Source organism: Mesorhizobium sp. Mes31, assembly GCF_024519675.1.
Taxonomy (GTDB): domain Bacteria; phylum Pseudomonadota; class Alphaproteobacteria; order Rhizobiales; family Rhizobiaceae; genus Mesorhizobium.
In genome coordinates this window covers 140538-196287 of the sequence record NZ_JALJRL010000009.1, presented here as the reverse complement: position 1 = coordinate 196287, position 55750 = coordinate 140538, and the positions used below count along the sequence as shown (strand labels likewise).

59 protein-coding genes (2 of these 59 only partly in view) are annotated in these 55750 nt (G+C 64.8%); 37 read left to right on the top strand and 22 right to left on the bottom strand.

Annotation, left to right across the window (positions count from 1 at the left end):
- The 3 genes from leuC to NR193_RS17450 form a co-directional block, all read left to right on the top strand.
- Window positions 1-49, top strand: the final stretch of a protein-coding gene (leuC, locus tag NR193_RS17460) for a 3-isopropylmalate dehydratase large subunit (RefSeq protein ID WP_256752019.1). The gene continues 1361 nt to the left of window position 1, outside the view; the window shows 49 of its 1410 coding nt (coding positions 1362-1410); its start codon lies beyond the left edge, outside the window; its stop codon occupies window positions 47-49.
- A 199-nt stretch (window positions 50-248) separates the two neighbouring features.
- Window positions 249-1445, top strand: a complete 1197-nt coding sequence (locus NR193_RS17455; protein WP_256752018.1) for a GGDEF domain-containing protein — start codon at window positions 249-251, stop codon at window positions 1443-1445.
- A gap of 75 nt (window positions 1446-1520) precedes the next feature.
- Entirely contained in the window at window positions 1521-2735 is a 1215-nt protein-coding gene (locus NR193_RS17450; protein ID WP_256752017.1) for a diguanylate cyclase, read from the top strand.
- 75 nt (window positions 2736-2810) lie between these two features.
- Here the strand turns inward: NR193_RS17450 and NR193_RS17445 are convergent, their stop codons facing one another.
- Complete coding sequence (locus tag NR193_RS17445) at window positions 2811-3173, bottom strand: hypothetical protein (RefSeq protein WP_256752016.1); 363 nt, start codon at window positions 3171-3173, stop codon at window positions 2811-2813.
- 320 nt (window positions 3174-3493) lie between these two features.
- On the opposite strand from NR193_RS17445, the gene NR193_RS17440 reads away from it, so the two are divergent.
- The 7 genes from NR193_RS17440 (at window position 3494) to NR193_RS17410 (ending at window position 8661) form a co-directional block, all read left to right on the top strand.
- A complete protein-coding gene (locus NR193_RS17440; protein WP_256752015.1) occupies window positions 3494-3892 on the top strand; it encodes a hypothetical protein in 399 nt (132 codons plus the stop codon).
- 246 nt (window positions 3893-4138) lie between these two features.
- Window positions 4139-4558: a succinate dehydrogenase, cytochrome b556 subunit gene (gene sdhC / locus NR193_RS17435; protein WP_256752014.1), complete on the top strand. Its 420-nt coding sequence runs from the start codon at window positions 4139-4141 to the stop codon at window positions 4556-4558.
- A 2-nt stretch (window positions 4559-4560) separates the two neighbouring features.
- Window positions 4561-4956: a succinate dehydrogenase, hydrophobic membrane anchor protein gene (gene sdhD, locus NR193_RS17430; protein ID WP_256752013.1), complete on the top strand. Its 396-nt coding sequence runs from the start codon at window positions 4561-4563 to the stop codon at window positions 4954-4956.
- 1 nt (window position 4957) lies between these two features.
- On the top strand, window positions 4958-6796 hold the full coding sequence (sdhA, locus tag NR193_RS17425) for a succinate dehydrogenase flavoprotein subunit (RefSeq protein WP_256752012.1): 1839 nt from the start codon (window positions 4958-4960) through the stop codon (window positions 6794-6796).
- 2 nt (window positions 6797-6798) lie between these two features.
- A complete protein-coding gene (locus tag NR193_RS17420) occupies window positions 6799-7236 on the top strand; it encodes a DUF3052 family protein (protein ID WP_256752011.1) in 438 nt (145 codons plus the stop codon).
- Window positions 7236-8015 carry a succinate dehydrogenase iron-sulfur subunit gene (locus NR193_RS17415; protein WP_256752010.1) on the top strand — a complete coding sequence of 260 codons (780 nt, stop codon included), beginning with the start codon at window positions 7236-7238 and terminating at the stop codon, window positions 8013-8015. The genes NR193_RS17420 and NR193_RS17415 overlap by 1 nt, the downstream gene beginning before the upstream one ends.
- 13 nt (window positions 8016-8028) lie before the next feature.
- Complete coding sequence (locus NR193_RS17410; protein ID WP_256752009.1) at window positions 8029-8661, top strand: YceH family protein; 633 nt, start codon at window positions 8029-8031, stop codon at window positions 8659-8661.
- 69 nt (window positions 8662-8730) lie between these two features.
- Here the strand turns inward: NR193_RS17410 and NR193_RS17405 are convergent, their stop codons facing one another.
- Window positions 8731-9156: an OsmC family protein gene (locus tag NR193_RS17405; protein WP_256752008.1), complete on the bottom strand. Its 426-nt coding sequence runs from the start codon at window positions 9154-9156 to the stop codon at window positions 8731-8733.
- Window positions 9157-9377: 221 nt separating this feature from the next.
- On the opposite strand from NR193_RS17405, the gene NR193_RS17400 reads away from it, so the two are divergent.
- Together NR193_RS17400 and NR193_RS17395 are read left to right on the top strand one after the other, a co-directional pair.
- Window positions 9378-9596 carry a hypothetical protein gene (locus NR193_RS17400; RefSeq protein WP_256752007.1) on the top strand — a complete coding sequence of 73 codons (219 nt, stop codon included), beginning with the start codon at window positions 9378-9380 and terminating at the stop codon, window positions 9594-9596.
- Window positions 9597-9598: 2 nt separating this feature from the next.
- Complete coding sequence (locus tag NR193_RS17395; protein ID WP_256752006.1) at window positions 9599-9955, top strand: YciI family protein; 357 nt, start codon at window positions 9599-9601, stop codon at window positions 9953-9955.
- Between the two features lie 8 nt (window positions 9956-9963).
- On the opposite strand, the gene NR193_RS17390 is transcribed toward NR193_RS17395, so the two are convergent.
- Window positions 9964-11223, bottom strand: a complete 1260-nt coding sequence (locus NR193_RS17390; protein WP_256752005.1) for a ubiquinone biosynthesis hydroxylase — start codon at window positions 11221-11223, stop codon at window positions 9964-9966.
- A gap of 97 nt (window positions 11224-11320) precedes the next feature.
- On the opposite strand from NR193_RS17390, the gene tesB reads away from it, so the two are divergent.
- The 7 genes from tesB (at window position 11321) to NR193_RS17355 (ending at window position 19576) form a co-directional block, all read left to right on the top strand.
- Window positions 11321-12181 (top strand): acyl-CoA thioesterase II, encoded by an 861-nt coding sequence (gene tesB, locus NR193_RS17385; RefSeq protein WP_256752004.1) that lies wholly within the window; start codon window positions 11321-11323, stop codon window positions 12179-12181.
- 310 nt (window positions 12182-12491) lie between these two features.
- Entirely contained in the window at window positions 12492-12830 is a 339-nt protein-coding gene (locus NR193_RS17380) for a P-II family nitrogen regulator (RefSeq protein ID WP_013528889.1), read from the top strand.
- Between the two features lie 31 nt (window positions 12831-12861).
- Window positions 12862-14217, top strand: coding sequence for an ammonium transporter (locus NR193_RS17375; protein WP_375162710.1), 1356 nt, complete (start codon window positions 12862-12864; stop codon window positions 14215-14217).
- Window positions 14218-14545: 328 nt separating this feature from the next.
- Entirely contained in the window at window positions 14546-14821 is a 276-nt protein-coding gene (locus tag NR193_RS17370; protein ID WP_256752003.1) for a hypothetical protein, read from the top strand.
- Between the two features lie 211 nt (window positions 14822-15032).
- Window positions 15033-17687 carry a DNA translocase FtsK gene (locus NR193_RS17365; protein ID WP_256752002.1) on the top strand — a complete coding sequence of 885 codons (2655 nt, stop codon included), beginning with the start codon at window positions 15033-15035 and terminating at the stop codon, window positions 17685-17687.
- A gap of 155 nt (window positions 17688-17842) precedes the next feature.
- Window positions 17843-18523, top strand: a complete 681-nt coding sequence (locus tag NR193_RS17360) for an outer membrane lipoprotein carrier protein LolA (RefSeq protein WP_256752001.1) — start codon at window positions 17843-17845, stop codon at window positions 18521-18523.
- A gap of 246 nt (window positions 18524-18769) precedes the next feature.
- Entirely contained in the window at window positions 18770-19576 is an 807-nt protein-coding gene (locus NR193_RS17355) for an exodeoxyribonuclease III (protein WP_091576049.1), read from the top strand.
- On the opposite strand, the gene NR193_RS17350 is transcribed toward NR193_RS17355, so the two are convergent.
- From NR193_RS17350 to NR193_RS17340, 3 genes are all read right to left on the bottom strand, one after another.
- Window positions 19563-20075 (bottom strand): GNAT family N-acetyltransferase, encoded by a 513-nt coding sequence (locus tag NR193_RS17350; RefSeq protein WP_256752000.1) that lies wholly within the window; start codon window positions 20073-20075, stop codon window positions 19563-19565. The two genes, NR193_RS17355 and NR193_RS17350, sit on opposite strands and share 14 nt — an antisense overlap.
- A gap of 6 nt (window positions 20076-20081) precedes the next feature.
- Window positions 20082-20537, bottom strand: a complete 456-nt coding sequence (locus NR193_RS17345) for a cyclic nucleotide-binding domain-containing protein (RefSeq protein WP_256751999.1) — start codon at window positions 20535-20537, stop codon at window positions 20082-20084.
- A gap of 222 nt (window positions 20538-20759) precedes the next feature.
- Window positions 20760-21443 carry a response regulator transcription factor gene (locus tag NR193_RS17340; RefSeq protein ID WP_256751998.1) on the bottom strand — a complete coding sequence of 228 codons (684 nt, stop codon included), beginning with the start codon at window positions 21441-21443 and terminating at the stop codon, window positions 20760-20762.
- A gap of 144 nt (window positions 21444-21587) precedes the next feature.
- Here NR193_RS17340 and NR193_RS17335 point away from each other — a divergent pair, with 144 nt between their 5' ends.
- Entirely contained in the window at window positions 21588-22124 is a 537-nt protein-coding gene (locus NR193_RS17335; RefSeq protein ID WP_256752098.1) for a L,D-transpeptidase, read from the top strand.
- Window positions 22125-22184: 60 nt separating this feature from the next.
- Here NR193_RS17335 and NR193_RS17330 read toward each other — a convergent pair whose 3' ends face one another.
- Complete coding sequence (locus NR193_RS17330; protein WP_256751997.1) at window positions 22185-22436, bottom strand: hypothetical protein; 252 nt, start codon at window positions 22434-22436, stop codon at window positions 22185-22187.
- Between the two features lie 162 nt (window positions 22437-22598).
- Between NR193_RS17330 and gcvA the strand changes: the two genes are divergently transcribed.
- Window positions 22599-23531, top strand: a complete 933-nt coding sequence (gene gcvA / locus NR193_RS17325) for a transcriptional regulator GcvA (RefSeq protein ID WP_256751996.1) — start codon at window positions 22599-22601, stop codon at window positions 23529-23531.
- Between the two features lie 25 nt (window positions 23532-23556).
- Here the strand turns inward: gcvA and NR193_RS17320 are convergent, their stop codons facing one another.
- The 7 genes from NR193_RS17320 to tsaD form a co-directional block, all read right to left on the bottom strand.
- The gene (locus NR193_RS17320; protein WP_256751995.1) at window positions 23557-24321 is read right to left on the bottom strand and encodes a glycosyltransferase family 25 protein; all 765 of its coding nucleotides are present in this window, start codon (window positions 24319-24321) and stop codon (window positions 23557-23559) included.
- Window positions 24322-24738: a DUF1761 domain-containing protein gene (locus NR193_RS17315; protein ID WP_256751994.1), complete on the bottom strand. Its 417-nt coding sequence runs from the start codon at window positions 24736-24738 to the stop codon at window positions 24322-24324.
- 52 nt (window positions 24739-24790) lie between these two features.
- Entirely contained in the window at window positions 24791-25489 is a 699-nt protein-coding gene (locus tag NR193_RS17310) for a methyltransferase (protein ID WP_256751993.1), read from the bottom strand.
- Window positions 25444-25869, bottom strand: coding sequence for an EVE domain-containing protein (locus NR193_RS17305; protein ID WP_256751992.1), 426 nt, complete (start codon window positions 25867-25869; stop codon window positions 25444-25446). The genes NR193_RS17310 and NR193_RS17305 overlap by 46 nt, the downstream gene beginning before the upstream one ends.
- Before the next feature lie 100 nt (window positions 25870-25969).
- Window positions 25970-26266, bottom strand: coding sequence for a YciI-like protein (locus tag NR193_RS17300; RefSeq protein ID WP_256751991.1), 297 nt, complete (start codon window positions 26264-26266; stop codon window positions 25970-25972).
- A 36-nt stretch (window positions 26267-26302) separates the two neighbouring features.
- Complete coding sequence (locus tag NR193_RS17295; protein WP_256751990.1) at window positions 26303-27304, bottom strand: NAD(P)H-dependent glycerol-3-phosphate dehydrogenase; 1002 nt, start codon at window positions 27302-27304, stop codon at window positions 26303-26305.
- A 26-nt stretch (window positions 27305-27330) separates the two neighbouring features.
- Entirely contained in the window at window positions 27331-28416 is a 1086-nt protein-coding gene (tsaD, locus tag NR193_RS17290; protein ID WP_256752097.1) for a tRNA (adenosine(37)-N6)-threonylcarbamoyltransferase complex transferase subunit TsaD, read from the bottom strand.
- Between the two features lie 224 nt (window positions 28417-28640).
- On the opposite strand from tsaD, the gene hemC reads away from it, so the two are divergent.
- The 7 genes from hemC to NR193_RS17255 all read left to right on the top strand — a co-directional run bounded on the left by hemC (window position 28641) and on the right by NR193_RS17255 (window position 35911).
- Complete coding sequence (gene hemC / locus NR193_RS17285) at window positions 28641-29567, top strand: hydroxymethylbilane synthase (protein ID WP_256751989.1); 927 nt, start codon at window positions 28641-28643, stop codon at window positions 29565-29567.
- 2 nt (window positions 29568-29569) lie between these two features.
- Entirely contained in the window at window positions 29570-30286 is a 717-nt protein-coding gene (locus NR193_RS17280) for a uroporphyrinogen-III synthase (RefSeq protein WP_256751988.1), read from the top strand.
- A gap of 110 nt (window positions 30287-30396) precedes the next feature.
- A complete protein-coding gene (locus NR193_RS17275) occupies window positions 30397-31851 on the top strand; it encodes a COG4223 family protein (protein ID WP_256751987.1) in 1455 nt (484 codons plus the stop codon).
- A gap of 10 nt (window positions 31852-31861) precedes the next feature.
- Window positions 31862-33460 carry a heme biosynthesis protein HemY gene (locus NR193_RS17270; protein ID WP_256751986.1) on the top strand — a complete coding sequence of 533 codons (1599 nt, stop codon included), beginning with the start codon at window positions 31862-31864 and terminating at the stop codon, window positions 33458-33460.
- A 36-nt stretch (window positions 33461-33496) separates the two neighbouring features.
- Entirely contained in the window at window positions 33497-33976 is a 480-nt protein-coding gene (locus NR193_RS17265; protein ID WP_256751985.1) for a TerB family tellurite resistance protein, read from the top strand.
- 15 nt (window positions 33977-33991) lie between these two features.
- On the top strand, window positions 33992-34729 hold the full coding sequence (locus NR193_RS17260) for a glutamine amidotransferase (RefSeq protein WP_256751984.1): 738 nt from the start codon (window positions 33992-33994) through the stop codon (window positions 34727-34729).
- Window positions 34730-35020: 291 nt separating this feature from the next.
- Complete coding sequence (locus NR193_RS17255) at window positions 35021-35911, top strand: adenylate/guanylate cyclase domain-containing protein (protein WP_256751983.1); 891 nt, start codon at window positions 35021-35023, stop codon at window positions 35909-35911.
- Between the two features lie 115 nt (window positions 35912-36026).
- On the opposite strand, the gene NR193_RS17250 is transcribed toward NR193_RS17255, so the two are convergent.
- From NR193_RS17250 to NR193_RS17220, 7 genes are all read right to left on the bottom strand, one after another.
- Window positions 36027-37265 carry an MFS transporter gene (locus NR193_RS17250; RefSeq protein WP_256751982.1) on the bottom strand — a complete coding sequence of 413 codons (1239 nt, stop codon included), beginning with the start codon at window positions 37263-37265 and terminating at the stop codon, window positions 36027-36029.
- Window positions 37266-37426: 161 nt separating this feature from the next.
- Window positions 37427-38527 carry an aminotransferase class I/II-fold pyridoxal phosphate-dependent enzyme gene (locus NR193_RS17245; protein ID WP_256751981.1) on the bottom strand — a complete coding sequence of 367 codons (1101 nt, stop codon included), beginning with the start codon at window positions 38525-38527 and terminating at the stop codon, window positions 37427-37429.
- A 212-nt stretch (window positions 38528-38739) separates the two neighbouring features.
- The gene (locus NR193_RS17240) at window positions 38740-39201 is read right to left on the bottom strand and encodes a MucR family transcriptional regulator (RefSeq protein WP_256751980.1); all 462 of its coding nucleotides are present in this window, start codon (window positions 39199-39201) and stop codon (window positions 38740-38742) included.
- A gap of 214 nt (window positions 39202-39415) precedes the next feature.
- The gene (locus tag NR193_RS17235) at window positions 39416-40120 is read right to left on the bottom strand and encodes an ROK family protein (protein WP_256751979.1); all 705 of its coding nucleotides are present in this window, start codon (window positions 40118-40120) and stop codon (window positions 39416-39418) included.
- 12 nt (window positions 40121-40132) lie between these two features.
- A complete protein-coding gene (zwf, locus tag NR193_RS17230) occupies window positions 40133-41509 on the bottom strand; it encodes a glucose-6-phosphate dehydrogenase (protein ID WP_256751978.1) in 1377 nt (458 codons plus the stop codon).
- Between the two features lie 22 nt (window positions 41510-41531).
- On the bottom strand, window positions 41532-42548 hold the full coding sequence (gnd, locus tag NR193_RS17225) for a phosphogluconate dehydrogenase (NAD(+)-dependent, decarboxylating) (protein WP_256751977.1): 1017 nt from the start codon (window positions 42546-42548) through the stop codon (window positions 41532-41534).
- Between the two features lie 49 nt (window positions 42549-42597).
- Window positions 42598-45015, bottom strand: coding sequence for a glucan 1,4-alpha-glucosidase (locus tag NR193_RS17220; protein ID WP_256751976.1), 2418 nt, complete (start codon window positions 45013-45015; stop codon window positions 42598-42600).
- A gap of 239 nt (window positions 45016-45254) precedes the next feature.
- Between NR193_RS17220 and NR193_RS17215 the strand changes: the two genes are divergently transcribed.
- From NR193_RS17215 to NR193_RS17185, 7 genes are all read left to right on the top strand, one after another.
- Complete coding sequence (locus tag NR193_RS17215; protein ID WP_256751975.1) at window positions 45255-46535, top strand: sensor histidine kinase; 1281 nt, start codon at window positions 45255-45257, stop codon at window positions 46533-46535.
- On the top strand, window positions 46535-47269 hold the full coding sequence (locus NR193_RS17210; protein WP_256751974.1) for a response regulator transcription factor: 735 nt from the start codon (window positions 46535-46537) through the stop codon (window positions 47267-47269). Before NR193_RS17215 ends, NR193_RS17210 begins: the two co-directional genes overlap by 1 nt.
- Before the next feature lie 172 nt (window positions 47270-47441).
- The gene (locus tag NR193_RS17205) at window positions 47442-48332 is read left to right on the top strand and encodes an SMP-30/gluconolactonase/LRE family protein (RefSeq protein WP_256751973.1); all 891 of its coding nucleotides are present in this window, start codon (window positions 47442-47444) and stop codon (window positions 48330-48332) included.
- A gap of 93 nt (window positions 48333-48425) precedes the next feature.
- On the top strand, window positions 48426-49439 hold the full coding sequence (locus NR193_RS17200) for a substrate-binding domain-containing protein (RefSeq protein WP_256751972.1): 1014 nt from the start codon (window positions 48426-48428) through the stop codon (window positions 49437-49439).
- A 49-nt stretch (window positions 49440-49488) separates the two neighbouring features.
- Window positions 49489-50958: a sugar ABC transporter ATP-binding protein gene (locus tag NR193_RS17195; protein ID WP_256751971.1), complete on the top strand. Its 1470-nt coding sequence runs from the start codon at window positions 49489-49491 to the stop codon at window positions 50956-50958.
- A 1-nt stretch (window position 50959) separates the two neighbouring features.
- Window positions 50960-51940, top strand: a complete 981-nt coding sequence (locus tag NR193_RS17190) for an ABC transporter permease (RefSeq protein ID WP_167364958.1) — start codon at window positions 50960-50962, stop codon at window positions 51938-51940.
- Between the two features lie 4 nt (window positions 51941-51944).
- On the top strand, window positions 51945-52892 hold the full coding sequence (locus NR193_RS17185; protein WP_256751970.1) for an ABC transporter permease: 948 nt from the start codon (window positions 51945-51947) through the stop codon (window positions 52890-52892).
- Window positions 52893-52901: 9 nt separating this feature from the next.
- Here the strand turns inward: NR193_RS17185 and NR193_RS17180 are convergent, their stop codons facing one another.
- Window positions 52902-53429 carry a TetR family transcriptional regulator gene (locus tag NR193_RS17180; protein ID WP_256751969.1) on the bottom strand — a complete coding sequence of 176 codons (528 nt, stop codon included), beginning with the start codon at window positions 53427-53429 and terminating at the stop codon, window positions 52902-52904.
- 163 nt (window positions 53430-53592) lie between these two features.
- On the opposite strand from NR193_RS17180, the gene NR193_RS17175 reads away from it, so the two are divergent.
- Together NR193_RS17175 and NR193_RS17170 are read left to right on the top strand one after the other, a co-directional pair.
- Window positions 53593-55305 carry an MFS transporter gene (locus NR193_RS17175; RefSeq protein WP_256751968.1) on the top strand — a complete coding sequence of 571 codons (1713 nt, stop codon included), beginning with the start codon at window positions 53593-53595 and terminating at the stop codon, window positions 55303-55305.
- A 115-nt stretch (window positions 55306-55420) separates the two neighbouring features.
- Window positions 55421-55750, top strand: the beginning of a protein-coding gene (locus tag NR193_RS17170; protein WP_256751967.1) for a 3-hydroxyacyl-CoA dehydrogenase NAD-binding domain-containing protein. Its footprint extends 1740 nt past the window's final position; only the first 330 of its 2070 coding nucleotides appear in the window; the start codon lies at window positions 55421-55423; its stop codon lies beyond the right edge, outside the window.

The window sequence follows — 55750 nt, the reverse complement described above, 5'->3', positions numbered from 1 at the left end:
GGCGGCGGCGATCGCCGGTCACTTCGTCGACATTCGCGACTGGAAATAAGAGCGGATCCGCATAGTCGATGCGCCTGCCAAACCCCGAACCGCCAGGCGGTTCGGGGTTTTCTTTCGCCCGACACGGCGTTGCTGAGTTTTTATGGCGATTTCGGCTTGGTCTAGCCCATCCATTGGCCTGCACTTAACCGCTTGTTGGGGCTTCCGCGGTAACGTCTTCCCTACGTAGGCGGGGAAATCACAGTCGTTTGGACACGGGTCTGCTCATAGCGCTGCTCAACCCGACGATAGCGTTGGCGCTCGGCGCCGCGTTCCTCGTGCTGTGGTTCCATCAGCGCCATCGCCCCTATCTGGCAGTGCTGGCGGCGAGCTACACGCTCGCGGCGGGCGGTTTCCTGTTCCAGCACTTCACGCTGCCCATTGGCTTGGCGCCGTCCAAGCTGCTCTCCAATCTATGTTTCTGCCTTGCCGGATCCTGTCTCTGCGGCGCCGTCGTGGCGCGTTATGGCCGGCGCGTGCCCTATGTCGGCATCGGCGTGCTGGCGGGCGGCGGTATGGCCGTTTTCTGCTGGTTCCTGTTCGTCCAGCCGGACCTCACATGGCGGATCCTTGCCGTCAATTTCGCACTCGGCGGCATCAGCCTGCTGGCCGCCGCCGAATTGCGCACGGTGCGCGGCAATGGGCCGACGGAAAAGATCCTGTTCGTGCTGGCGTTGCTTGCCGGGCTGAACTTCCTTGTGCGCACGCTGGCCGTCATCATCGCGCACGGACCTTTCGCGAACTATGACGATCTCTATGCCTCGTCCTACTGGACGACGGCGCTGCTGTCGCACGCGCTGTTGTCGCTGCTGATCGCGCTTTCCCTGTTCACGGCCGCCGCGCTCGACGTCATGAAGGCACTGAAGGTCGAGACCAACACCGACCCGCTGTCCGGTCTGCTCAACCGGCGCGGTTTCGAGGAGCGGGCGGGGCTCCTCCTGCAGCGCTGCGCCGCGGCCAAGGTTCCAGCCGCCCTGGTGCTGGCCGACCTTGACCATTTCAAGGCGCTCAACGATCTGCACGGCCATCCGGCGGGTGACCGGGTGATCGCCGATTTCGCCGCCAAGCTTCGATCGGCCACCGGCGCGCGCGGCGCAGCCGGTCGCATTGGCGGCGAGGAGTTCGCCGTGCTCCTGCCGTTGAGCGATCTCGCCGCCGCGCGGCTGTTCGCCGAGGCCGTGCGCACGCTCTATTCGTCCGGCAGCGTCGACGGGCTTCCGCCTGGCACGCGGGTGACCGCCAGCTTCGGCGTGGCCGCCCGCAGCGGCGACGAGGCACTGGGGCCGCTGATGCGTCGTGCCGACGAAGCGCTCTACAAGGCCAAGAAGAACGGCCGCGACAGCGTGCGCCTGTCCTACCAGCGGCCGGAAACGGCCTGCGTGTCGGAGCCGCTCAAGACCGGCTGAGCCTGCACGGTCGGGCCGGCGTTAACGTCTTTTTCGCCCGTCGATGTTTAGGTGACGTACGGTGTGCGAAAAGACATGAGTGGCGCTAACTTCATCCTGTTGATCAATCTGTCGGTCGCCGGCCTGCTGGCAGCGTCCTTCATGGCGGTCGCGTTCCATGATGTCGGCCGCGCGCCGGCGCGCTGGCTGGCCTTCGGCTATCTCCTGGGCATGGCCTATTTCGCCGTCGAGTTCAGCATCCCCGCCTTCGCCAATGCGCGCCCGGCGGTCGTTGCAGCCTTCGCGGTCTTCCTTGGCGCCACCATCGCCTTCAATGGCGGGCTTGCCCGCAAATACGACGTGGCGCCACCGTGGCCGCCGATGCTGTTCTTCCTGTTCGCCACGACGGTCGCGGTCTACTTCGTGCAGGACTTGCCGCGCCAGTCGCTGGCCCGCATGATGGCCTACCAGCTTCCCTATGCCGTCATGCAGTTCGTCGGGCTCGCCATCGTCTGGTCGTCCAGGCAAAGGCGCGGCCGGCTCGACCGCATACTGATGGCCGTGCTGGCGGCCAGCGGCCTGCAGTTTGCCTCGAAGCCGTTCATCGCGCATGCTCTCGGCGGCTGGGGCGAAAACCCGCAGGCCTATGTGCAAAGCAGCTATGCGCTGGTATCGCAGTCGCTCGGCACCGTCTTCGGCCTGGCGCTGGCGCTGCTGATGCTGGCCATCCTGGTTCGCGACGTGCTCACCGAAGCGACATCGAAGTCCGAGACGGATACGCTTTCGCGTCTGCTCAACCGCGGTGGCTTCACCCGCCACGCCGAGCTGGCGGTGCTTGACGCGGCGCGGCAAGGCGTGCCGGTCGCCCTGGTCATTGCCGATCTAGATCATTTCAAGAGTGTCAACGACAGTTTTGGCCATGCGTCCGGCGATCGGGTGATCGAGACCTTCGCCAGCTTCCTGCGCGAGGCCGCCGCCAGCCACCATGTCGCCGGCCGCATCGGCGGCGAGGAGTTCGCCATCATCCTGCCGGGAACCAACCTTGCCGCCGCGCGGCTGTTCGCCGAGGGCGCACGCAGTGCTTTCGGCGCGCTTCCAATCGACGGACTGCCGGTTGACAACCGCTGCACCGCGAGCTTCGGCGTTGCCGAACTTCATCCCAGCGAAGACTTTGCCGACCTGATGCGGCGTGCGGACCAGGCACTCTACCAGGCGAAGAACGCCGGCCGCGATTGCGTGCGCGTCTCCGCCGGACCGGTCAACGGCCAGTCGGCCGCAACCAGCATCAGAGCCGATCCCGGCCGGATCTGATCCTGGCTCGCCCTGTCTTCCCGTTCGGGCAAGATCTTTTCCGTAAACCGGTTCCCACTTTTCGGGACCATGCTCCTAGCGGCAGGGGCTGAGTTCCGGCATCTCGCCGTCGGAGAGGCCGTACATGTAGCTGCGGCCCTTCACGAACACCGGCGGCCGGTAGCAATCCCTGTAGCCGCTGATCTCGTCGGACTCGTTCTCATAGATCACCTTGGGCTGGCCAGCGCTGGTATAGTCCGACAGCTGCTTGGCGAGCCTGCCCTCGCCGACCAGGATGCGCTTGTAGCCGGCGGCGCTGTCGATGACGAGATTGCCGAAGGAATCGGCGTAGACGCGATCCTGATGACGTGCCCCGGCGAGCGCGGGCGCCGCCTGGCCGACGACCGAAGCCGCCACAATGAGCGCCGCTAGGCGCGATCTGCCCGAGTTCGAACGCATGGCGTCCTCCATGTTAGAGGCCGAAGCGCGACGCGCGCTTTCAGTCCTTGGTTGGGTGCATGCCGTTGTCCCAAAACCGCTGGGCGCACCTTTTGGCGACATACACGCCTCCTCGAATCAGAAATTAACCTTTTCTTAACCTTTGTTAAGAGCCTGGCGCGCTTCCCGGCCAGGTCTCGTCAAACATGGTTAATTTCAGACTGGGGGAAAACGGGCGGCCATCATTCGGCCATGCTTGACCGCACCATCGCGGCCGTCGCCGGGCGATCTTGATCTTGGCAAGGTATCGCGGTTAGCTTGCCGCATGGGAGGACAGCAATATGGCGTTACGCCGGACATTTCGGGTGACGCTTGCCCTTTCGCTGCTCCTGATCGCCGTCGGCTGCGTGCCGCAGAACAATGAGCCGAAGGCCGGCAACAAGGTCGCCACGTCGGCTTCGCTTTCGCCTGCCGCTTCGGCGGGTGGCACCGTCACCGACGTGACCACGCCACAGCCGCGCACCGCGACCTACAACTGTGCCGATGGCGGCAGGATGACCATCGAGAATCTCGGCACCTCCTTGCATGTTCTCGGTCCGGACGGCGCCAGCGAGGATCTGCAGGCCTCGCCGGCCAATCAGAACAGCCGTTACGAGCAGGCGCATGACGCGATTGTGATCGACGGCCGCGAAGCGCTGGTCATGAAGGCTGGCTCGACGCCCGTGACCTGCAAGCGCTGAGCCGAAACGGCTTCGCCATTCATATGGTGCACTGCAGCGACAATGCGCCGGCTTGGCGCCGCCAACCCTTAATCGATTGAAGCTCGAGCCTCGTCTTTAGTCATACTAAATTACGTTTTCGAAACGGTTTTCTGGCTTTGACGCGGTGCAAAAAGAGCATTAGAAACCGGCTGTCCGAAGTCGCAACCGGAAGCGGCAATGCCGCATTCCAACCTGAGGCTCCAGAGACGCCGAACTGGGGGAGCCATGAGCAAATCACCAGCCACCCGCGAATTTGCCAGACGTGAACGGCCGCTTTCGCCGCACCTGTCGGTGTACCGGCCGCCGATCACCATGACGATGTCGATCATTCATCGCATCACCGGTGGGGCGCTCTATTTCGGCACTCTGCTGGTCGCCGTCTGGTTGATGGCGGCGGCAAGCTCGCAGGCGACGTTCGACTGGGTCAACTGGGCTTTCGGCAGCTGGCTCGGCCGGCTCATCCTGTTCGGTTACACCTGGGCGCTGATGCATCACATGCTGGGCGGCATCCGCCATCTGGTGTGGGATACCGGCGCCGGCCTCGAGAAGCACACGGCCTCCAAGATCGCCTGGGCGACGCTGGCCGGCTCGATCCTGCTCACGCTGCTGATCTGGATCGTCGGATACATGGCGCGGGGAGCCTGATCATGGCCGGCAAAAACATCGACATGCGCACGCCGCTAGCGAAAGTCCGCGGCCTCGGCTCGGCCCGCGAGGGCACGCAGCATTTCTGGCGCCAGCGCCTCACGGCAATCGCCAACATTCCGCTGACGCTGTTCTTCGTCGGGTTCCTGATCGCGCTGAACGGCGCTGGCTATACCGAGGTGCGGGCAGCGCTTGCCAATCCGTTCGTGGCGCTGGTGATGACCCTGGTGCTGGTCTCCGGGCTCTACCATATGCGGCTCGGCATGCAGGTGATCATCGAGGACTACCTGCACGGCGAGGGCATGAAGCTGGCGCTGATCGCGCTCAATACATTTTTCACCATAGCGGTCGGCGTCGCCTCGATCTTCGCCCTGCTCAAGCTGGCATTCGGAGGCTGAGTTGGCCAAGGACGCGAAAACCGCCAACACGGCATCGGCCTACACCTATGTCGACCACAAATTCGACGTGGTGGTCGTCGGCGCCGGCGGCGCCGGCCTGCGCGCCACGCTCGGCATGGCCGAACAGGGCCTGCGCACCGCCTGCATCACCAAGGTGTTCCCGACCCGCTCGCACACGGTGGCGGCGCAGGGCGGCATTGCCGCGTCGCTTGCCAATATGGGCCCCGACAACTGGCAATGGCATCTTTTCGACACCGTCAAGGGTTCGGACTGGCTGGGCGACATCGACGCGCAGGAATACATGGTCCAGCAGGCGCCCGCCGCCGTCTACGAACTCGAACATTACGGCGTGCCGTTCTCGCGCACCGAAGAGGGCAAGATCTATCAGCGGCCGTTCGGCGGCATGATGATGAATTTCGGCGAAGGCCCGCCGGTGCAGCGCACATGCGCCGCCGCCGACCGTACCGGCCATGCCATGCTGCACACGCTCTACGGCCAGTCGCTGAAGAACAACGCGCAGTTCTTCATCGAGTATTTCGCGCTCGACCTGATCATGGAGCCGGACGGCACCTGCACCGGCGTCGTCGCCTGGAACCTCGACGACGGCACCATCCACCGCTTCTCGGCCAAGATGGTGGTGCTGGCGACGGGCGGCTATGGCCGCGCCTATTTCTCGGCCACGTCGGCGCACACCTGCACCGGCGATGGCGGCGGCATGGCCTCACGCGCCGGCCTGCCGCTGCAGGACATGGAATTCGTGCAGTTCCATCCGACAGGCATCTACGGCGCCGGCTGCCTGATCACCGAGGGCGCGCGCGGCGAGGGCGGCTATCTCGTCAACTCCGAGGGCGAGCGCTTCATGGAGCGCTATGCGCCGTCGGCCAAGGACCTTGCCTCGCGCGATGTGGTGTCGCGCTGCATGACGCTGGAAATCCGCGAAGGCCGCGGCGTCGGCCCGAAGAAGGACCACATCTTCCTGCATCTCGACCATCTCGACCCGGCCGTCCTGCATGAGCGGCTGCCCGGCATTTCGGAATCGGCCAAGATCTTCGCCGGCGTCGACCTGACCAAAGAGCCGATCCCGGTTCTGCCGACGGTGCACTACAATATGGGCGGCGTGCCGACCAACTACTGGGGCGAAGTGCTCAATCCCACCGCCAAGAGCCCGGACCAGGTGTCGCCCGGGCTGATGGCTGTCGGCGAGGCCGGCTGCGCCTCCGTGCACGGCGCCAACCGGCTTGGCTCGAACTCGCTGATCGATCTGGTCGTGTTCGGCCGCGCGGCGGCGATCAGGGCCGGCCAGGTGATTGACCGCAACGCCGCGATCCCTTCGCCCAACGAGGCCTCGGTCGAGAAGATCATGGATCGTTTCGACCGGCTGCGCCACGCCAATGGCTCGACGCCGACCGCCGTGTTGCGCGAGAAGATGCAGAAGGCGATGCAGGAAGACGCGGCGGTGTTCCGCACCCAGGAATCGCTAGACAGCGGCTGCAAGCGCATTTCGCAGATCTGGACCGAGCTCGAGGACATCAAGGTGTTCGACCGCTCGATGATCTGGAATTCGGACCTGGTCGAGACGCTGGAGCTGGAAAACCTGATGGCCAACGCCATCACCACCGTCCATGGCGCCGCGGCGCGCAAGGAGAGCCGTGGCGCGCATGCGCGGGAAGATTTTTCGGCGCGCGACGACAAGACCTGGCGCAAGCACACGCTGGCCCGGCTCAACGAGGCCGGCAAGGTGACGCTCAGCTATCGGCCGGTGCACACCGAACTGCTGCTCAAGGAAGCCGACGGCGGTATCAACCCGGCCAAGATCGCGCCGAAGGCCAGGGTGTACTGACGATGGCGCTGGCGGCCTCTGGATATTCCGGCACGCCCCTTCCGGCCAAGCTCGGCCTGAAGGACGGCATGACCGCAGCCTTCATCGCGCTGCCCCACGACCTCGACGATCTCGCCGACGCCGTCGACTTCGCTCAGGTCGACAGACTGCCGGACTGGTCGGAGATTTCGGGTATTCGCCAGAAATACGATGCCGTTCATGCCTTCGCCCGGCAGCGTGCCGAGATCGAGGACCGCCTGGTCGATGTCGAGGCGGCTATCAAGCGCGACGGCATGGTCTGGGTCTCCTGGCCGAAGAAGGCATCGAAAGTGCCGACCGACGTCACCGAGGGTGTCGTTCGCGCCGAGGCGCTGAAGCTCGACCTTGTCGACGTCAAGGTCGCCGCCGTGAATGAAATCTGGTCCGGGCTGAAGCTCGTCATCCGAAAGGACCGCAGGTAATGGTCGAACTGACGCTCCCCAAGAATTCGCAGATCAAGCAGGGCAAGACCTGGCCGAAGCCGGAGGGCGCCACCAATTTGCGCGAGTACCGCATCTATCGCTGGTCGCCGGACGATGACGAGAACCCGCGCATCGACACCTATTTCGTCGACATGGACGATTGCGGGCCGATGGTGCTCGACGCGCTGCTCTGGATCAAGAACAAGATCGACCCGACACTGACCTTGCGCCGTTCCTGCCGCGAAGGCATTTGCGGTTCCTGCGCCATGAACATCGACGGCTCCAACACGCTCGCCTGCACCAAGGGCTGCGACGACATTTCCGGCGCCGTAAAAGTCTACCCGCTGCCGCATATGCAGGTGGTCAAGGACCTGGTGCCGGACCTCACCAATTTCTACGCCCAGCACGCCTCGATCGAGCCGTGGCTGAAGACGGTGTCGCCGGAGCCGGCCAAGGAATGGCTGCAGAGCCATGAGGACCGAGAGAAGCTCGACGGGCTCTACGAATGCATCCTGTGCGCCTGCTGCTCGACCTCGTGCCCGAGCTACTGGTGGAACGGCGACCGTTATCTCGGCCCGGCAACCCTGCTGCAGGCCTATCGCTGGCTGATCGATTCCCGCGACGAGGCCAAGGGCGAACGGCTCGACAATCTGGAAGACCCTTTCCGGCTCTATCGCTGCCACACCATCATGAACTGCGCGCAGACCTGCCCCAAGGGCCTCAACCCGGCCAAGGCGATCGCCGAGATCAAGAAGATGATGGTCGAGCGGCGGGTATAGCGAGCCGATCGTTATGACAGATACCGAATTGCCCGTTCTTTCTCCCGTCGAAGCGCGCGTGCTCGGCTGCCTGATCGAGAAGAAGGAACTGACGCCTGATGTCTACCCGCTGACGCTGAATGCAGCACTTGCCGCCGCCAACCAGAAGACGGCACGCGAGCCGGTGATGGCGCTGGAACAGACAGAGGTGCACCGGGCCCTGAAGCTGCTCGAGCAGAAGGGGCTGGTGCGACAGATGTTCGGCTCGCGCGTGGAGCGCTATGAGCATCAGATGGCGCAGCGCTTCTCGCTGACCACGCCGCAGACCGCCTTGCTCGGCCTGCTGCTGTTGCGCGGACCGCAGACGGCGCATGAGCTCCTGGCGCGAGCTGAGCGCATGGCGCGGTTTTCGTCGATCGAAGACCTGCGCGCCGAACTCGACATGCTGATTGGCCGCCGGCCGCCGCTGATCCAGGAAATCCCGCGCGGGCCAGGCCAGCGTGAGGACCGCTACGTGCATCTCCTCGCTGGACCGGTGGACGTTGCAGCCCTCTCGGCGCAACGGAGTGCGTCAGCCACGCCCCACTCCGACCTGGAAGCCAGATTGGAGGCGCTGGAGCAGGAAGTCGCCGCACTTCGCGCCCGGCTCGACTCGCTGGGCGCCTAGTCTCCCTCTCTTCAGGATACCCGGCGCGTGCCGTTCATACGCGCCGGATCTCGCATGGAATGCGCGTCCTCAGCCGAGCCTGGCGTCGAGCGATACCTTGATGGCGCCGAGTGCCTTGGAGACCGGGCATTCGGCTTTGGCCTTCTCGGCCAGCTCCTTGAATTTCGCCGCATCGATGCCCGGAACCTTGCCGACCACCGTGAGGGCGCTGCCGGTGATTCCCGTGCCTGGGACCAGCGTCACCACAGCCTTGGCGTCGAGCTCGGCGGCAGGCGTGCCGTTCTCGGCCAGGAAATGAGAGAACTGCATGGCAAAGCAGCCGGCATGGGCCGCCGCGATCAGCTCTTCCGGATTGGTGCCGGATTTGCCGCTCTCGTCCTCGAAGCGGGCCTTGAACGAATAGGGGGTGCCCTTCAGGGTCCCGCTCTGGCTGTCGAGCGTGCCTTTGCCCTCTTTCAGATTGCCTTTCCAGACGGCGTTTGCGGTGCGGTCCATGAATTCCTCCTTGGCCTCGATTGCGCCGGCCCGGCGCCAGCGTTCCTCCCAACTATAGCGCGGGCGCGCGGGAAGGCCACCGCGCCGTTCCCGCGGAAACCGCGACATCGGCGTCGGCGCCGAAATCTTTTTCTGAAAAATGCGCGTGCAAGAATGTCGACTTGCATCCAGCCCGACCGTCCTGCGGGCGGCCACAGCCTGGTGGCCGCATGGAGGTTCACATGGACAGTCTGTTTTTCGCGCTGTGGAAGAGCCCGGGTCGCAAGGCCGGGCGACGAGAAGACTTCTGGCTGCATCCGCCCCCGTCCGGCCTTGGCCGGCTGCTGGCGGCGGTCGCCATCATCGGGATCGCGGCATGCCTTCTCGACCATGCGGCGGGCGGCGCCCCGGCTGACACCTTGATCGCCTCAACCTATGGTTCGTCACAACAAGGGAGATAGAGATGCAGTATGTTTGCCTGGTCTATGGCGAGGAAAAAGACCTCTACGCACTGACCGCCGAGGGATCGGCCAAGCTCGATGCCGATTCGCTGGCCTATGACAGGTCGCTGGAGCAGCGAGGCGTGTTGATCATCGCGCAGGCGCTGCAATCGGTCAAAACCTCGAAGACCGTGCGTCGGCGCAAGGGCAAGCGGCTGGTCACCGATGGCCCCTTCGCCGAAACCAAGGAGCAACTGCTCGGCTTCGTCATGATCGAGGCTGACAATCTCGACGAGGCGCTGGACATTGCCGCCGGCATTCCGCTGTCCGAAATCGGCACCGTCGAGGTCAGGGCGGTCTACGACATACCGGGATCATAGGCGGGCGATCAGATCGCCTCGCCTTTCAGGAGGCGAGGCGTACCGCCGGACAGGCCCGACGCCTGGCGGATGAAGAACTCCTTCAGCCGCGGCATCCGTTCGACCAGACCGAGGCCGATGTCGCGGACGGTGCGCAGCGGACCGATGTCGTTGGAAAACAGCCGGTTCAGCACGTCCGTGGTGATGCCCATCTGCACGGTGTCGAAGCGGCGCCATTGCTGGTAGCGCTCGAGCACGTCGAGCGCGCCGATGTCCTGGCCGAGCCGGTCGGCCTCGACAATCACCTCGGCCAGGGCGGCGACATCCTTGAAGCCGAGATTGAGGCCCTGGCCGGCAATCGGGTGGATGCCATGGGCGGCGTCGCCGGCGAGCGCGATGCGCGGCGCGACGAAGGCGCGTGCAAGGGTCAGGCCGAGCGGCCAGGCGCGTGGCTTGTCGGCAACGCGGATCTCGCCAAGCTTGAGGCCGAAGCGCTGCTCGAGTTCATGCTCGAAGACGAGATCGTCGCCGGCAACCAGCCTGTCGGCATCCTGCGTGCGCTCGACCCAGACGATCGACGAGCGGTTGGTGCCGTCGTCGTCCGGCTTGAGCGGCAAGGTGGCGAACGGGCCGGCCGGCAGGAAGTGCTCTTCGGCGCGGCCGTTGTGCGGGCGTTCATGCGCCACCGTACAGACAATGCCGGACTGGCCGTATTCCCATTTCACCGTCTTGATGCCGGCCATGTCGCGCAGCTTCGAGTTGACGCCATCGGCGGCAACCAGCAGCCGAGCCTTCAGCGCCGCGCCGTCGGCAAGATGCACCGATATGCCGGCACCGTTGGTTTCGAAGCCCTGCACGGCGACACCTTCGATGATGTCGATGCCGAGTTCCTCCGCACTGCGGCGCAAGGCACCGTTCAGCACCTTGTTGGCCACCATATGCGCAAACGGCTCACCCGGCGCCACCTCGCCGTCGAAGGTCAGGAAGACCGGACGCACCGGATCGGAGCTGCGCGAATCGGTGATGATCATCTCGGTGATCGCCTGGGCCCGTGGCGCGATCTCGGCCCACACGCCGAGCTGGTCGAGCATGCGGCAGGCGGCAGCGGCAATGGCCGAAGCACGGCCATCCTTTTGCCAGGATCCAGCGGGCGCGGCGTCGACCAGCGCAACGGCAAGGCTCGGGCGCGCCTGCTTCAGCGACACGGCGGCGGCAAGCCCGACATAGCCGGCGCCGGCGACCAGGACATCGAGCCCGGACCTGGTGTTCGCATCCGTCCTGGGTTGCATCATCTTCGCTCCTTGCGCGCCGGCCGGGCATCCGCCCTTGACGGCTCGTCCTTCCTGTCGGAAACCCGCCATAGCATTCGGTGTGAGGTCACGAAACATGACGGCGGCCATGGACGAGCTTCTCGACATTCTCGACCTCGAGCGGCTGGAACACAATCTGTATCGTGGTCGCAGCCCCCAGGTGGAATGGCAGCGCGTATTCGGCGGCCAGACGATCGCCCAGGCCCTGGTGGCGGCGCAGCGGACCGTCGAGCCCGATCGCTACGTGCATTCGCTGCACGGCTATTTCATGCGGCCGGGCGATATCAAGGTGCCGATCATCTACGAGGTCGACCGCATCCGCGACGGCGGCTCGTTCACCACCCGCCGCGTGCTGGCGATCCAGCACGGGCAAGCGATCTTTTCGCTGGAAGCCTCGTTCCAGGTCGACGAGAAGGGGCTCGAGCACCAGTTCGCCCTGCCCGACGACGTGCCGCCGCCGGAAGGGCTGCAGACGCAGCGGCAGCTGCTCGAGAAGGCCGAACGTGTACCCGAGGCGGTGCGCCGCTTCTGGGCACGGGAGCGGCCGCTGGAGCTGCGTCCGGTCAATCTCCAGCACTATGAAAGCCGCGACAAGCTGCCGCCCCGGCAGAATGTCTGGATCCGCCTAGCCGGGCCGGTTCCCGACGACCGCGCGCTGCAATCTGTGCTGCTCGCCTACCTTTCCGACATGACGCTGCTCGACACGTCGACCTTCGCGCATGGGCGCGGTCTTTTCGACCCCGACATCCAGGCGGCGAGCCTCGACCACTCGATGTGGTTTCACCGGCCGCATGCGCTCGACGGCTGGCTGCTCTACGCCCAGGACAGCCCGTCAAGCTCGGGATCGCGCGGCTTCAGCCGCGGCACCCTCTATGCACGCGACGGCACGCTGATCGCCTCGATGGCCCAGGAAGGGTTGATCCGGCTCAGGCGTTGAGCACCCTGACGGCAGCTTGTTGTTTGAGCATGATCTTTTCCGAAAACCAGGACCCACTTTCGGGATCACGCTGCCAAAGCCGGTAAAATAGGCAAAATCGAAAAATTGCATAATTTTTGAGCACACGCCGTGCCGCAGATGCTGGCACCGTCTGCCTCCGATCGCCCCAATCCCTTTGTTTACAACAGGTTAATACACTGCTTCGGCAACTGGCACGGAGCTTGAATCCACGAGGGCACTCTCCGGCTCTCCTTGGGATCGGTGCAGTCGTGCAAACGCGGGGGACCGCAACAGCAAAGGGTGAAACCTTATGAAAATCGTGATGGCAATCATCAAGCCGTTCAAGCTCGACGAGGTACGCGAAGCGCTTACCGCCGTCGGCATCCAGGGCCTGACCGTCACCGAAGTCAAAGGCTACGGGCGTCAGAAGGGACATACGGAAATCTATCGTGGGGCGGAATACGCGGTCAGCTTCCTGCCGAAGATCAAGATCGAGGTCGCGGTCAGCGCCGACATGGTCGACAAGGCCGTCGAAGCCATCACCGCGGCGGCCAAGACCGGCCAGATCGGCGATGGCAAGATCTTCGTTTTCGGCATCGACCAGGCGGTGCGCATCCGCACCGGCGAAACAGACACCGACGCGCTCTGAGCGGCGAAAACGTATTCCAATGGAGAGTTCAATGAATATTCCTTCCACCTTGAAGACGACGGGACGCGCCGCCCTTTTGGGTTCGCTCGCTCTCGCAGCATTGGGCACGGTTGCCGCCTTCGCACAGGAAGCGGCCCCCGCCGCCGCGGCGGCCGCACCGGCTGCCGCTCCCACCCCGGTGCTCGATACCGGCAACACCGCCTGGATGCTGACCTCGACGGCCCTCGTGCTGATGATGACCATCCCGGGCCTGGCGCTGTTCTACGGCGGCATGGTGCGCAAGAAGAACGTGCTGGCCACCGTCATGCAGAGCTTTGCCATAACCTGCCTGGTGACGGTGCTGTGGTTCATGTTCGGCTACTCGCTGGCCTTCTCCGACGGCGGCGGCATGAACAGCTATCTCGGCGGCACCTCGAAATTCTTCCATCACGGCATCACCACTGCCTCGCTGTGGCTGCCGGGCGTCGCGAACATTCCTGAATTCGTCTTCTCGATGTTCCAGATGACCTTCGCCATCATCACCCCGGCGCTGATTGCCGGCGCCTTCGCCGAACGCTTCAAATTCTCGGCGCTGCTGATCTTCATGGCGCTGTGGCTGCTCGTCGTCTACGTGCCGATCGCGCATTGGGTCTGGGGTGGCGGCTTCCTCGGCACGGCCGGCGTGCTCGACTTCGCCGGTGGCACGGTCGTCCACATCAACGCCGGTGTCGCCGGTCTCGTCTGCGCACTCGTGCTTGGTAAGCGCGAAGGCTACGGCACCACCAACATGGCGCCGCACAACCTGGTCTATTCGGTGATCGGCGCTTCGCTGCTGTGGGTCGGCTGGTTCGGCTTCAACGCCGGTTCGGAGCTCGCGGCCGACGGCCTCGCCGGCGCTGCCATGCTCAACACCCAGGTTGCCACCGCAGCCGCGGCGCTGGCCTGGATGTTCGCCGAATGGATCGTCGCCAAGAAGCCCTCCGTGCTCGGTATCATCTCGGGCGCCGTTGCCGGCCTGGTCGCGGTGACCCCGGCTTCCGGCTTCGTCAACCCGACCGGCGCCTTCATCGTCGGCATCGTCGCCGGCGTCGTCTGCTACCTCTCGGCGGTCAAGGTGAAGCACATGTTCGGCTATGACGACTCGCTCGATGCCTTCGGCGTGCACGGCGTAGGTGGTGTCATCGGCGCTCTGCTCACCGGCGTGCTGGCCGATCCGGCGATCAACAGCCTGTCGTCGGGCGCTTCGCTCGGCAAGCAGATCTACGGCGTCGCGGTGACCATCATCTGGACGGCGATTGCCACCTTCGTGATCCTCTACATCGTCAAGGCACTGGTCGGTCTGCGTCCGACGACGCAGGAAGAGGTCGAAGGCCTCGACATCTCTCAGCATGGCGAAGTGGTGCCGTGAGGCCAGCTTAGCCAACGGGGCCGGCGGAACCCTCCTCCCGCCGGCCCTGTCTGACTTCAGACAATTCCGAACGGAAAGCCGCTGCACGCTTTTCCCGGAATTGCTTCAAGAGATCCCGTCGTGACGCTCCCGAAAGGAGTTCACGCATTGAGGCCCGGATCGCATCCGGGCCTCTTTTTTTGGCAAAACGTTCCGGCCAAGCCCTGGTTCGTGCAATCACGTTCGCGTGAAGAAGATTTCTGAAGAAACATCGACCGCCCTTGCCCCGTACTTTGAGAACGATCGTCGTTCTGACGCTCGTACAAAACGACAGGGAAGGAACCATCTCATGAAACTCAAGAACATCTTCCTCGGGGCACTCGCTCTTTCCATGGTCAGCGGCGTTGCGTTGGCAGGCGCCCTTGACGAGCCTGACAACATGGCGCCGTTCTTCACCGATACTGGCATGAAGACCATGAAGTCCGAGGCGGATTTCAAGGCGGCCTGGGCTTCGACGGCCAAGGACAAGCAGGACATGATGATGAAGGAATGCCAGGACGCGGCGATGAGCAAGCCTCACGCCGAATTCTGCGCCAACCTGATGATGTATGCCGGTCACAAGTGATTGCGCAAGATCGGGTCCGGACGGGCCTGATCGTTTCGTCGTTGCCATAAAAGATGGCGGGCTTCGCGGCCCGCCATCTTTCTTTCTGGGAGGAGGCACCGGCAAAAGGCCATGGTTAATGCGCCCTTAACCTTCCCACCGATAGTCTGACATCCGAATCTGCCGGAGTGCGCCATGCACCCGCGCGAGGCAATGACAGACGGGGAAGAGCATGCGTTCAGGGGCTTCAGCACCGCTCGCGCTGACCGATATGGGGCACGGCATGCAGGCGTTCGCGCGGCGTCAGGTCGGCCGGCTGGTCGGCGCGGGACTGTTCGCGCTGGTCGCCTTCGGCGTCGCCAGCCTTGCCACCTGGAACGTCGCCGATCCGAGTTTCTCGCACGCGACAAACAACACCGTCACCAACGCCATGGGCTATGCCGGCGCGGTGTTCTCCGACCTTGCCATGCAGTTTTTCGGCCTCGCCGCCGTCGCGGCGCTGGTGCCGGCTGTCATCTGGGGATTCCTGCTGTTTTCGGCGCGCGGCGTCGACAGGCTGCCCAAGCGTGGCTTGTCCTGGTTCGGCTTTGCCCTGCTGGCCGCTGCCATGGCCGGCTGCGTGGTGCCGCCGAAGACCTGGCCGCTGCCGACCGGCCTCGGCGGCGTGTTCGGCGACATGGTGCTGAAGATCCCCGGTGTTGTCATCGGCGGCTATCCGACCGGGCTGGTCGCCAGCATCATCGCCATCTTGCTGGCGGCACCGGCGCTGTGGCTCTTCGCCCATGGTTCGGCGCTGATCGGACGCAAGAACGGCTTCGCCGTCATGGAGGACGAACCGGCCGCGGATCCGCGCGAGGACGACCTTTTGTTCGACAATGACGAGGACGAGGGCGACGAAGGCATTCTGGCGCTTGGCGCCATCACCCACTGGTGGCTGTCATTGCGCGCCTGGATGCACCGCCGCGCCGTGCGCCGCAGGCAGGAACGGGACGAGTTCGAGCCGGAGATGGAGCAGCGCTCCACGGCCTGGCGGCGCGCCGCCGAACGCGTGGAGTCGGCTGAGTTCGCCGAATCGCGGATGAGCCAGGACGGCCGCGCCCGCGTCGAGCCGGAATTCTTCGCCGCCATGGTCAATGACCGCAGCGCCTCGCTCGACCCCGACGATGCCGATGTGTTCGAAGCCGATGACGACCTGGATTTCGAGCCCGCTAGCCAGCGGCGCGCGGCGCCGACCGCCCGGGTCCAGCAATTCCGCTCCGACGCCGCCACCCGCGTCGAGGCGCCGGCACCGCGTCCGGCTCCTGGCGCCCGCGTCCAGCGCGAGGCGCAGACATCGCTGATCGGCTCGGAAAAGTTCGAGATGCCGTCGCTGCATTTCCTGTCCGAGCCGAAGAACGTGGTGCGCGATGCCAGCCTGTCCAAGGACGCGCTGGAGCAGAACGCGCGGCTGCTCGAAGGCGTGCTGGAGGATTTCGGCGTCAAGGGCGAGATCATCGCCGTCCGCCCCGGTCCGGTGGTCACCCTCTACGAGCTCGAACCGGCGCCCGGCATCAAATCGTCGCGCGTCATCGGCCTGTCCGACGACATTGCGCGCTCGATGAGCGCGATCGCCTGCCGCGTCGCCGTGGTGCCCGGCCGCAATGCCATCGGCATCGAACTGCCGAACGCCAAGCGCGAAACCGTCTATCTCCGGGAAATCCTGGCCAGCCGTGACTTCGAGACGACCAAGGCCAAGCTGGCGCTGGCGCTGGGCAAGACCATCAATGGCGAGGCGGTCATCGTCGACATCGCCAAGATGCCGCACGTGCTGGTCGCCGGCACCACCGGCTCGGGCAAATCGGTCGCCATCAACACCATGATCCTGTCGCTGCTCTACCGGCTGACGCCGCAGGATTGCCGGCTGATCATGATCGATCCGAAAATGCTGGAACTCTCGGTCTATGACGGCATCCCGCACCTTTTGACGCCGGTGGTCACCGATCCGAAGAAGGCGGTGGTGGCGCTGAAATGGACCGTGCGCGAGATGGAGGACCGCTACCGCAAGATGTCGAAGGTCGGCGTGCGCAACATCGACGGTTTCAATGCCCGGGTCAGCCAGGCGGACAAGAAGGGCGAAAAGATCTCGCGCACCGTGCAGACCGGCTTCGACCGCCAGACCGGCGAGGCGATCTACGAGACCGAGAATCTCGATCTCGAACCGATGCCCTATATCGTCGTCATCATCGACGAAATGGCCGACCTGATGATGGTCGCCGGCAAGGACATCGAAGGTGCCGTGCAGCGCCTCGCGCAGATGGCGCGTGCCGCCGGCATCCATGTCATCATGGCCACGCAGCGCCCGTCGGTCGACGTCATCACCGGCACGATCAAGGCCAATTTCCCGACCCGCATCTCCTTCCAGGTGACGTCGAAGATCGACAGCCGCACTATCCTGGGCGAGCAGGGCGCCGAGCAGCTGCTCGGCATGGGCGACATGCTCTACATGGCCGGCGGTGGACGCATCCAGCGCGTGCACGGCCCGTTTGTCGCCGATGAAGAGGTCGAAAGGATCGTCGCGCATCTGAAACTGCAGGGCGTACCCGAATATCTCGACGCCATCACCGAGGACGACGGCGAGGACGACGACGAGCCGTCCGGCAAGGGCGGCTCGGGAAATGGCGGCGGCAACAGCAATTTCGAGGATTCCGACGATCCATACGATCAGGCGGTTTCCGTGGTGCTGCGCGACGGCAAGGCTTCCACCAGCTATATCCAGCGCCGGCTGGGCATCGGCTACAACCGCGCCGCCTCGATCATCGAGAAAATGGAGAAGGAAGGTATCGTCGGCCCGGCCAACCACGCCGGCAAGCGCGAGATCCTGGTGCCGACCGAAGACGACAAGTTCTGACCAGGAGGCCTGGCCTTCGCGACATCGTCCGGTCCGGCAACCTTGAACCTTTCAGGACGTTGAAGCGACTGAGGGGGCGCCCGACCCGCCAAATTTCAGCCTAACTGGGGGTCCAAGGACCAGAACAACTCAGAAATCAGATGAGAGTGACCGACATGAAAAATGCTCCCTCAGTGCTCAGCGATCTCGCTCCCAGCCGGCGACAGCTGCTTGGTCTCGGCCTGGCGTTTGCAGGGGCCGCGGCCTTCAATGTGATGCCCGGGTTCCAGTTGCTGGCCTCGGCGCAGGCGGCCGTGCCACCGGCCGCGCAGAAGATCGCCGACCATTTTTCCTCGGTCAAATCGATGAGCGGCGAATTCGTGCAGTTCGGCCCCAAGGGCGAGCAGACCGGCGGCAAGTTTTTCCTGGAGCGGCCGGGCAAGATCCGCTTCAACTATGACGGTGCCTCGAATTTCAAGGTGATCTCAGACGGCAAGTCGGTGGTCATCCTGAACAAGAAGCTCAACACATCCGATCTCTATCCGCTGTCGAAGACGCCGCTGAAGCTGCTGCTCGACAACAGGATCGACCTCTCCGGCGACCGCGTCAAAAGCGTCAAGGAGGAAGACGACCTCACCACGATCCAGCTCGCCGACAAGTCGGTGTTCGGCAATGCCAGGATCACGATGATGTTCGATCCGAAAACCTATGATTTGCGCCAATGGACGATCACCGACGCGCAAGGCAAGGACACCACGGTGATGATCTTCAACACCAAGGAAGGCGTCAGCTTCGCGCCCGACACCTTTGCCATCGACTACACCGCCAACCGCGAACTGAATACGAAGACTCGCTGATCGCGAGCCTGGCATGCCCCTTTGCCTTCGTCATCCCAGGGTCTCCGCGACGGCGCTCCGCGCCTGCTTCGCCCTGGGATGACGAAGTTGAGAAGGGCTTTTTGCCTGGCTCAAATGTTTGCAACATGCCTCGGCTTGTCTTTGTGGCGCCCGGCTGGCAGGTTCCCAGGCTGACCCCGTCAAAAGGCGTCTTCTCCGTCAGGGCCTATCGGTTCCGGCTGGTCGTACGCTGTCCTGGACCGCCGCATGCCCTTTTCGATTGCCACCTGGAACATCAATTCCGTCCGTCTGCGCATGCCGATCGTCGAACGCCTGCTCGTCGAGCATGCGCCCGACGTGCTTTGCCTGCAGGAAACCAAGGTTCCCGACGAGCTGTTTCCCGAGAAGGCGTTCCGCAAGCTCGGCTACGAGCACATCGCCTTCCATGGCCAGAAGGGCTATCACGGCGTCGCCACGGTGGCGCGGCGGCCGATCGAGGTGGTCGAGAAGCGACGCTTCTGCGAGATCGAGGACAGCCGCCACCTGTCGGTGACAGTGCGGGCCGGCGGCAAGGCGATACTGCTGCATAATTTCTATGTTCCGGCGGGTGGCGACGAACCGGATCCCGTCATCAACAGGAAGTTCAAGCACAAGCTCGATTTCGTCGCCGAGATGAATGCCATCCGGGCCGAGCATGACGAGGTGTCGGGCTCGGTGCTGGTCGGCGACCTCAACATCGCGCCGCTCGAGCACGACGTCTGGTCGCACAAGCAGCTGCTCAACGTGGTCAGCCACACGCCGGTCGAGACGGAGAGCTTCGAGGCGATGCGTCTGGCCGGCAACTGGGTCGACCTGATGCGACTCAACGTGCCGCATGAACAGAAGCTCTACACTTGGTGGAGCTATCGCGCACAGGACTGGGAAGCGTCGAACCGCGGCCGGCGGCTCGACCATGTCTGGTCGTCACCGAATCTGGTGCCCGATTTCGCCGGCTACGAGATCCTGCGCCCGGCGCGCGGCTGGGAGCGGCCGTCGGACCATGTGCCGGTGATCGCGCGTTTCAACCTGGACTAGCTTTGGGCGCCTGTGATCGGCGCTGTTCCCATTCAGGCCGCAGTTGCGCCATGACCAGCTCGTCGCGATGCACACCGTGGAAAAACGCGCTGCCGCGCGCGATGCCTTCGGCCGTGAAGCCGACAGCCTCGTAGGCGCGCCGGGCGCGATGGTTGTCGGGGAACAGGCCGATGCAAAGTCGATGGGCATCGGTCTCGACGAAAACCCGGTCGACCACGGCGGACAGCAGCACCCTGCCATGGCCTTGTCCCGGCACGACGACAGCGATGCGCTTGACCAGTGTCACACGCTCGACTGAGGCCCACTGGCGAAGGATGGCAAAGCCTATCGGCACCGAACCGTCGACACCGACAAAATAGGCATGGCTGCCGTCGACGATGGCTTCGCGGTGACGCGCTTCGTCCCAACGCCCGACAAAGGCGTCATAGCCTTCGCCCCGTTCGGTGGCCATGATGAAGGGCAGGTCTGTTTCGGTGGCGCGAAGCAGCTGGAAGTCCATGGGCGCCTATCCGGAAAAGCGCGGCGCCAGCTTCTCGATGCGGCGGATCATTGCCTGGAAATCCTCCAGGATGCGCTGATGCAACTGCACCGCGACTTCCGGGTATTCCTCGAGGATGCGGCGGAACATCTTGCGGCTGAGCCGGATCACTTCCGAATCGATCTCGGCCGAGGCGCTGGTCAGCCGGTTGGTGTCGGCGATCAATGCCAGTTCGCTCAGCATCGTGCCCGGGCCGGCCGTGCCGATCGGGATGCGTTCGCCATTCTGCTCGCGATAGAGCACGATGCGCCCGCTGACCACGATATAGGCCGAATCGGCCTCGTCGTCCTCGCGGTAGAGCTTGTGGTCGGCCTGCAGCAGGGTGGTCTCGGCGCCGAAGGCGAGCAGGCGCAACTGTTCCTGCGTGAAGCCCTCGAAGAGCCTCACGGCGGACAGGATGCGGATGTCGTCATCCAGCGCCATCTAGCTGTGTCCCCGAACGGTCAGTCCAATCCCTCCTTTAGAGCGCCGCGCGTCCTCTTGGACGCGCACAGGACGCTCTAACATTTTTCAATCTGCGCATCGTGCTTTCCAAAAATCGAATCCGATTTTTGGGCCGATGCGCGGAGTCGATCCAGAACCCCCTCCAACAGGATCGTACCCGAAAGCAGCCCCGCCCCGGCCGCTCATTGGATAATGAAATGTTTAAGGAACCAGCTTGTAGCCGCCGCTTTCTGTCACAAGAATTTCCGCATTGGAAGGATCACGCTCGATCTTCTGGCGCAGCCGGTAGACATGGGTTTCCAGCGTGTGCGTGGTGACGCCGGAATTGTAGCCCCAGACTTCCTCGAGCAGCACGTCGCGCGTCACCACCTTCTGGTCGGCGCGATAGAGATATTTGATGATCGAGGCTTCCTTCTCCGTCAGCCGCACCTTGGCGCCGCGCGGGTCGATCAGCAGCTTCTGGCTGGGTTTGAAGGTGTAGGGGCCGACCGAGAAGGTGGCGTCCTCGCTCTGTTCATGCTGGCGCAATTGCGCGCGGATGCGCGCAAGCAGCACGGCGAAGCGGAACGGCTTCGTCACATAGTCGTTGGCCCCGGCCTCGAGACCAAGGATCGTGTCGGAATCGGTATCGTGGCCGGTCAGCATGATGATGGGCGCCTTGTAGCCGCCCTTGCGCAGGATTTTCACCGCTTCGCGGCCATCCATGTCGGGCAGCCCGACATCCATGATGAGCAGATCGATGAGGCCGCCGCGCGCCGCAGTGACGCCTTTTGCCGCAGTCGATTCCTGCAGCACGTCGAATTCCTCGTAAAGGGACAATTGCTCGACCAGCGTGCCGCGCAGGTCGTCATCGTCGTCGACGATCAGGATGGTGCGTGAAGTCATGGATCAATCCGTTGTTTTGAAAAGAAAATTCAGTTGACCACTGCCTGTTTATGCGGAAGCTGACCGGCACAACAGCCGATCACAGTGATTTGTTCCGTGGCACGATCATACAAGAAAAAACGCGAGCGCAATGCAGCCGGCGCAATTTTGCCGAAAGGGCTGCGCGTACTGACCGTGCGGGCCAGGCCCGGCCATCCAAGCCAGGGCCTGCTGCAGGCTGGCGCAACGGTGTTTGCCTGTGCGCTGGGGCGCGGCGGCATCTCGGCCGACAAGCGCGAAGGCGACGGCGCCACGCCGCTCGCCTCGATGCGGGTCCTGTCGGGCTATTTCCGGGGAGATCAGTTCTCTGGCGGCCGCAAGACCCGCCTGGCGATGACGCCGATCGGGCCCGATCTCGGCTGGTGCGAAGTGCCTGACGATCGCAACTACAACCGGCCGGTCAAGATGCCCTATGGCGCCAGCCATGAACGCATGCGGCGCGACGACCGGCTCTATGATGCCTGTCTGGTGCTCGACTGGAACCTATCGCCGCGCCGGCGTGGACGCGGCAGCGCCATCTTCTTCCACCTGGCGCGCCCCGGTTTCACGCCGACGCAAGGGTGCGTCGCGGTGACGGCACGCACGATGGCGCGACTCTTGCCGCTGCTGTCGGATCGTACGGTGTTGAGGGTGGTGAGATAGGCAGTAGGCAGTAGGCAGTAGGCAGTAGGCACGGGCGTCGGTGCCGCCTTGATTACTGTCCTACTGCCTACTGCCCATTCCCTTAGGACGCTGCCAGCCGATGTCGAGAAGACCCAGCCGGCCCATCTCGCGGTCCATCGCCCGCGCAATGTCCTTGCGTCGGGCGCCGACATCGCGCAGCTGGCGATCGGTCAGGTCCTCGACGTTCTGGTGCGGAAGGTTGACCGCGACCCTGGCTTGACGCAGCCAGTCGAGGGTAGCGGCCAGCCATGCCGGCCGGGCAGGAGCAGAGTTGAGAGCGATGTGCGACATGACATGATCCGTTCACCGGACATCAAATCCGGTTTGATGGTGTTTCGATATACGCATCATGCCTGATTGAAATCCAAGCAGGAAACGAGTAGTTTTTTCCCTATCATCAAGTTTTATTTGAGGATGGAACGCCGTGGGCCGCTTCGACCAGGTCACGCTCTGATGGCAACCCTCCTGCCGGGAACCCGGGCGCTCAGGACGCTGGAGGCAGCGGCCCGGCATCTCAATTTCACGCGCGCCGCCGACGAACTCGGCCTGACGCCGGCCGCCGTCAGCCACCAGATCAAGGAAATCGAGGATCAGCTCGGCATCGTGCTTTTCACCCGCACCAGCCGCACCATCCGGCTGACGGAGGCAGGCACAGTGCTGTTCGAGGCCGCGACCGACGCGCTCGACCTGCTTGGCCGGGCCGCCATGCGGGCGCGCAAGATGGCGCGCGGGACGGAATTTCTGAAGGTGACCCTGGACGCGCAGTTCGCGGCCAAATGGCTGATGCGGCGCGTCGAGGATTTCCGCAAGCAGAGGCCGGGCATCGAGCTCAGATTCGACATCGCCTACGGATTGCGCGATTTCGACCTCGACGATGTCGATGTCGGCATCCGCTTCGGCGCCGGCAAATATCCGGGGCTTTGCGCGCACCGCCTGTTCGACAACATCATCATTCCGGTATGCAGCCCGAGCCTGCTGAAATCCGGACCGCCCTTGCGGGAGCCGCGCGATCTCTTCAACCATACGCTCGCCCATATCGAATGGGCGCGCCAAGGCGTGACATGGCCGAACTGGCGGATGTGGATGGCGGCGGCCGGTGTCGATGATTTCGATGACAGTCGCACTGTCGTCTTCGGGACGTCCACGGATGCGGTGCAGGCGGCGCTCGACGGCAACGCCGTCGCGCTCGCCGATTTCGCCATGGTGGCAAACGACCTTTCCGAGGGCCGTCTGGTGCGGCCCTTCGAGCTCAGCATCAGGGTCGCGCCGGAATTCGCCTACTTCCTGGTCTATCCCCAGGCCACGGCTGACGATCCCCGCATCGTCGCCTTTCGCGAATGGATTCTCGAGGAGGTGGCCAAGACGAGAACAGCGGACAAGGCATAGGCACGGCCGTCGCCTGTCCTTTCGCTCAAGAACGGGCGTTGTGGCCGAAGATCATGCGGTTGTACTTCTTCCAGTTCCATTGCAGTTTCTTGTACAGCAGCGGACGCGATTTGCCGGCAACGGAGGTCGGGAAAGCGCCGTTTTCGCTGCCCTGCTCGGCAATCGGCCGTTCGAACCACAGCATTTCAATTCCCAGTTCGTCGTCCATTTGTTCGATCTGATGATCGATCGGCCTGGATATCTTGTTCCGGGCGATCCAGGCGCAACGGGCTTCGGCGACAGGGCGGGTGATGAGGTAGGAATCGGCGCATCTGGCATGGAGCGCCGGATAAAGCTTCTGGCCCCTCCGCAATTTCCAGATCGGCGTGTAGTAGTTGCTGCCATTGCCAAGGTAGATGACGGCCCTGCGCGTGGGGTCGCCGAGTTCGGTCAGCCCTTGCCGGAACTTGGCGACAAAGTCGCGGGCGAGGAACACGTCGTCCTCGAAAACCAGGCAATAGGGCAGGTCGGTCTCGAGGAAATCGCGCCAGATGCCGACATGCTTCAGCGCCAGCGAGACGCGCGCCGGGTGGACAAAGTCGGGGGCAATGAGCTCGGCGCGGATGTCCGGGGTGACCTCCGGCTGGTCCCAGTCGGTGTAGAAGTAAACCGGAACCCCGCGCCGCCCGAACTCCTTGACGATGTGCCGGCGCCGGTCCTCGTAGCCTTGCTTGACGTGGCAGATCCGGGTGAACACCAGGTCGCGAGGGAATCCGGACTCATCCGCCAGCATCGAAGCACCGCCGTTCATTCAGCTTGCCGCGGCGCCGAACCAGCCGATCACCGCGCCAATGATCAGCAGCACGCCGAGCCAGTGGCCGCCGTCGATGAGGGTCAGGTCCCAGCCGAAATTCTCGTAGCGATGGTTGACCGAGAGCGTTGTCGCGACGAAACCCAGCCAAAGCACGAAGCCGAAGACCAGTCCGGCGAGCCATGTCGGCTCACCTCCGGTCATCGCCCCGACGACCAGGGCCATTATGTAGGCCATGACCAGTTCGGCGATGAAGCTGATGACGAAGGGCAGCGGCGATCTCTTCATTGTCGCCGGATCGAGTTTTGCGGCCCTCAGCCACGGCTTGCTCAAGGCCATGTACCAGGCGGCGCCGAACAACCACGCCAGCACGGCGGCGGCGATCACCGCCAGCCAGTTCACTGCCGAAAAATCCATGAGCTTCCCCCTCCAGATGCAGATTTATGGAAACGCCTGTTCGGCGACGGCGTCAAGCAAACCGCCAGACGGTCGTGCGCTTGACCAGGGAATCTTCCAATGCCCGGGTGACGGCGACTTCATAGACGGCAAGCGGTTCCAGCCCCGCCTTCGGCATATACGACCGGCCGGGATCGCCGACGAGGATTTCGGCGCCGCGCGCTTTGAGCGTCGCGAACCACGGCATCAACCGGTCGGCGAAGGATTTGTCATAGAAAACGTCGCCGGCCAGGATGACGTCCCAGCCCGCGTCGGTGCCTATGCAATCCGTGCCGAGGAAGCCGATCCGGACACCGTTCGCCTCGCCATTGAGACGGATCGCGGTCGCGCAGAACGGGTCGATATCGGCGGCGACCACCTCGGCGGCGCCAGCCCTGGCGGCGGCGATGGCGACAAGGCCCGAGCCGGAAGCGAAATCGAGCACGCGCTTGCCCCGCACTGTGTCGGGATTGTCGATGACATAGCGCGCAAGACCCTGGCCACCGGCCCAGGCAAATGCCCAGAAGGGCGGTGGCAGCCCGATCTCGACCAGTTCATCCTCGGTCCGCTGCCACAAATCATGGGCTTCGTCGGCAAGATGCAGAAGAAGCTCCGGCACGTGCGGCGGCGCCATCAGCGCCGTGTTGTCGAGGATGAATTGCTTGGCGCTGTTTGGCGTCAGCGCCGTCACGGGGCGGGTGTCAGGCCGCCCATGCGGCAGACTTCCTTCCATTCCGCGGGCGTCACCGGCTGCACGGAAAGCCGCCCGAGTCGCACCAGCGCCATTTCGGCAAGCTTCGGGTTGGCCTTGACCTGTTCCAGCGTCGGCGGGTTCGGCACATCCTTGAAGGCGCGGATGTCGACGCATTCCCAGCGCGGATCATCCGACGTGGTGTCGGGATGGGCAAGCGCGCAGACCTCGGCGATGCCGACCACGTTGAGCCCCTCGTTGGAATGGTAGAAGAAGCCGAGATCGCCGATCTGCATCGCCTTCATGTTGTTGCGCGCGGCGTAGTTGCGCACCCCATCCCATTGCGTGCCGGCCTTGCCCTTGGCCTTCAACGCCTCGAAGGAGAAGACCGAGGGCTCGGATTTGAACAGCCAGTAGTTCATTTGCTCCTCCTAGACTCTTTGTCTCGACGCAATTGCGGACGGAAAACCGTTTCACACTTTTCCTGGAATTGCTCTGGCGTTCGCTCGCCGTCGACCGGAATTAACTAGCCGCCGGCTTGTTGAACGTCCAGTTCCACTGGCGGATTTCGACGCTTTCGAACAGCCCGGCCCTGGCATAGGGGTCAGCAGCCGACAAGGCTTGTGCTGCAGCCATGTCGGGCGCCTCGACGACCACGAGGCTGCCATTGGGCTTGCCTTCGGCATCGAGGAACGGACCGGCAAAAGCCAGCTTCTTGTCGCCGTTCAATCCTTCCAGAAAGGCAACATGCGCGGGCCGCGTGTCGAGGCGCACCTGCAGGCTTCCGGGCTTGTCCTTGCAAATCAACGCAAACAGCATGGTCTTCTCCTGGTGGTGTGATCAAAGTCGTGGGGATCAATCGTTGGTTTCGGTCTTCAGCGGCCGGGTCATCAAGGCGATCACGGCCTGCTGGATGGTGATGGTGCCGTCCAGTATGGCCGCAACGGCGGTGATGATCGGCGCATCGATGTTGCGCTCGCTGGCGATGCGGGCAGCGATTGCCGCCGTCGGCACGCCCTCGGCCAGCGGCAGTCCGGATAGCGGCTTGCCTTGCCCGAGCGCCAGCCCATAGGCAAAGTTGCGCGATTGGGCGGAGGAGCAGGTGAGCAGCAGGTCACCAAGGCCGGAAAGCCCCATCAGGGTTTCGGGCCTGGCGCCGAAAGCAGCACCGATGCGGCGCAGCTCGACAAAACCGCGCGTCACCATGGCGGCCTGGGCGCTGGCGCCAAGCCCGGCGCCGGTGACCGCGCCGGCGGCGATGGCGAAGACGTTCTTCAAGGCGCCGCCGATCTCGACACCGATAAGGTCGTCGCTCGAATAGCAGCGCAGGTTCTCGGCGGAAAAGCGGGCGGCGAGGTCTGCGGCCAGAGCTTCGTCGCGGGCGGCCACCACCACCGCCGTCGGCAGGCCTCGGGCGACATCGGTGGCGAAGCTTGGGCCCGACAGGGCGGCGACGGGATTTCGCGGCAGGATCTCCTCGACGATCGCCGACAGCAGGGCACCGGTGTCGCGCTCGATGCCCTTGGCGCAGAGAACGAGCGGAATACCGCGCGGCATATGGTCTTTTGCGAGCGCCAGCGTTGCCCGCAGCGATTGCGCCGGCGTCACCGCCAGCACGCAATCAGCGCCGGCAAGCGCTGTCTTGATGTCGCTCGTCGCCTCGATGCCGGGCGCGATGGCGATGCCTGGCAGATAGCGCGGGTTCTCGCCACGGCCGATCGAGGCGACGGTTTGCGGATCGCGCGCGAACAGCCGCACCGAATGGCCGGCGCGCAGCATGGCCAGCGCCAGCGCCGTACCCCAGGCGCCGCCGCCAAGGACAGCGACGCGCCAGCCGCTTTTGCCCGGACTGTTCATGTCTCGACTGCTCAAGGGGCGATCATTCATGCCTTGGCTCCACGCCGGCCGGAACCAACCATCGGCGTCGAGATGCCGTCCAGCGGCCAGCGCGAGCGCGGCACGAAGTCGAAGCCGTTCTCCTGCGCCATGCCTTCGCGCAACCGTTCGATACCGGCCCAGGCGATCATCGCCGCATTGTCGGTGCAGAGTTTCAGCGGCGGCGCAATGAAGGTGAAGCCAGCCTCGGCGCACTGGCGTTCCAGCGTCGCCTTGATGGTGCGGTTGGCGGCGACACCGCCGGCGACGACGAGCGCCGGGTTCCTGGTGCCGGGAAACGTCTCGCGAAAGCGCGAAAGCGCGCGCGCCACGCGGTCGGCCAGCGCATCGGCGACCGCCGCCTGGAACGAAGCGCAGATGTCGGCGACATCCTGGTCGCTCAACGGGGCAATGGCGGTCGCCGCCTGGCGCACGGCGGTCTTCAAACCGGAGAAGGAGAAGTCGGGCTGCGCCGAACCCTTCATCGGACGGGGAAAGGCAAAGCGCGAGGCATTGCCGGCCTGTGCCGCCTTTTCGACATTCGGTCCGCCGGGATAGGGCAGGCCGAGCATCTTGGCCGTCTTGTCGAAGGCTTCGCCGAGCGCGTCGTCGATGGTGGTTGCCCAGCGCTGATAGTCGCCGACGCCGCGCACGGCGAGGATTTGCGTGTGGCCGCCGGAGACCAGCAGCAGCAGATAGGGAAAATCGAGCCCGTCGGTCAGCCGTGCGGTCAAGGCGTGGCCTTCGAGGTGGTTGATGGCGATCAGCGGCTTGCCCGCGGCGGCGGCGATCGCCTTGGCGGTCATCAGCCCGACAATCAGGCCGCCGACAAGGCCGGGACCGGCGGTCGCGGCGATGGCATCGATGTCGGCGAGGTCGACGCCCGAATCGGCAAGGGCTGCCTCGACGATGCCGTCCAGTGCCTCGACATGGGCGCGCGCGGCGATCTCCGGCACGACGCCGCCGAACGCGGCATGTTCCTCGATCTGGCTGAGCACGATGTTGGACAGGATTTTCGGCGCGGCATCGCCGTCCAGCGCCACGACGCTGGCGGCGGTCTCGTCACAACTCGTCTCAATGCCCAGAACGCGGATCAATTGGTCGCTGTCCCCAGAGATTGTATCGTCGGGCTTTCCCCGTTAGGAGGTCTGCCGATATTCAGGTGATGCCGGCCTGCGAATGGCGGGTTCTGCGCTTCCGGTGCTCACGTACCCGAAAGTACGCTCCGCTCCGATTCTCGGAACCACCATTTTCGGCTCGGCCTGACCTAATCTCGACAGACCTCCATTTGCCCGGGGGTTATCACGGACCGCGCGCCATGCAAACAATCTTGAGAATCGGAACACGCGGCAGCCCGCTGGCGCTGGCGCAGGCGCATGAAACGCAGGCGCGGCTGATGGCCGCGCATGGCCTGCCGGCGGCGGCGTTCGAGGTCGTCGTCATCTCGACCAGCGGCGACCGCATCCAGGACCGGCCGCTGTCGGAAGCCGGTGGCAAGGGGCTGTTCACCAAGGAGATCGAGGAGGCGCTGCTGGCGCGCCGGATCGACATCGCCGTGCATTCGTCGAAGGATATGCCGACACAACTGCCCGACGGTCTGGAGCTCAGCGCCTTCCTGCCGCGCGAGGACGCGCGCGATGCCTTTGTCGGCAGGGCGGCGAAGACGATCGCCGACCTGCCGCAAGGGGCGAAAGTCGGCTCGTCGTCGCTGCGGCGGCAGGCGCTGATCCGCAGGATGCGGCCGGATCTCGACGTGGTGATGTTTCGCGGCAATGTGCAGACGCGGCTGCGCAAGCTGGACGAAGGCGTCGCCGCCGGCACGATCCTCGCCCATGCCGGGCTGAAGCGGCTCGGGCTCGACCATGTGATCACCGACCTGATGCCGCTCGACATCTTCCCGCCGGCGCCGGGCCAGGGCGCGATCTGCATCGAGAGCCGCATCGGCGATGGTGACGCGGGCAAGATGCTGGTGGCCATCCATGACGTGCCGACCGGACAGGCGCTGGCCTGCGAACGGGCCTTTCTGGCGGCACTCGATGGCTCCTGCCGCACGCCGATCGCCGGTCATGCCGTCATCGAGGCCGAACTGCTGTCTTTCGCCGGGCTGATCATCTCGCCAGACGGCACGCAGTCGCACACAGTCGAGCTGCAGGGTCCGGCGCGGGATGCCGCCCGCATCGGCGCGGAAGCCGCCGGGACGGTGCGGGCGAAGGCCGGCGAAAAGTTCTTCGACGGCTGGGCCTGACGATGCTTCGCGTTCTGGTGACGCGGCCGGAACCGGGCGCATCGCGCACGATGTCGTTGCTGCGGGACAGGGGCTTCGAGCCGATCCTGTTGCCGCTCACCGAGACCGTTGCAATGCCTGTCGCTGCCGATCTGCCCGAGGCCGGCGCCGCGGCGGTTGCTATCACGAGCGCCAATGCGGTGCGCCATGCGCCGAAAGAAGTCATCGCGGGGCTTGCCGCCTTGCCCTGTCATGCCGTCGGCAAGAAGACCGCGGAGGCCGCCCGCAAAGCAGGGTTCTTGTCCGTCAGCGAAGGCTCAGGCGATGCCGAAGCCTTGGCTGACAGTCTGGCCGGCGATGTCCCGGGCAAGACCATCGTCTATCTCTGTGGCCGGGTGCGGTTTCCAGCGTTCGAACAGAGGCTGGAGGCGGCTGGTGTCCCGGTCCAGGCCGTCGAGACCTATGACACGCTCGCGGTTGATTATCCGGACGAAGCCGTGCTTGCGCGTCTCGCGGGCCAACCCGCCGACGCGGTGCTGCTCTATTCGGCCAAGGCGGCTCAGGCGCTACAGGCCCTGGCCACGCGGCCCACGCTGCAAAGGCTCTTTGAAAAAACATGGTTTTTCGCCCTTTCCGCGCGCATCGCCACCGCCCTTGACGGTATCGCCGGCGAGAGACTCCGCATTGCCGAACAGCCAGATGAGGAAACGCTGCTGGCACTTTTGCAGGCGCGGCGCTGAGCCGCGTCATCACACCGCCCCTTTTCACCGCTTGGTGATGTGCTAGACCCTTTCTGAACCATCAAGCGCCGCCCGGCGTTGAGACGAAGCGAATTTTGCGGAGCCCAGGCATGGTCAAGACGCCGAAGATGCGACACTCGAAAAGCCGGCGGGAGCCGGTGACCATCGAACTCGAGCCCGGTGCGGTCTCGCGCGTCGCCGACGAGGAAGCCGCCAGGCCGCAAGCGGGCGCCGAAGAAACGCCGGACGAGGTTCCCGAAGAGCCGGTGCATGCCGACCAGACCGATCTCGAGCCCTGGGAGCATGCCGATACCGCCGCCGCAGGGGCGGCCGAGGCAGGCGCGCCAGCGGATGCCGGGGCCAAAGCCGCCGAACCGGAGCTGCCTTATCCCGGTTCGGATGCGCCGCCCAACCGCGCCAAGGCCTTCGACTACAGCTTCGAGGATGCAGCCACCAGGACCGCCGAGACCAAAGCGGCGCCGGGGAAAGCCGACGCGAGGAGCGAATCGATGGCAGTGCAGCCGAAGCGTGGCGGCCTCAACGGCATCGCCGCCGGCATCATCGGCGGCGTCATCGCGCTGGTTGGCGCCGGTGGCCTGCAATTCGCCGGCCTGCTCGGCGCGCCCGGCTCCGGTTCCGGGGTTTCGCTCGATGGCGTCAATGGCGAGATCGCTTCGCTGAAGACCGAGATCGCCGGGCTGAAGGAGACAAGTGGCAACAGCGACGCATCGGCCAAGGTGGACGGGCTGTCGGCGGCGCTCGATCAGGTCAAGACGGACATCGCGGCGCTGAAATCGACGGTCGAATCCGGCGGAACGGGCGACACGGCCGGGCTTTCCGCACTGGGTGACAAGGTCAAGCAGATCGAAACCGCGGTCGCCGCGCTTGGCAAGGCCGGCAGCGCGGCGCCTGTCGATCTCGGCCCGCTCAACGAGAAGCTGGCTGGTCTCGATGCGCTGGTGAAATCAGCCGGTGAGGCGGCGACGGCGCAGGATGGCCGGCTCACCGCGCTCGAACAGTCGGTGTCGCAGCTTTCCGGCAAGGTCGAGGCGGCGGCAGGACAGCCGAAGATCGCGCTCGCCATTGCCGCGTCGGCTTTGAAGTCGGCGCTCGAACGCGGCGCGCCGTTCGCGGCCGAACTCGATACGTTTGCCGCGATCTCGCCCAACGCGCCTGAGATCGCAACCTTGCGCCCCTATGCCGAAAAGGGTGTGCCGACCCGCACCGAGATCGCATCGCAGATGGATGCCGCCGCCAACGCGATGGTCGCCGCCGCAACGCCTGTCGATGAGAATGCCGGCCTGCTGCAGAACCTGCTGTCGAGCGCCGAATCGCTGGTCAAGGTCAGGCCGATCGGCGCCGTCGAGGGTGCCGGCGCGCCGGAAACCGTCGCGCGCATCGAGGTTGCGGTCAATCAGGGCGACTATGCCAAGGCGCTCAGCGAGTATGATACGCTGCCGCAAGCCGCCAAGGCTGCAGGCGCCGACTTTGCCGGTAAACTGAAGGCACGCATCGAGGTCGAAACCCAGGTCGACGCACTGATCTCCGGCGCGATGAAGGCATGAGGGCAACACAATGATCCGCCTGCTGGCCTTCCTCATCGTCGTTTTCGCGCTTGGACTGGGTTTTGCCTGGCTGGCCGACCGGCCGGGCGACATGGTCGTCACCTTCAATGGCTATCAATACCAGGTCAGCCTGATGGTGGCGGCGGTGGCCGTCGTCGCCGTGGTTGCCGCGGTGATGATCTTCTGGTGGCTGGTCAAGTCGCTGTGGAACAGTCCCTACACCATCTCGCGCTATTTCCGCGTGCGCCGCCGCGACCGTGGCTATCAGGCGCTGTCGACCGGGATGATCGCCGCCGGTGCCGGCGATGGCGCGCTGGCCCGCAAGAAGACCAAGGAAGCGGCCAAGCTGATCCGTTCCGACCAGGAGCCGCTGATCCATCTGCTCGAGGCGCAGGCCTCGCTGCTGGAAGGCGATCATGAAGGCGCGCGGCAGAAGTTCGAGAGCATGCTCGACGATCCCGAAATGCGGCTGCTCGGCCTGCGCGGGCTCTATCTCGAAGCCGAACGCCTCGGCGACCGCAACGCCGCGAGGCACTATGCCGGCCGTGCCGCCGCCGTGGCACCGCAACTGGCCTGGGCGGCCGAATCGACGCTGGAGGAGCTGACCGCGCGCGGTGACTGGGACGGGGCGCTGAAGTTGGTCGACGCGCAGAAGTCGACGCGGCAGATCGAACGCGACGCGGCCAACCGCCGCCGCGCCGTGCTGTTGACCGCCAAGGCGCAGGCGCTCGCCGGCAGCGATCCCACTGCCGCCAGGACCGCGGCGATCGAGGCCAACCGGCTGCGACCGGAGTTTGCGCCCGCCGCCGTTGCCGCCGCCGCGGCGCTGTTCAAGCAGAACGACGTTCGCAAGGGCTCGAAAATCCTCGAGACGGCATGGAAGGCCGAGCCGCACCCGGAGATCGCCGAGCTCTATACCCATGCAAGGCCGGGCGATGCCGTGCTCGACCGCCTCAACCGGGCGAAGAAGCTGCAGGAGATGAAGAAGAACCACGCGGAGTCGTCGATGACGGTGGCGCGCGCCGCGCTCGACGCGCAGGATTTTTCGACTGCCCGCCGCGAGGCCGAGGCCGCCATCAGGATGGACCGCCGCGAGGGCGCCTATCTGCTCCTGGCCGACATCGAGGAGGCCGAGACCGGCGACCAGGGCAAGGTGCGGCAGCTCTTGTCCAAGGCGGTGCGAGCGCCACGCGATCCGGCCTGGGTCGCCGATGGCGTCGTTTCCGAGCGCTGGGCGCCGGTATCGCCGGTCACCGGCAGGCTCGACGCCTTCGAGTGGCGGGCGCCGATGGAGCGGCTCGGTCAGCTGATCGACAGCCACGATGATGCACCAGCCGGTCCGGTGCCGGTCATTGAAGCGCTGGCAAAGCAGGCCAGCGAAAGGCCGGTCGAGGTGATCGACGACACCGGTCCGCGCGAGGCAGCGGGTAAGGAAGCCGAGAGCCACGAGGACCAGGTCAGGCCGGTCACGGCGGCAGCCTTCGCCGCGGTGCCGGCCGATGCCGAGGCCGTCGAGCCGGCCGAGGAACTTGCGCGGTTGCCGGACGATCCCGGCGTCGATCCGGATGATGAAGTGGAAAAATCGCCGCGCCGCTTCCGCCTGTTTTGAACCGGGTCGATTGTCCGGCTATTTGGGAATGAATTGATGTTTGAACGCGTTCTATCATTTCTGAAGGATTTGCCGACCGGCTCCGGCACGCGCGCCAGCACGGACGACCCGCGCATCGCCGCGTCGGCGCTTCTCTACCATGTGATGAATGCCGATGGTGTGCGCCAGGATGTCGAGTGGGAACGGTTCAAGGCGGTGCTGGGGGAAAGCTACTCGATCAGCGGCGCCGAACTCGAAGCGCTGGTCGCCGCCGGCGAGCGGGCCGACAATGAAGCGATCGATCTCTATGCGTTCACCAGCGTGCTCAAGCGTCACCTCGATGCCGATGCGCGCAAGGCCTTCATCGGGCTGATGTGGGAGATCGTCTATGCCGACGGCGAGCTGCACGAGTTGGAGGACAACACCGTCTGGCGCGTCGCCGAGCTGATCGGCGTCGAACGCCGCGACCGCGTCGAGGCGCGCCGCAAGGCGGCGGCGCAGGCACCGGGCGCCACCGGAACATCCTCAGACGAATAGGGTTTTCTCCTTCCCATGCCGCCCAGAACGAGTTCGAAGCCCAGAATCCTGATCGTGTTGCATCAGGAGAATTCGAGCCCCGGACGCGTCGGCCACATGCTCATGGAAGAGGGTTTCGATCTCGACATCCGCCGTCCGCCGCTTGGCGATGTCCTGCCGGAAACGCTGGATGGCCATGCCGGCACGGTGGTGTTCGGCGGGCCGATGAGCGCCAATGACGAGGACGAATTCGTCCGCCGCGAGACCAACTGGCTGGAGATACCGCTCAAGGAGAACCGGCCGTTCCTCGGCATCTGCCTGGGCGCGCAGATGCTGGTCAACCATCTCGGCGGCAGGGTCGAGGGTCACGGCGAAGGGCTGGTCGAGATCGGCTGGTATCCGCTGAAGGCAACCGAAGCCGGCAGGAAACTGATGCACTGGCCGGAGATGGTCTACCAGTTCCATCGCGAGGGCTTCTCGCTGCCCAGCGACGCGACGCTGCTGGCGACGGCGGAGACCTATCCCAACCAGGCTTTCCGCTATGGCGACAATGCCTGGGGTATCCAGTTCCATGGCGAGTTGACCCAGATGATGATGCAGCGCTGGGTGGTGCGCGGCGCCCACCGTTTCGAGCTGCCAGGCGCGCAGCCCGGCCGCGATCATCTCGGCGGCCGGCTGATCTGGGACATGCATCTCAAGCGCTGGCTGGACGAATTCCTGCGCATGATCTTCGGCAAGCCGGCTGTGGACAAGAGCAAAACCCAACTGCTCTGAACGGTCGGGCCTGACCCAAGGCCACTCACGTCTGCCGAGGCGTGGACGACCGCTTTGCGCCTCATGTCGGACGTCAAATCAGCCCTCGCCGCCTCCTGTTAACCAGCCGCTGCTTTCTATCTCAAAGGCCTTTGCCGGTGATATGATTTGGAGAGATGAGTGAAGCATACACCCGTCCGTCCGTGACGATCGCCCGAAGCATCGCCCCGGTCCCCAAGCGCTCAAGTAGATATGTTGCAGGCAACCTCGTGTGTTATACACGCTGGGCTTTTCGGGTCGGACACAAGATCGATGGATCAGGAAACGCTTCTTGCCGCAGTCCTCTTAGCTGATGTCGTGGGCAGCACGCCCCTCTATGAGCGCATCGGCGACGATGCCGCTTTGCTGCAGCTTTCGGACTGCCTGGACGCAATGCGGGCGATCGTCTCCCAATACGGTGGTGATTTCATCTACTCGAAGGGCGATGACGTACTCAGCCTCTTCGAGAGCCCGGAGATGGCGCTGGCGGCCGTTTGTCAAATCAGCCACCAACTGACGAAAGGGCCGTTGATCGCTCGTATCGGATTGCATTTCGGACCGGTCATTCGCGCGCGGGGCGCGATATTCGGTGACGTTGTCAATGTCACCGCAAGGTTGTCCACCACGGCCAACCCCGGGGAGGTGCTGATCAGCCAGAGCTTCTTCGAAGCCCTTTCCGCGGGCAGCCGCAAGGGCCTGCGGCTCCTCGACAAAATGGACTTCAAGGGAAAGCAGGAACTCTTCGATGTCTATACCCTGTGGAGCAGCGATGGGGTCCTCAATACTCAGGTCGCCACCCGTGGCGCCACTACCGATAGACGCTCCGTCCCGCCGCGGCAGATCCATCTGGTCATCCGTTATAGAGATCAGTTGCGATCGTGTCGAAACAACGAATCCGTGACGATCGGCCGATCTGCGGAATGCAATATTATCGTCGAGCGGCCCTGGGTGTCGAGGCGCCACGCGACCTTCACCATTTCGAATGGCAGGGCCCGGCTTGTCGAACGAAGTTCTTCGGGCACATTTGTGTCGATGGGACCCGGACATGAAGTATTCGTACGTCGCGAAGATATTCTCCTCTTCGGCTCAGGCGTCATCTCGCCTGGACTGAAGTCGTCACTCGGTGACGCCCAGGTTCTTCACTACGAAATTGTCTCGGACTGACCCGGCCGGGAGCCGCGACCGGTTCGAGCTGGTTCGCTGACGCCGTCGATGCCGCGCCCTATCTTTGACAGCCATTGAGAAGCGCCGGATCCAGCGGCCTGGGTCCGGCGCTGAATCAGTTGCGCCCGTCGAGATGGCGGACCTTGCGCAGTTGCGGGAACAGTACCATCCACAGCCCGGCGACGACGATCGCGCCGACGCCGCCGACCACGACAGCCGGCACCGTGCCGATCAGCGCCGCCATCGTGCCGGCGCGGAATTCGCCGACCTCGTTGGAGGCGCCGACAAAGACCTGGTTGACGGCGTTGACGCGGCCACGCACATGGTCGGGCGTCCACAACTGGATCAAGGTTTCCCTGATATAGACGCTGAACATGTCGGTGGCGCCGAGGCAGGCAAGGGCGACGATCGACAGCCAGGTGATCGTCGACAGGCCGAACAGCACGGTGAAGGCGCCGAACGCGGCGACGAAGCCGAGCATGATCAGCCCGGCGTGGTTGCGGATCGGATGGCCGGCCAGCCAGATGGCGACGCAGATGGCGCCGACGCCGGGAGCCGAGCGCAGCAGGCCGAGGCCCCAGGGGCCGAGCTGCAGTATGTCGCGCGCATAGACCGGCAGCAGCGCCGAAGCGCCGGACAGAAGCACGGCGAACAGATCGAGCGAGATGGCGCCGAGCACGATCTTTTCGCTCCAGATGTAGCTGAAGCCGGCAAACAGGGTCTGCATGGTCGGTTTGTCGGTCTCGCTGCGCTGCGCCGGCCTCGGAATGGTGAAGATCAGCAGCCCGGACGCAAGCATGAGCACGGCGGCGGTGCCGTAGGCAATTTCCGCCGAGACGCCATAGAGCAGGCCGCCGGCAACCGGCCCGACGATGGTCGCGGTCTGCCAGGCCGACGAATTCCAGGCGATGGCATTGGCGAAATCCTCCGGCGGCACCAGATTGGCGAACAACGACGATGAGGCCGGGCCGAAGAAGGCACGGGCGACGCCGAACATGGCAAGCACGGCGAAGATCGGCAGCGGTCCGCTGATGCCGCGCAGCGTCAGGAGCAGCAGCGCCAGGGCACAGATGGCTTCGAGCAGCACCGCCAGCGCCATGATCAGCCGGCGGCCGAAGCGGTCGGCGACGACGCCGGTGACCAGCACCAGCACCAGCGACGGCAGGAACTGGACGATGCCAACCAGGCCGAGATCGAGCGGGTCGCGGGTCAGGTCATACATCTGCCAGCCGACCGCTACGGAAACGATCATGGTGGCGAATGTGGTGAGGAAACGCGCCGCCCAATAGCTCAGGAAGGAGCGGTGGCGGAACGCGGCGTAGCGCTGGTCCGGCGAGGTTTGTGCGGCAGTCATGGATTGAGGCCCCGTTGCGATGGCATCGGTTGGCGGGGCACTTCCACGATGGGCGCTGGTCCGACCAATGGAACTTCTAACAAAGTTCACGGCGGGATGTGCGTCAAAATCGGCGCGCGATCAAGAAATTTTCGGCTTGTACGGCGGTTTGCACGCGAAGTTTACCCGCGCAGCACGGCGGAAATGGCATCGAGCCCGCCGCGCAACTGCGCCTCCGTCGGCCAGCCAAAGCCGACGCGGAAGAAGCGCTTCGGCATTTCGAACCAGTGGCCGGGTCCGACATAGGTGCCATGGTTTTCCAGCAGGTTCACATAGAACCGGTCGAGGTCGAAGCCGGCATCGACATTCAAGCGGGGAAAGCCGACGACGCCGCCTTCCGGCCGCACCCAATCGACCAGCGGCTCGTTGTCGATCCAGGCTTGGACGATGTCGCGCCGCCTGGCCATTTCGGGCAGCAGCGTCGCCAGGAAGGCGTCCCGGCGCCGCAGCATGCCGCGCGCGATGCCTTCATCGATGACGCTGCCGCAGATGCCGATCTGCTCCTTGGCGGCGAGGAATCTTTCCTGCAGTTCCAAATCCCTGGTGATCAGCCAGCCGATCCGGATGCCGGGAATGCCGAAGGCCTTGGACAGCGACGAGACGCTGATCGCCCGCGGGCTCAGCGAGGCCGCCGAGGGCAGGCGCTTGCCATAGGAGAGATCGCGGTAGGTCTCGTCGACCAGCAGATAGCAGCCGCTAGCCTCGGCAAGCGCGACCAGGGCATCGAGTTCAACCCGGCTCATCATCGTGCCGGTCGGGTTGTGCGGGCAGGTGACGCTGATCAGCCTGGTGTTGGGCCGGATCGCCGCCTTGACGCGCTCGACATCGATGGCGAAGCCTTCCTCGAAGGCCAGGTCGACAAAGCCGATGGCGCAGCCGATCGCCCTCGGGGTTTCGATGTTGGTGGCGTAGTTGGGCCTGATGACGACGAGATGATCACTCGCCGACAAAAGCGAAGTCGAGATGATGAACAGCGCGCCGGCGGCACCGGCGGTGACCAGGACATCATCCGGCGAGACGCCGGCATACTGTGCCGCGATCAGCGCGCGCAACTCCTTGTCGCCGCGATGCTCGCCATAGAACAGCGTGAGATCAGGCAGCGACAGGCCGATGTCGGAGAGCTTCTGGTCGGCGATCGAACTTTCGGAGAGATTGTGGCGGATCCGGTCGTAGCCGTACTCTTCCGGCGCCTCTTTCTCGATCACCATCCTGGTGTAGTTCATCGCTTCACCCCCCAAAGAAACCGTCCGGTCCATCCAAGCCACAAAACCGTGAAGCCTGCCAAGGCGGATTCGCCGGCAGGCTTCAATCAATCCATTGGCTCAGCGCCGAATTGAGCGCGTCGCGTTGAATCGGGTTCAGGCGACGCGCTTCAAGTCTTTTGTTTTATGCATGTCTTCGTCCCAAAACCGCCGCGCACTTTTGGGCGACACGCCTAGGCCGAGGCCTTGGTCTTCCTGCCCTTGGCGGGTGCCTTCACCGGGGCGGCCTTGCGGCCGAGGCCGATCGACTTCGCCAGCAGCGAGCGCGAGGCCGCATAGTTGGGGGCGACCATCGGATAGTCCGCGGGCAAGCCCCATTTGGCGCGATAGGCATCCGGCGTCAGGCCAAAATGCACGCCGAGATGACGCTTCAGCGATTTGAACTTCTTGCCGTCTTCGAGGCAGATGATGAAATCCGGCGTGACCGACTTCTTGGGGTTGACCGCGGGGACCAGCGGCGCCGCCACCGGGACCACCGGCTTGCCGAGCCCGCTTATCGACGTGCTGACGCTGGCGATGAGATCGGGCAGGCCGGAAGCGGGCAAGCGGTTCTTCTCGACGTAGGCGGACACGATGTGTGCGGTCAGTTCGAGAAGGTCGATGTCTTTAGGGGCGCTGTCGTGGTCGTCGGTCAATCTATCTCTCCGTCCAAGGCGAATGACCTGAAAATCGGATTCGATTTCCGGAAAGGATCATGCGCAAATCAAAATGCTACCGCGTCGTCTGGGTGTCCGCGGGACGAGCTGCGTTATCGTGGCGCGGAATTCCTAGTCGGCAAATCTGCACAACGCAATGACTTGGTGTGGCGACACACGTTATTTTGAACAACTATACTAAACAGTAACAATATCAAACGATCAACGCCTTGTCGCGCCACAAACGAAACCCGCCCTCGAAGGCGCGTGTGTTGTCGCCGCGTCTGCTGTCGGCGGGCAATTCATCGAGCTTGTCGACATTGCCGCCGCCAATGACGACATAGTCCGGCTGCATGGCGGCACGGAGCCGGTCGACGACGTCGAAGACATGTTTGCGCCACTTCTTCTTGCCGCGCTTTTCCAGGCCGCGTTCGCCGACATAATCCTCGAAACTCTTGCCATTCTTGTAGGGGAGGTGGGCGACTTCCATCGGCTGGGCGACATTGTCGACGATCATCGCCGCGCCAAGACCGGTTCCCAGCCCGAGGAACAGCATGCGCCCGCCCTCATAGCTGCCGATGGCTTGCATCAGCGCGTCATTGACCACCTTCACCGGTTTGCCGAATTGCGCGGCGAAATCGTAGCCGGCCCAGCCCTTGCCGAGATTGGCGGGGTCGGCCAATGGCCGGTTGTGGGTGACCGGGCCAGGATAGCCCATCGAGATGACGTCGTATGACAGGCCCTCGGCGAGCTTCCTTACCGTCTCGGCCATCTGCTGCGGCGTCAGGCCGGGACCGGAGTCGGCGCGGCACTCCGTGCCGCCGGCGCTGGTCAGGATCTTGACGTGCGAACCGCCGATATCGATCGAAAGCACGATCTTTTCGACATCCGACGCTGGTTGCTTCACCGCTTTGGCCATCGCATCATCCTCTCACTTCACCGGATCGATCCAGCCGTTGGGCGGCCCGAAGCCGCTCATGACATCGGCGGGGCCCCATGTTCCCGGCTCGTAGATGTGCGGCGGCGTGGTGTCGCCAAGCACCGGGCCGACGATGCGCCAGGCAAGTTCGCTGGCGTCCTGGCGGGTGAACAGCTGACCATTGCCGTTCATGGCATCGCCGATCAGCCGCTCATAGGGCGGCATGTCGGCCTTGCTGTCGTCGAGCGCCGTCAGCTCGACCTGCTCGCCGATCATGTCGTCGCCGGACGCCTTGCGCTGGGCGCCGATGGCGATCACCACCTGCGGGTCGATGCGGAAGCGCACATAGTTCTGGTCGGCGGGCTTGATCGGATCGAAGACGTCGAGCGGCGGCCGCTTCAGCCGCACCACCACCTCGGTGACATGAACCGGCATGTTCTTGCCGGCGCGGATGAAGAACGGAACATCCCGCCAGCGCCATGTGTCGACGAAGAAGCGCACCGCCGCGAAGGTTTCGACCGGCGAATTCGGCGCCACGCCGGGTTCGGTGAGATAGCCCTTGAACTGACCGCGCACGACATCGTCTTTCGTCAGTGTCCGGATCGCGCGCAGCACCTGCACCTTCTCGTCGATCAGGTCGTCGGCGGAGCGGCCGACCGGCGGCTCCATGGCCAGCAGCAACAGGATGTTGAGCAGATGGTTCTCGATGACGTCGCGGATGCAGCCGACATCGTCATAGAAGCGGCCGCGTCCCTCGACGCCGAAATCCTCGGCCATGGTGATCTGCACGCTTTCGACGAAGTTGCGATTCCAGATCGGTTCGAGGAGGGAATTGGCGAAGCGGAAATAGAGCAGGTTCTGGATCGCTTCCTTGCCCAGATAGTGGTCGATGCGGAAGATCGACTGTTCGTCGAACACCAGGTGCAGGACCCGGTTGAGCCAGCGCGCCGACTGCAGGTCGTGGCCGAACGGCTTTTCCACCATCAGCCGCGCGCCGTGCGCGGTGCCCGATTGCTCCAGCCCCTGGACGACCGTCTCGAACATGGTCGGCGGCACCGCCATGTAGTGCAGCGGCCGCTGGGCGCTACCAAGCGCGGTCTTCAGCTTCTCGAAGGTGGCCCCATCGCGATAGTCACCGCTGACATAGCGAAGCAGCGACGCGAGCTTGGCGAACACCTTGTCGTCGATCTTGCCGAGCGCATGGACGATGCCGTCGCGAGCGCGCGCCTGCAGCTGCTTCAAATCCCAGGCATCGAACGCGACGCCGATCACCGGTTCGGTGAGCGTGCCCTTGGCGACCATTTGGTAGAGCGCTGGAAATATCTTCTTGTGGGCGAGGTCGCCGGTGGCGCCGAAAAGCACCAGCGTGTCGGACCGTTCCTGGCTCATGCGCGTGTCTCCCCTGCCGCCGTCACGAGCCGGCCTTCGGCTTCTCTACATGGCCGCCGAACGCATAGCGCATGGCTGACAACAGCTTGTCGGCGAATTCGGATTCGCCTTGCGAGGAGAAGCGGTCGAACAGCGCCGAGGACAGCACCGGCGCCGGCACGCCGGTGTCGATCGCCGCCTTCAGCGTCCAGCGGCCTTCGCCGGAATCCGAGACGCGGCCGCCAAAATTCGCCAGCGATGCGTCCGACTTGAGCGTGCTGGCGGTGAGGTCGAGCAGCCAGGAGCCGATGACGCTGCCATGCCGCCAGACCTCGGCGACGTTGGCGAGGTCGATGTCGAACTGGTAATATTCGGGGTTCTGCAGCGGACTGGTCTCGGCATCGGCGTCGCGCTTGACCTTGCCGGCATTGCCGGCCTTGAGGATGTTCATGCCCTCGGCATAGGCGGCCATGACGCCGTATTCGATGCCGTTGTGAACCATCTTGACGAAATGGCCAGCACCACTCGGGCCGCAATGGAGATAGCCGAAGGGCGCGGTGCCGGCGGCCTTGTCCGGGGCAGGCGCGCCGGCATCGGCGCCGGGCGCCAGCGTGGCGAACACCGAATCGAGATGCTGGACCGCTTCGTCGGGGCCGCCGATCATCAGGCAGTAGCCGCGATCGAGACCCCAGACGCCGCCGCTGGTGCCGACATCGACATAGTTCAGGCCCTTGTCCTTGAGCCTGGCCGCGCGATCGACATCGTCATGATAGTAGGAATTGCCGCCGTCGATGATGATGTCGCCGGGTTCCATCAGGGCCGCCACCTGATCGACGATCTTGCCGGTGATCGCGGCCGGCAGCATCAGCCAGACGCAGCGCGGCTTGGCGAGCTTGCCGACGAATTCCGCCATCGATGCCGCTCCCGACGCGCCGTCGGTTACCAGGGCCGCCACGCTGGCGGGGTTGATGTCATAGACGACGCATTGGTGGCCGTCGCGCATCAGGCGCCGGACCATGTTGGCGCCCATCCGGCCCAGTCCCATCATTCCGATCTGCATGGTTTCGTCCCTGTTTGCTAGAGATTTGCTGGGTTTGGAGAGGAAGGATTTACCGGCTGTCCTGCTCGCCTGATATGACGGAGAAGTCGACATTCTCCCAATCGTTGGTTGCGGACCAGAAAAAAGTGAAGATCAGCGTGCTTCCGCTGGGGAGGCTGGCCGTGGGCAGATCGGCTGCGTGCATGCCGAAAGCGTTCTCTGCCGTCTGGCTGTCGCGGACCGTCGCCCAGTTGTCGGTGCTCCAGCGAACCGTCGCCGGAGCCAGCAGTTCGACGCGCAGCACCTTGCCCTCGGGGAGCGTGCGGATCTTGTTGTTGAAGCGCCATGTCCTGAACGGCGATACGGTCCTGTTCTCGATGTAGCGCTTGACGCCTTGCGGCGGCATGTCGAAGACCGTGCCGTCGCGTAGCGAGCGCAGCAGCTTGATATGCTCCGAATGTGCCCAGACCAGCGGCATGGCGCTGCCCGAAGGGCGGCCATGCAGCAGTTCGCGCTCGGCCAGGTCGGCGCCGTCCCAGACCTGCTCCGGCAACAGGCCGCCAAGCCCGGCCGAGCCTTCCAGCGCCGCCAGCAGGCTGGCCGCCTTGTCCATGCGCCCCGCCGCCAGCTCGTAATGGGCGCGTTCGCCGGCGAGCAACGGCCAGGGCCGGCCTTGGCCGGTGCCGTCGAAAGGCGCGCCGTCTTCGTGCTCGCCATAGCCGTCGCCATTGTAGCGATACCAGAGCGGTCCCTGCGGCAGGTCGCAGCGCAATTGCGCGTCGATGACCTTGACGGTGTCGATCATGCGCGGATCGTCGGCCGCCCGCAGGCCGAAGCGGACGAGTGCCAGCGCGTCGGGGCTGACAATTTCCTCGGCGGGCCGATCCGTATCGCCGGGCGGCCGGTTCTTGATCGGGACATAGCCGTCCTTCGGCGAGCCGGCCTCGGCGCTGTCGGGTGGCGCGATGCGGACGTAGTAACCATCGACGCCGGTTTCCTCGCAGATTGCCGTGCCGGTGACGTAGGTCCAGCGCTCGACCTGGTCGTTCCAGCCATCGGCGGTCTCGCGCAGATAGGCCGCCGCGTCATCCTTGCCGCAGGCGTCGAGCAGGTCTGCCGCGGCAAGCAGTGCGGCGATCTCGACGGCAAGCGTGAACGGGCTGTAGCCGGCATCCTCTTCCCAGCGGTCCTCGCCGGTGACGGGTCCGTTGCGCACGACATAGGTGGCGGCGCGCTCGATCATCGGCAGGAAGGCGGAGAGCCTGGCGCGCGGCAGGTGCCCCGCACGCTGCAGCGCATCGGCCAGCAGCAGCGGAAAGGCGCATTCGTCCATCTGGATGCCGGGCCAATAGGCCGACCCATCGAGCCAGGCGTTCTGCGGCCAGTGGCCGTCCGGTTGCTGGATGGAGCGCAGATAGCCAAGAATCCGCAGTGCCGACGCGGCATCTCCGGCGGCGAGAAAGCCGCCCGCCGTTTCGACCAGATCGCGCGGCCAGACCAGATGGTAACCGCCGAGATCGTCGTCGCCCTTGTTGAAGCCCCACGGGATCGACAGGCTGGCGACCGCGGCGCCCGGCATGGCGGTCGAGCGGTGCGTCGCCAGAACCGCGGTCGAGACGCGATAGAAGTTGATCCCGGATTTGCCATGCCGGTCCAGCGGCAGCAGGCCGGCCTGCCAGGTGCGCCAATTCCGGACGTAGGACCTCGCCGTCGCCGCAAAGCCGCGCTTCAGGCTGGCGAAGGCATTTTCAGCAGCCTCGTCAGGGGTCGCGCCAAAGCCAAGAGCCAGCAAAGCCCTTGTGTTCGCGCCGGAAAAGCCGATTTCGCCGGTCAGCGCGACATTGCCGTCCTCGGCCCGTTGGCAAGCCGGGTCGAGCTTTCCGGCATGATTGAGTTGCTGCCAGCCATCGGAGAAGCCGACATAGCCGGCCGAGCAGCTTGCCCATGGCAGCGACGAGGCCAGCGCCAGGCATATGCCGCGCCCCGAGGCAAACAGCACCGGCTTTCCCTTGTGGTCGCCGACCCAGGCGGTGTTGCCCATGCCGGCGTTGACCAGGTGCGGCGCCAGCAAGGCGTAGACGCGGTAGTCGCCGGGCGCGCCCTTGAGCGGCGTGAAGGTGATCTCCTGCAGCAGAACGGGGCGGGCCGGGTCGGCAAGGATGCGCTTTTCGATCCGGTAGGCGCCGTCGGTCGCGGTGTTGACCAGCCGGTAGGCGGGCACACCGTCCTCGAACGGTTCGATGGCGTGCGCGGCATCGCGTTTTTCTTCCGAGAAATAGCCGTCGGGGCCGGTGACGATCAGGCCAAGGTCGCGCGTGCAGGCGCAGTCGACGCGCGGATAGTAGATCTCGTTGAGAATGCCGTGGCTGATCGTGAACCAGATCCGCCCGGCCGGTGAAAGGGAGGTTCCGACGCCGCTCTTGGCGCTTGATGTCCAGCGTGCCGGAATTCCCGGGGCGCCCGGAGCAACGGTTGGCGTCACTGGCATTCGGTTTCGGTCTCCTGGCCCCTTCCCTAGACCAGGACGCGAACCCTTTTCAATCATTGCACCGCAAGTTGATCGACTGCCGCAATGAGGGCGTCGTTGACAGCGCCGTTCGTAGATGTCCACTATTCCCGCGGCAGGGAGGCCTGGCGAAAATCGCGGATCGGCAGCACGCTCGGGCACGGGAGCGTCGCGGCCGGCCCGGCGTGGTCCGTTCAGTTGTCATGGGAGGTCTCAAAACCATGTCGGATGTATCTCCCATACTGATCGACCGGCTGCTTGCTATTTCGCGGGCGCTGGCCGGCCACATCGATACCGGTACGGCGTTCCGCGCAACCGCCATCGAGATCGGTACGCTCATTCCGCACAATCATATCGATCTGGCCGTGCTGTCGCACGATCGGCGCATGCATGCCTGCTATGAAGCCGGCTTCCACACCAGCTGGAGCGAGCTGTCGCAGCATCCGGTGGAGGGCAGCCCGATCCGGTCGGTGCTGTGGGGCGAGGTGCCCTATCTGCTGGCGGACGATGCACTTTTCGACCAGCGTTTCCATTTCACGGGGGCATTCGACGAACCGATCTTCGCCGCTAGGCTGCGCAGCCGCATCATCGTGCCGCTCAGGGCGCGGGGCGGCATCATCGGCGCCCTCAACATCAGCCGGCATGAGGTCGGCTGCTACACGCTTGCCGATGTCGAGGTCGCCCAGCAATGCGCCGACCTGATCGCGCCCTATATCTTCGCGCTGATCCAGACCGAGGAGGCGCGCCGGGCCATGCTTGCCGAGAGCGAAGCGCGCAATCGCGTCGAACTGCTGCGGGTCGGCGCCTCGCAACTGACGGAAGGCATGGAGCGCGAGCGCCGGCGCATGGCCATGGACCTGCACGACCAGACGCTTGCCGACCTCGCCCGCATCGCGCGCCAGCTTTCGGCCTTGCGCGGCCAGGGCGTGGCGCGGGCGGCGCAGCTTGCCGACCTCGAGCAGGAGGTCGCCGGCTGCCTGACGGAACTGCGCCACATCGTCGACGACATGCGGCCGAGCGTGCTCGAACTGTTCGGCCTGCGCGATGCGGTCGAGGCGCATCTCAACCGCAGCGTCGCCAGGGCCAAGCCGCCGATTGCCGTGCGCATCGCCGACACCAGTGACGGCAGCGCCGACAGCCTGCCCGAGCCGGTCCGCACCGCGCTCTACAGGATCGTACAGGAAGCGATCAACAATGCGGTCCGCCACGCCGCGCCACGCCGCATCGACGTGCTGCTGGCGTCGACGGCGAGCATGCTGCGGGTGATCGTGACCGATGACGGCCAGGGATGCGGCACTGTCGATCCGGCCGCCCATGGCGGCATTGGCCACATGCACACGCGGGCGGCTCTTATCGGGGCGCGGCTGCGCATCGGGCAAGCCAGCCGCAAGGGTGGCGGCACGCGTGTCGTCATCGAGATAGACCGCCAGCCGTATCGGGAATCGCCTTATGCGGCGGCTGCAACAGCGCCCGGCCAGCAGGCCGTGCCGGAGGGTGTGTGATGCTTGTGATGATCGCCGAGAATGACGGGCTGCACCGCACGTTCGCGCGCCGCACCGTCGAGCAATTGTGGCCCGGCGACGTCGAGGTGATCGAGGCGAGCGACGGCGAGGACGCCATCAACCTCGCCGCCGAGCGCGAGCCGCCGCATGTCGTGCTCGACCTGCAGATGCCGAAGGCGACGGGAATCGAGGTTGCCAGGGCGATCTGGAACCGCCGCGCCGGCACGCACATCCTGTTCTGGTCGAATTTTGCCGACGAGGCCTATGTACGCGGGGTGGCACGCATCGTGCCGCCGGGTTCGGTCTATGGCTATGTGCTCAAGTCGGCGACGGAGGAGGGCATGCGCTCGGCCCTGCGCGGCGTTTTCCGCGAAGGCCACTGCATCATCGACCGCGAGATACGCGGCATCCAGCACCGCGTCCAGGATCGGTTCGAGGGCATCACCGACGGCGAATATGAAAGCCTGATCGACATCGCGCTCGGCCTGACCGACCGCGCCATCGCGGCGCGTCGCGGCCTGTCGATCCGTGGTGCCCAGAGCCGCATCAAGCATGTCTACGACAAGCTCGGCATCGTGCCGGCGGAGGACGGCGCAAGCGACGCTTCCGCGTTCAACTCGCGGACGCGGGCGATCTATCTCGCCATGGCGCGCGGCCTGATCAACATCGACGCGCTGCGCCGCGAGCAGGACCGGCTCGATGCCTGGCTGGCGCAGGCTCCGCCGGAACATTGATTCCAAACGCCGCGACTGTGCAAACGCACAGTCGGCCGTGCGCTTTGACCCGTATCGCCGTGCCGGCGCCGCAACTACGCTCGACCCCACAAAAAGACTTTATCGGGGAAGCGCTCATGCCATTCGTCGCCATGCGGATTCGCACGGCTGTTTGCGCCGCCAGGGGCCAGTGATGTCGGCGCTGGCGCGACCCCGCCACTCCGGCTTCGACGACGTCGTCGGCGATGCGACGATCGAAATGCTGGCGAGTGGCTTCGGTTTTCTCGAAGGGCCGGTGTGGCACCCTTACGAGAAATGGTTGGTGTTCAGCGACATTCCGGAAAGCCGCATCTACCGGCGCCATGCGGAGGGCGAGATCGAGCTGCTGCGCGAGCCGAGCCACAAGGCCAATGGCAACACGCTGGACCGCCAGGGACGGCTGGTCACTTGCGAGCACGCGACGAGCCGCGTGACCCGCGCCGAGCCCAACGGCAGCACGACGGTGCTTGCCACGCACCACCAGGACAGGCAGCTCAACAGCCCGAACGACATCGTCGTTGCCACCGGCGGATCGATCTACTTCACCGATCCAGGCTACGGCAGGATGGAATTCTATGGTGTGCCGCGTCGTCAGGAGCTGCCGTTCCAGGGCGTCTACCGCATCGATGGCGACGGCGCCCGGCTGACATTGCTGGCCGACGATTTCATCCAGCCGAACGGCCTTTGCTTCTCGCTGGACGAGTCGCGGCTGTTCATCAACGACACCGAGCGCGGCCATATCAGGGTGTTCGGCGTAGAGCCGAACGGCGACCTCAACGGCGGCGCGGTGTGGGCCGTGACCGAGGGCGATGGACCGGGAGCGCCCGACGGCATGAAGATCGACAGCCGCGGCAATCTCTACTGCACCGGCCCCGGCGGCATCCATGTCTTCGACGCGTCGGGTGCCATCCTGGGCGTCATCCGGACGCCGGAGAACTGCGCGAATTTCACGTTCGGCGACGACGATCTGAGGAGCCTCTACATCGCCGCGTCGACATCGCTTTACCGGCTCAGGGTGCGCGTGCCGGGATTAAGACTGTTTTGAGCTCGCGACCATCCGTGCTCAAATCAGGTTGGGAGTGAGGCCGGGATCAAAGCCGGCAGGAACTGCAGCAGTCAACATCTGGGAGGATACGACATGAAGAAACTACTCGTCTTGAGCGCCCTGGCGGCAATGCTCGCCTCGGGCACGGCACTTGCCGACACCAGTGGCAAGAAGATCGCCTTTTCCAACAACTATGCCGGCAATTCGTGGCGGCAGGCGATGCTCGACAGCTATGGCATCGTCACCAAGAAAGCGGTGGCCGACAAGGTGGTCGGCGCCGCCGACATCTTCACCACCGCCGACAAGGAGGTGCCGACGCAGGCCGCGCAGGTGCAGAACCTGATCCTGCAGGGCTATGATGCGATCGTCATCAATGCCGCTTCGCCCGACGCACTCAACGGCGCCATCAAGCAGGCCTGCGACGCCGGCATCACCGTCGTGTCCTTCGACGGAACCGTGACCGAACCTTGCGCCTACCGCGTCGTCGTAGACTTCAAGGACATGGGCAAGCAGGAAGTCGAACAGATGGCCAAGTTCCAGCCCAAGGGCGGCAATCTGCTGGAAATCCGTGGCCTTGCCGGCACCTCGATCGACGATGCCATCCATGCCGGCATCCTCGAAGGCGTTGCAGCCCATCCCGAGTTCAAGATCGTCGGCTCGGTGACCGGCGACTGGGATCAGACCACCGCGCAGAAGGCGGTCGCGACCATCCTGCCATCGCTGCCGGATGTCGTCGGCATCGTCGACCAGGGAGGTGACGGCTATGGCGCGGCACAGGCCTTCGCCGCCGCCGGCAAGCCGCGCCCGACCATCATCATGGGTAATCGCCAGGACGAGCTGCAGTGGTGGAAGGAGCAGAAGGACAAGGACGGCTACAAGACCTGGTCGGCATCGATCGCGCCCGGCGTGTCGTCGCTCGCCTTCTGGGTGGCGCAGCAGGTGCTCGATGGCCGCACCGACATCCCGCACGATCTGCTGGTGCCGTATCTGGCCTTCACCCAGGACGATTTCGAGGCCGAGCTGCCGAAGATCGTCAAGGGCGGCGTCGCCAGCCACGAATACACGCAGGAAGACGCGATCGCGGCCATCAAAGCCAACATCAAGTGAGTGTCGCGGCAGCGTTGCCGTCCGTATCGCCGAGCGGATATCGTTGAGCATGCCTGAAGGGAACGCTGACATCATCAGACTGAACGGCGCCGAAAAGCATTTCGGCGCCGTTCGCGCCCTGGGCGGCGTGGATTTTCACGTCGGCCCTGGCGAGTGCGTCGGTCTCGTCGGCCACAATGGCGCCGGCAAGTCGACACTCATGCACATGGTGGCGGGCACCTTGACGCCCGACAGCGGCAGGATCGGCGTGCATGGCGACAGCGAGGACAATTACTCGGTGTCGCGGGCGCAGCAGCTCGGCATACGCTGCGTGTTCCAGGAGCTTTCGCTGTGTCCCAATCTCAGCGTCGCCGAGAACACGCGCATCAACCACGCTTCGCTGCGCGGCTTCGGCTGGCGGCGCAAGGCGGCCGAGCTGATCGCCGCCAAGCTCGACGAGATCTTTCCGGGCCACAGCATCTCGGCGTCGGACATTGTCGGCGACCTGTCGATCGGCCGGCGCCAGATGGTCGAGGTGGCGCGCGCCTTCACGGTCACCCAGGATCGGCTCGACCTCGTCATCCTTGACGAGCCGACATCGTCGCTGGACGCGCATACGGCCGGCCAGTTGCTGGCTTTCGTGCGCCGCTTTGTCGCCGGCGGCAAAAGCTGCATCCTGATATCGCATGTGCTGGGCGAGGTGCTGCGGAATGCCGACCGCATCGTGGTGATGCGCGACGGCAAGGTGGTTGTCGCCGATGCCGCCAGTGCCTTCGACCGCGACCGGCTGGTGACGGCGATGGGCGGGGCGGAAGCGCGCCAGAAGGCCGCGGCGCAAGTCGCCGCCGCCAAGCCCGAGGCCAGTCCACTGCGGGTGCGGGCCCGTCCCGCCGCGCAGAAGGACAGCGCCGAGCTTGTCGCCCGCGCCGGCGAAATCATCGGCCTTGCCGGGTTGGCGGGACATGGACAGACCGACCTGCTGCTGGCGATTTTCGCGGCCGCGTCGCGCGCTCGGGCCGGCATTGAGGTAACCGCGCCGGTGGCGCTGGTGGCCGGCGATCGCCAGTCGGACGGTATCTTCCCGCAATGGTCGATCGCGCAGAATATCGGCATCCGCTCGCTGGCACGGCTGCGCAAAGGCCTGCTGATCTCGCCGCAGCGTGAGGCCGAACTCGCCGAGTTCTGGCAAAAGAAGATCGGCATCCGCACGCCGGACATGAACAACAACATCTTCTCGCTGTCGGGCGGCAACCAGCAGAAGGCGCTGTTTGCCCGTGCGCTTGGCTCCGACGCGCAGATCGTGCTGATGGACGACCCGATGCGCGGCGTCGATATCGGCACCAAACTGGAGGTCTACGACCTCGTGCGCGAAGAAGCCCGCAGTGGCCGTACCTTCCTCTGGTACACCACGGAAACCGAAGAGCTCGACAATTGCGACCACATCTATGTCTTCAAGAACGGCCGGATCGTCGCCAATTTGCGGCGCGACGAATTGACCGAAGAGAAGATCATCCAGTCCTCGTTCGGCGATGCGGCCTGAGATGACGGCCGCCAGCGTCGACACCGGCCTCAAGACTTCCTCCGAGCGTGGAGCGTTGGCGCGTGCCCGCCTGCTGCGCGGGCTGCTGCCGGCGCTGTCGCTGGCGCTGGTGCTGATCGCCATCGCCTGGCTCAACCCGCGCGCCATCAGCTATTTCGGCTTCAGCCTGATGCTCAACCTGGCGATCCCGATCGCGCTGGCGACGATCGCGCAGATGTTCGTCATCGCCGGCAACGAGCTCGACCTGTCGATCGGCACCTTTGTCGGCTTCGTCGGCTGCGTCACCGCGACCTGGCTGAAGGACGCGCCGCTCATCGGCGTCGCCATCCTGCTCGGCTCGATCGGCGTCTATGCGCTGCTCGGCGCGCTGATCCATCTGCGCAACCTGCCCTCGATCGTGGTGACGCTCGGCATGAGCTTCGTCTGGCAAGGTCTGGCCATTCTCGTCCTGCCCAAACCTGGCGGCAAGGCGCCGGACTGGCTGCTGGCGATCATGGCGTTCAAGCCGCCTTTCGTCCCGTTCCCGATCATCGCGGCGCTGCTGATCGGCCTCATCGTTCATTTCGGCCTGATGCGCACCTCCTACGGCGTGATCCTGCGCGGCTCCGGTGGCAATCCGGCCGCACTCGGGCGCGCCGGCTGGTCGCTGCTCAAGACCAAGATCGTGCTCTTTTCGCTGGCCGGCCTGTTCGGCGTGCTGTCCGGCATGGCGCTGATCGGCATCACCACCTCGGCCGATGCCAATATCGGCAATGGCTACACGCTGCTGGCGATCGCCGGCGTCATCCTCGGTGGCGGCGAATTCGTCGGCGGCCGGGTGTCGCCGATCGGCGCGGTGCTTGGCGCACTCACACTGGCGCTCGCCGCATCGCCACTGCTCACCTTCATGCACATTCCACCCGACTGGCAAGTGGCCGCCAATGGCGCCATCCTGATCATCGTGCTGGCGGCGCGGGTGCTGATCAGCCGCAGGGAAAGGTGAGGCAATGGTATCGGTGACGGCGCTGCTCGGCAGACCCTGGATATGGTCGTTCCTCGGCGCGGTGCTGGTGTGGCTGGCGACGATCGTCTTCACCGGCGGCTATGGCGCCGGCGGCATGGTCACCGCGGCCCTGTCGCTGGCGGTGTTCACGGTCATCGTCGGCGTCGGCCAGATGTTCGTCATCACGCTTGGACCAGGCAATGTCGACCTGTCGCTGCCGGCCAATATCGGCCTTGCCAGCGCCGTCGCCATGAAGGTCATGGACGGCAACGATTCCATGATCGCGGTCGGGCTGCTGGCTGCGCTCGCCACGGGCGCCGCGATCGGCGTCGTCAACTATTTGCTGATCTGGGCGCTACGCATTCCGCCGATCATCGCCACGCTGTCGGCCAGCTTCATCATCCAGTCGATCGACATCAGCTATGGGCGCGGGCTGCAGATCAAACCGCCGCCCGGCTTCGCCGATTTCGCCAACTGGCAGGTCCTGGGTATTCCGGTGCTGGCGATCCTCACCGTGCTGTTCACCATCGGCGCTGCCATCGCCCTGCAGCGCATGATCTATGGCCGCTCGGTGCTGGCGATCGGCCAGAACATCCGTGCCGCCTGGCTCGCCGGCGTCAATGTCGGCCGCATCCGCTTCCTCACCTACACACTGTCGGGGGCGCTCGGCGGCATCGACGGCGCATTGCTCGCCGGTTATTTCCGCGGCGCCAATGTCGACATCGGCAACGAGTACCTGCTGGCCTCCATCGCCGTCGTCGTCATCGGCGGCACGTCGGTGGCCGGCGGCAAGGCCAATGTGCCTGGCGTCTGGGGGGCGGCCCTGTTCCTGGTGCTGCTTTTGACCATGCTCAACACGTTCGGAGTCAGCGCCGGCGTGCGCCTGCTGCTGACCGGGTTGATTATCGTTGGCGTGATCACGGCGGCGGGTGGGCAGAAGGCCTTGCGTTGAGGCTGCGCGCTATTCCGCGCTCGCCCGCAGATGCCGGGCGAGCATCAGCCGCAACTCCTCCAGCACGCCGTCGCGCAGTTTCTTCTCGCCGACCAGCGCCAGCGGTATGCGCATCAGCTGCGGCACGATGACGGCGAGACGCTCGGCCTGGCCCGCCGGCAGCGGCGGTTCGGCTTGCGCGAACAGCGCGGCGATCTGGCCGCGCCGCCGCACCCGCATCGCGCGCCGCCAGCCATCGTCGCCAGGCAGGTCGAGCAGCGCTGAATAGGCCGGATGCTTGGCCAGGAACTCGTCGAGCACGTCGAACAACGCATCGGCGATCGCAGCCGGGGCCAGGTCCTTGGCGCGCTCCCGCAAGGCGTCGAGCTGGGTGGAGAGATTTTCCGCATGTTCGGCCAGGATGGCTGCCGCCAGCGCCTCCTTGGTCGGGAAGAACAGGTAGAGCGTGCCGATGGCCGCACCGGCGCGGGCGGCGATCTCGGTCATCGTCGTGGCATCGAAACCCTTCTCGACGAACAATGTTGCTGCACTCGCCATCAGTGCGGCGACCCGCTCGCGTCCTCTTTTTTGCTGCGGTGCACGCGGATTTGACGCCGAGGCTCTTGCTTTTTCCGAGGCCATCCTCATATTTCCAAACCTGAGACTATCCTCATATATAGCGTTGGCGCCAACCATGCCAGCGCCCTTGGACGTTACCACCATGAATACCGCCGCAGACAGCCGTCCACAGAGCCACAAATGGATGGTTCTGAGCAACACAACGCTCGGCATGCTGGCCGCCGCCATCAACGGTTCGATCCTGCTGATCAGCCTGCCGGCGGTGTTTCGCGGCATCGGCCTCAAGGCGCTCGACCCCGGCAACATCAATTATCTCTTGTGGGCGATCATCGGCTACATGATCGCCACCGCGGTGCTGGTCGTCGCCTTCGGACGGCTCGGCGACCAGTTCGGCCGCGCGAAAATGTACAATCTCGGCTTTGCCATCTTCACCGCCGCCTCGATCGCGCTCAGCCTGCTGCCCGGCCAGGGCGACTTCGCGGCGATCTACCTGATCAGCGTGCGCATCATCCAGGGCATCGGCGGTGCGCTGATCATGGCCAATTCCACGGCCCTTCTCACGGATGCGTTTCCGGAAAACGAGCGCGGCTTCGCGCTCGGCATCAATGTCGTGGCGGCCATCGGCGGCCAGTTCGTCGGCCTGCTGATCGGTGGCCTGCTTGCCGATACGGACTGGCGGCTGGTGTTCTGGATCAACGTGCCGTTCGGCCTCGTCGGCACGGTCTGGGCGTACCTCAAGCTGCACGACGCGCCGAACCGCTCAACCCACACGATCGACTGGCTCGGCAATATCAGCTTCGGGCTCGGCCTCGTGCTCATCCTCACCGCCATCACCTACGGCCTGCAGCCCTATGGCGATCAGGTCATGGCATGGACCAGCCCGAAAGTGCTTGCCCTGTTTGCCATCGGCTTCATCTCGTTGATCGCCTTCGTGTTCATCGAGCAGCGCGTCGCCAGGCCGATGCTCGATCTCAAGCTGTTCCGCATTCCCGGTTTTGCCTATGGCAACATTGCCAATCTGGCTTCGGGCATTGCGCGTGGCGGGCTGCAGTTCATGCTGATCGTCTGGCTGCAAGGCATCTGGCTGCCGTTGCATGGCTATTCGTTCGAGGAAACGCCGCTGTGGTCGGCCATCTTCATGCTGCCGCTGACGGTCGGCTTCCTGATCGCCGGTCCGGTGTCCGGCTATTTCTCCGACCGGGTCGGCGGCGTGCCGTTCGCGGTCGGCGGCATGGTCGTCGGCGCTGCGAGCTTCGTCGCGTTGATGGCGTTGCCGGCCGACTTCTCCTATACGGCTTTCGCCGCGTTGTTGTTCCTCAACGGACTTGGCTCCGGCCTGTTCGTGGCGCCGAACTCGACGCAGATCATGAACTCGGTGCCGGCGCGCGAGCGCGGCCAGGCCTCGGGCATGCGCGCCACCACCACAAATGCCGGGCAGGTGCTGTCGATCGGCCTGTTTTTCAGCCTGATGATCCTCGGCCTCGCGGCCAGCCTGCCGCAGACCATGGAGGCCGGGCTGCTGGCGCAGCATGTGCCGGAGGCGGTCGCGCACCAGATCGCCAACATGCCGCCGGTGGCCAGCCTGTTCGCCGCCTTCCTCGGCTACAATCCGATGGGCGAGCTGATCCCGGCCGACGTGCTGCATGCGCTGCCGCAGCAGAGCATCGATACGCTGACCGGCCATGCCTTCTTCCCCGAGCTGATGTCGGGACCGTTCAAGCATGGCCTCGTCTTCGCCTTCACCTTCTCGGCGATCCTCTATCTCGTCGCGGCCTTCGCTTCATGGCGTGGCGGACGGACCGCAGGCGCCGCGATGCCCGAGATCATGGCTGCGGAGGCTGCCGCCCAGCGCTAGGCTGTTCAAGGGCGGTAGTTGTTGTGCCAGGCCGGCGTCCAGTTTCCATCCGCGTCATGGCGCTGTAGACCCGTTCGCGCGGCCACGGCCGCTCACCATTGCTGGGAGGTTTTGCGTGTCCGATTTCCTGAAGCTCAACCGGGACGGCGATGTCGCCATCGTCACCATCGACAACCCACCGGTCAACGCGCTGAGTTTTCATGTCCGCGACCCGTTGATGCAGGCTTTGGTCGCCTTGCGCGATGATGCTTCGGTCGCGGCTATTGTCATCGCATGCGCCGGCCGGACTTTTGTCGCTGGCGCCGACATCACCGAATTCGGCAAACCGATGCAGCAGCCGGAACTGCGCGCCATCCTTGCGACGCTCGAGACCATCGCCAAGCCGACGGTCGCCGCCATCCACGGCACGGCACTGGGCGGCGGGCTGGAACTGGCGCTCGGCTGC

Coding starts and splice junctions, on each gene's coding strand:
- NR193_RS17395 (WP_256752006.1), top strand. CDS start 9,599: ATGCAGTATGTTTGCCTGGTCTATGGCGAGGAAAAAGACCTCTACGCA.
- NR193_RS17400 (WP_256752007.1), top strand. CDS start 9,378: ATGGACAGTCTGTTTTTCGCGCTGTGGAAGAGCCCGGGTCGCAAGGCC.
- NR193_RS17300 (WP_256751991.1), bottom strand. CDS start 26,266: ATGCTGTTTGCGTTGATTTGCAAGGACAAGCCCGGAAGCCTGCAGGTG.
- NR193_RS17255 (WP_256751983.1), top strand. CDS start 35,021: ATGGATCAGGAAACGCTTCTTGCCGCAGTCCTCTTAGCTGATGTCGTG.
- NR193_RS17375 (WP_375162710.1), top strand. CDS start 12,862: ATGAATATTCCTTCCACCTTGAAGACGACGGGACGCGCCGCCCTTTTG.
- NR193_RS17410 (WP_256752009.1), top strand. CDS start 8,029: ATGACAGATACCGAATTGCCCGTTCTTTCTCCCGTCGAAGCGCGCGTG.
- NR193_RS17185 (WP_256751970.1), top strand. CDS start 51,945: ATGGTATCGGTGACGGCGCTGCTCGGCAGACCCTGGATATGGTCGTTC.
- NR193_RS17210 (WP_256751974.1), top strand. CDS start 46,535: ATGCTTGTGATGATCGCCGAGAATGACGGGCTGCACCGCACGTTCGCG.
- NR193_RS17440 (WP_256752015.1), top strand. CDS start 3,494: ATGGCGTTACGCCGGACATTTCGGGTGACGCTTGCCCTTTCGCTGCTC.
- NR193_RS17360 (WP_256752001.1), top strand. CDS start 17,843: ATGAAAAATGCTCCCTCAGTGCTCAGCGATCTCGCTCCCAGCCGGCGA.
- NR193_RS17205 (WP_256751973.1), top strand. CDS start 47,442: ATGTCGGCGCTGGCGCGACCCCGCCACTCCGGCTTCGACGACGTCGTC.
- NR193_RS17350 (WP_256752000.1), bottom strand. CDS start 20,075: ATGGACTTCCAGCTGCTTCGCGCCACCGAAACAGACCTGCCCTTCATC.
- NR193_RS17405 (WP_256752008.1), bottom strand. CDS start 9,156: ATGGACCGCACCGCAAACGCCGTCTGGAAAGGCAATCTGAAAGAGGGC.
- NR193_RS17330 (WP_256751997.1), bottom strand. CDS start 22,436: ATGTCGCACATCGCTCTCAACTCTGCTCCTGCCCGGCCGGCATGGCTG.
- NR193_RS17195 (WP_256751971.1), top strand. CDS start 49,489: ATGCCTGAAGGGAACGCTGACATCATCAGACTGAACGGCGCCGAAAAG.
- NR193_RS17310 (WP_256751993.1), bottom strand. CDS start 25,489: ATGGAAGGAAGTCTGCCGCATGGGCGGCCTGACACCCGCCCCGTGACG.
- NR193_RS17365 (WP_256752002.1), top strand. CDS start 15,033: ATGCGTTCAGGGGCTTCAGCACCGCTCGCGCTGACCGATATGGGGCAC.
- NR193_RS17250 (WP_256751982.1), bottom strand. CDS start 37,265: ATGACTGCCGCACAAACCTCGCCGGACCAGCGCTACGCCGCGTTCCGC.
- NR193_RS17315 (WP_256751994.1), bottom strand. CDS start 24,738: ATGGATTTTTCGGCAGTGAACTGGCTGGCGGTGATCGCCGCCGCCGTG.
- NR193_RS17420 (WP_256752011.1), top strand. CDS start 6,799: ATGGCGCTGGCGGCCTCTGGATATTCCGGCACGCCCCTTCCGGCCAAG.
- zwf (WP_256751978.1), bottom strand. CDS start 41,509: ATGAGCCAGGAACGGTCCGACACGCTGGTGCTTTTCGGCGCCACCGGC.
- NR193_RS17280 (WP_256751988.1), top strand. CDS start 29,570: ATGCTTCGCGTTCTGGTGACGCGGCCGGAACCGGGCGCATCGCGCACG.
- NR193_RS17355 (WP_091576049.1), top strand. CDS start 18,770: ATGCCCTTTTCGATTGCCACCTGGAACATCAATTCCGTCCGTCTGCGC.
- NR193_RS17445 (WP_256752016.1), bottom strand. CDS start 3,173: ATGCGTTCGAACTCGGGCAGATCGCGCCTAGCGGCGCTCATTGTGGCG.
- NR193_RS17270 (WP_256751986.1), top strand. CDS start 31,862: ATGATCCGCCTGCTGGCCTTCCTCATCGTCGTTTTCGCGCTTGGACTG.
- sdhC (WP_256752014.1), top strand. CDS start 4,139: ATGAGCAAATCACCAGCCACCCGCGAATTTGCCAGACGTGAACGGCCG.
- NR193_RS17235 (WP_256751979.1), bottom strand. CDS start 40,120: ATGGCCAAAGCGGTGAAGCAACCAGCGTCGGATGTCGAAAAGATCGTG.
- NR193_RS17345 (WP_256751999.1), bottom strand. CDS start 20,537: ATGGCGCTGGATGACGACATCCGCATCCTGTCCGCCGTGAGGCTCTTC.
- NR193_RS17215 (WP_256751975.1), top strand. CDS start 45,255: ATGTCGGATGTATCTCCCATACTGATCGACCGGCTGCTTGCTATTTCG.
- NR193_RS17320 (WP_256751995.1), bottom strand. CDS start 24,321: ATGAACGGCGGTGCTTCGATGCTGGCGGATGAGTCCGGATTCCCTCGC.
- NR193_RS17265 (WP_256751985.1), top strand. CDS start 33,497: ATGTTTGAACGCGTTCTATCATTTCTGAAGGATTTGCCGACCGGCTCC.
- NR193_RS17305 (WP_256751992.1), bottom strand. CDS start 25,869: ATGAACTACTGGCTGTTCAAATCCGAGCCCTCGGTCTTCTCCTTCGAG.
- NR193_RS17450 (WP_256752017.1), top strand. CDS start 1,521: ATGAGTGGCGCTAACTTCATCCTGTTGATCAATCTGTCGGTCGCCGGC.
- NR193_RS17200 (WP_256751972.1), top strand. CDS start 48,426: ATGAAGAAACTACTCGTCTTGAGCGCCCTGGCGGCAATGCTCGCCTCG.
- NR193_RS17340 (WP_256751998.1), bottom strand. CDS start 21,443: ATGACTTCACGCACCATCCTGATCGTCGACGACGATGACGACCTGCGC.
- NR193_RS17380 (WP_013528889.1), top strand. CDS start 12,492: ATGAAAATCGTGATGGCAATCATCAAGCCGTTCAAGCTCGACGAGGTA.
- NR193_RS17275 (WP_256751987.1), top strand. CDS start 30,397: ATGGTCAAGACGCCGAAGATGCGACACTCGAAAAGCCGGCGGGAGCCG.
- gcvA (WP_256751996.1), top strand. CDS start 22,599: ATGGCAACCCTCCTGCCGGGAACCCGGGCGCTCAGGACGCTGGAGGCA.
- NR193_RS17390 (WP_256752005.1), bottom strand. CDS start 11,223: ATGCAACCCAGGACGGATGCGAACACCAGGTCCGGGCTCGATGTCCTG.
- NR193_RS17295 (WP_256751990.1), bottom strand. CDS start 27,304: ATGAACAGTCCGGGCAAAAGCGGCTGGCGCGTCGCTGTCCTTGGCGGC.
- NR193_RS17260 (WP_256751984.1), top strand. CDS start 33,992: ATGCCGCCCAGAACGAGTTCGAAGCCCAGAATCCTGATCGTGTTGCAT.
- NR193_RS17175 (WP_256751968.1), top strand. CDS start 53,593: ATGAATACCGCCGCAGACAGCCGTCCACAGAGCCACAAATGGATGGTT.
- gnd (WP_256751977.1), bottom strand. CDS start 42,548: ATGCAGATCGGAATGATGGGACTGGGCCGGATGGGCGCCAACATGGTC.
- sdhD (WP_256752013.1), top strand. CDS start 4,561: ATGGCCGGCAAAAACATCGACATGCGCACGCCGCTAGCGAAAGTCCGC.
- tesB (WP_256752004.1), top strand. CDS start 11,321: ATGACGGCGGCCATGGACGAGCTTCTCGACATTCTCGACCTCGAGCGG.
- NR193_RS17190 (WP_167364958.1), top strand. CDS start 50,960: ATGACGGCCGCCAGCGTCGACACCGGCCTCAAGACTTCCTCCGAGCGT.
- NR193_RS17220 (WP_256751976.1), bottom strand. CDS start 45,015: ATGCCAGTGACGCCAACCGTTGCTCCGGGCGCCCCGGGAATTCCGGCA.
- hemC (WP_256751989.1), top strand. CDS start 28,641: ATGCAAACAATCTTGAGAATCGGAACACGCGGCAGCCCGCTGGCGCTG.
- NR193_RS17180 (WP_256751969.1), bottom strand. CDS start 53,429: ATGGCGAGTGCAGCAACATTGTTCGTCGAGAAGGGTTTCGATGCCACG.
- NR193_RS17415 (WP_256752010.1), top strand. CDS start 7,236: ATGGTCGAACTGACGCTCCCCAAGAATTCGCAGATCAAGCAGGGCAAG.
- NR193_RS17370 (WP_256752003.1), top strand. CDS start 14,546: ATGAAACTCAAGAACATCTTCCTCGGGGCACTCGCTCTTTCCATGGTC.
- NR193_RS17245 (WP_256751981.1), bottom strand. CDS start 38,527: ATGAACTACACCAGGATGGTGATCGAGAAAGAGGCGCCGGAAGAGTAC.